The following is a 56,211-nucleotide window of genomic DNA, read 5'->3' as shown; positions in this document are numbered from 1 at the left end:
ACGTGGGGGGAGCGTTGATGGAGCGGGCTCGATGGCGTCGCCAGCTCTCGACGAGGTGGGACGAGCGGCGCCTGGACGCCTACCTCCGATACGCCGACGCCATCAAGAAGTTCACGTCGGTGGCCGGCCGCCTGGCAGCGGGCAAAGGGCTCTTCGATCTGCCTCAGCCGCTCGCTCAGGACGTCGGTCTGGAGCGCCTGGCCGACGCCGAGTTGGAGCGGGGGTATGCCTTCGAGGCTGTTCTCCTGATGGGGGACGCCGAGACCATCTCGGCAGCGAGGACGCTGCAACGCCATGCGTGGGTCCTGGAGCAGTTCGTACGTGACATGCGTTCCGGTACGGCGGAGGACTGGACGCGGGCGTTCAGAGAATTCCAGGAGAAGCGCGACGAGTACTACGTCGCCGCGCGCAAGAGCCTGGGCGTGTACGCGGCGTTTCGGCTGCGGACCGAAGACCCGGTCATCCTTGGGCAGGACCCCCGGCAGTTGTAGCGCAAGCGGGGGGGCGGCGCCCGGACGTCCTCGGACGCCGCCGACCGAGGTTCCCCTACTTCCTTCCCGCGGCGCAGAGTTCGCTGTCGATCAGCGCGTTCTGCGCCATCTCCGTGGACAGGTCGGACGCGCCGTCGCCCGTCGCCTCCAGGACCACGGTGTGACGGCCGTCCGCGCTGACGCCGTCACGCGTGGTGTAGCCCATCAGGTCGCCGGCGTGGCTGTAGTAGACGCCGCCGCAGGTCAGGGGGATTTGCATGAGGCCCAGGCCGTAGCGGGCGCCGGGCCAGACGGAGTCCAGGGACGCCGCCCGTACCGTCGTCTTCATCTCCGCGAGTTGGGCCGGGTGCAGGAGCTTGCCGCCGAGGAGGGATGAGAAGAAGCGGGTCAGGTCGTTGGTCGTGCTGATCATCGCGCCGGCCGAACCGGCCACCGTCGGGTTGAGGTCGGTGACGTCGATGGTCGGGCCGGATCCGCCGAAGTCCGAGTAACCGTGCAGGTGTTGGCCGGGGATACGGGACGACGTGTCGGGGGCCGAGGTGTCGCGCAGGCCCAGCGGGCGGATGATGCGCCGGGTGACCTCCTGCTGCCAGGTGTGGCCGGTGGCCTTCTGGATGATCATCCCGGCGAGGATGTAGTTCGTGTTGGAGTACTCCCACTGGGTGCCCGGCGCGAAGTCCGGGGCGTGCCGCATCGCGATGCCGACCAGCTGCTGCGGGGTCCAGGTGGTGTAGCGGTCGGCCTCGAAACCCGCCACCGTGCTGATTGCCGGGAAGTCGGCGGTGTAGTTGAAGAGACCGCTGGTGTGGTTCAGCAACTGCCTTACGGTGATGGCGTTTCCGTCGTTCCTGTTCCCCGACACCGTGCCCGGCAGCCAGTGTTCGACCGTGTCGTCCAGCGACACCCGCCCCTCGCCGACCAGTTGGAGCATCACCGTCGACACGAACGCCTTGGTGCTGCTCGCGATCCGGAACTTGTCGGTCACGCGGGCCGCCCGGCCCGTGGCGGTGTCGGAGACTCCGGTCGTGGCGTAACGCCGTCCGTCCGGCCCCGTCGACTGGGCTACGACGGCGACCGTGCCCGTCCTCTCGATCGCGTCCACGCTCTGCTGGAGGGTCGGGGTGGTGCGCTGCCGGGACTCCGTGGCGTTCGCCATGGGCGTCGCGAGGCCGAGGCCGAGTGCGGCCAGTGCGGCTACGGCTGTGAGATGACGGGTCGTCAACATGGGCTGTCTCCCTGGGAGTTGGTGGTCGCTCGCACCGGCTTCCGGTGTGTTCACCAACCTAGGGAGACGGCCCGCGGTGATCGATCCAGTGCGCGGGCCGGTCCGGCGTACAGCCTGCTGTACCGAGGGACTGGGGAAAACCTCAGCCCAGCCGCCGTAGATCCTCCAGGTAGCGCAGGACGGCCGCGACCCGGCGGTCCACCTGGTCCGTCGGGGACAGGTCCAGCTTGGCGAAGATGCTGCGGATGTGTTTGTGGACGGCGCCGTCGGTGACGACGAGTTTTTCGGCGATGGCGGAGTTGCCCAACCCCTCGGCCATCAGGGCGAGTACGTCCCGTTCGCGGGGGCTGAGCCGGTCGAGGCGGGTGTCCTGGCGGGAGCGGGTGAAGAGCTGGGCGACGACCTCGGGGTCGATCGCGGTGCCGCCGGCCGCAACGCGGTTCAGGGCGTCGAGGAACTCCTCGACCCGGCCCACCCGTTCCTTGAGCAGATAGCCGAGCCCGCTCACCCCGCCGCCGAGCAGCTCGGTCGCGAAGCTCTGCTCCACGTACGCCGACAGCACGAGTACGGCCAGGTCGGGGCGTCGGCGCCGGGCCTCGACCGCGGCGACGATGCCCTCGTCGGTGTGGGTCGGCGGCATCCGTACGTCGAGGATGGCGACGTCGGGTTTGTGTACGTCGATGGCGTCGAGGGCCTCGTCCGGGGTGCCCGCGGTGGCCACCACGTCCAGGCCCTCGGCGCGCAGCAGCAGGGCGAGGCCCTCGCGCAGCAACGGGTCGTCCTCGGCGATCACGATCCGCATCTCAGTCACGCTCCACAGCTCAGGCAAGTCAAGTTCCGCATTGCAGGATCCCGTTGCGCTTCATGATCCCCAACTCACGTACCGCACGGGAGATCTACGGTGAGGACCGTCGGGCCGCCCGGTGGGCTGGTCAGGGTGAGGTCGCCGTCGTGCGCGGCGATACGGCGGCGGATGCCGGTCAGGCCCGAGCCGCCCTCTGCGTCCGCGCCCCCTCGCCCGTCGTCCTCGACCCGCAGGATGAGCCGCCCGCCGGTGCCGCGTGCCGTGATCGTGGCGTGGGCCGCGCCGCTGTGCTTGGCGATGTTGGTCAGGGCCTCGGCGACGACGAAGTAGGCGGTCGCCTCGACGGAGGCCGCGCAGCGAGCGGGTACGTCCACGTCGATCCGGCACGGCACCGCGCAGTCCGCGGCGAGACCGGAGAGCGCGCCCGCCAGCCCCCGGTCGGCCAGCACCGGCGGCAGGATGCCGCGCGCGACCGTGCGGAGTTCGGCCAGCGCCGTCTCGGCGGCGGACTGGGCGCGTTCGAGGAGTTCGTCGGCGCCCGCCGGGTCACGGGCCACCATGCGGCGGGCCGCCCCGAGCAACACGGCCACGGAGACGAGTCTGTTCTGCGCGCCGTCGTGCAACGAGCGCTCGATACGGCGGAGTTCGGTCGCGTGGGCGTCGAGGGCGGCGGCTCGGGTCGCGGTCAACTCGGCTACGCGCAGGGAGAGATCGACGTCGGGACCGGCCGCGAGGAGTCGTCGCCCCGGGCCCGACTGCAGCCGGGCCATGCCGGGTGTCAGCCCCAGGATGATCGCTATCCAGCCCACGCCCAGCAGCGCCACGGCGAGGGCGTCCGGCCAGGTGTGCGCGTTGCCGATGCCGAGCGACGTGGCCGTCGTGTTCTCCGGCATGAACGTCCAGTACAGCGGGAACGCGGTGTCCCGCACGGCCATGATCGGCAGCAGGATGCCGAGCAGCCCGAGCGGCAGGCCGAGGGTGGAGTGCCGTAGCAGCCACCGCAGTTCGCGGTGGGTGGTGGAGTCCACGAGGGCGGCCCGGAGCCGGGTGGGCGGGGGCTGCGGGGCTACGACCTCGGAGCCCCGGCGGGCGAGCCGGTCACGTTCGCGGCCGGCCAGGGCGTGCAGGGCGCGCAGCGACGCGGGGGCCAGCAGCAGCCCCACCCCGGCCACGCTCGTCACGGCGGTGAGGGTCAGCCAGAGCAGCAACAGGGCAGCCAGTACAGCTGTGTTGAGCCCGGAGACGAGCTCGGCGATGGCCCGGCCCGCGGCGCTCAGGGTCCGTAGCGCGATGTCCTTGAAGCTCTCGCGCTGGGCGGCCGGCGCACCGCCCGCCTCGCTCGTGCTCGCTGTCATGCGAACGACCTTATGCCGTACGTGAGTTCTCCGTGGGCGGAGGAAGCGGGGAGTACAGCCTGCTGTACCCCGAACCGGGCGGGCTGCGGGATCGGCCGCGAGGGGTGCTGATCCATAGCGTCGGTGACGACAGCCGGACCCCCGGAACGCACCGCTCAGCACCACGGGAGAAGCCCCCATGCCGAACACGACGACGACCACCGAACCCGACCGTCTCAGCCCCGGGGACATCGCCCGCACCCTCCTCTGGACCGTGGTCGTGGCCAGCGCGCTCACCAACATGGCGGTCTCCTTCGGCGGTGCCGACACTTGGGTGCACCTGGTGTGCGGCGCGGTCACCGTCCTGTGCGCGGGCACCCTCGTCGTCCGCAACCTGCGGGGCCGGCGATGAACACCACGGCCACCACCATGACCACCGCCGCCATCGCCCTGGAGGGCGTCAGCAAGGCCTACCCCGGAGGCGTACGCGCCCTGGACGACGTGTCGTTGACCGTGGAACGCGGCACCTTCCTCGCCGTGATGGGGCCTTCGGGCTCCGGCAAGAGCACGCTGATGCACTGCGCCGCCGGGCTCGACTCCCCGACGTCGGGCAGTGTCCGTATCGACGGCCACGAGATCGCCGGGCTGAACGAGACCAAGCGCACCCAACTCCGGCGTGAGCGGGTGGGGTTCGTGTTCCAGGCGTACAACCTGATCCCCTCCCTCTCCATCGAGGACAACATCACGCTGCCGCTGCGACTGGCGGGCCGCCGAGCCGATCGTGACTGGCTGCGCACGCTGGTGGAACGGGTCGGGCTGGCCGACCGGCTGTCCCATCGCCCGGGCGAGCTGTCCGGCGGGCAGCAGCAACGGGCCGCCGTCGTAAGGGCGTTGGTGGCCCGCCCGGCGGTCGTGTTCGCCGACGAACCGACCGGCGCGCTCGACCTGCGCAGTGCCCACGAGGTGCTGGACCTGCTCCGCGATCTCGTGAACGACCTGCACCAGACGGTCGTGATGGTCACCCACGACCCGGCCGCCGCCGCCCGCGCCCACCACGTCCTGGTGATGGCCGACGGTCGTGTGGTCGACGCCCTCAAGGCGCCGACCGCCGACGAACTGGCCGCCCGCCTCGTCGAGTTGGGGAGGGTCTGAGCCATGTTCCGTCTCGCGATACAGATGGTCGGGCACCGCGTCACCGCGCTGATCGCCGTGGCCTGCGCGGTACTCGGCGGTGCGGCGCTCGTCACCGCCACCGGGGTCCTGGCCGAGTCCGGCCTCCGTTCCCACCTGCCCGCCGGGCGCCTCGCCGGAGCGTCGGTCGTGGTCGCGGCCGACCAGGAGTTCCACCCTCCCGGCGACCTCCCGCTCGCCCTGCCGGAACGCCGTAGGATCCCGGCTCAACTGGTCGGCGAACTGGGCGGGTTGCCGGGCGTGACCGCGTCCGTCGGTGACATCGGCTTCCCGGCCGCTCTCGTCGACGCGCACGGTCGGGTCGTGGCCGTGGCGTCATCGTCGTCCGGAGATCCGCAGGTGGCGGGGCACGGCTGGTCCTCGACGAAACTGCTGGCGGGGGCGCGGGTCACCGGCAGCGCGCCGACCACTTCCGGCGAGGTCGCGGTGGACAGCGCCACCGCCGCCGCGGCCGGTGTCAAGCCGGGCGACCGCGTCCAGGTCGTCGTCAACTCCCGCCCCGCGAGTGGCTATCGCGTATCGGCGGTCGTCAACACCCCAGGCACCGGTGTCTACTTCGCCGACGAGACGGCCGTAGGACTGGCGGGTCACTCCGGCCGTGTCGACCTGATCGGCCTGCGCACCGCGCCCGGTGCCGAGGGGCGGGTCGCCGCCGAGGTCCGTACGAAGCTGAAGGGCACCGGACTCCTGACCGTCACCGGGGCCGAGCGGGGCGACACGGCCGCACCCGGCGCCGGAGCCTCGCGCTCGCTGCTGGTGCTGCTCGCCGGTTCGCTCTCCGGGATCGTTCTGCTGATCACGGGGTTCGTGATGGCGAGCGCGCTGGCCGTGGCGATCGGGGGGCAGCGGCGGGACCTGGCGTTGATGCGGGCCGTGGGCGCGACCCCGAAGCAGATCCGCAGGCTGGCCGCCGCGCAGTCCACGGTCGTCGCGGCGGTGGCCGTGGCGCCGGGGGTGGGGCTCGGGTATCTGCTGGCCGGACAGTTCCGGGGGCTGCTCGCGGACCGGGGCGTCATCCCGGCCCAACTCCCGCTCACCTTCAGCCCGTTGCCCGCGCTCGCGGCGATCGTGCTGATGCTTCTCGCCGTGCAGGTGTCGGCCCGTTGCTCGGCGTGGCGGACCTCGCGGATGCCGGCCACCGAGGCGGTCGCCGAGTCGCGGAGCGAGCCGCGGAATCCGTCGCGGGCCCGGACCCGTATCGGCGTGGCCGTCATTGTCGTAGCGACGGTCATGTCGGCCCTGCCGCTGTTCTCCCGCACGGTCATCGGCGCTACGGCCACCTCGCTCGCCGGGATCATCGGGGCGATCGGGCTGGCCCTGGCGGGACCGGCGCTGGTGCGGGGCGTCGGCGGTGCGGCGGCGCGGGTGACCAGGTCGGGGGCGTCCGCGCCGACCTGGCTGGCGATGGCCAACCTGCGCGCCTATGCCCTGCGCAACGCGGGGATCGTCTCCACGCTGGCCATGGCGGTCGTGTTCGTGCTGACGTACACCTTCACGCAGACGACCGTGCTGGCCGCGACCGCGCAGGACACCAGCACCGGGACTCTGGCCCAACTGCGCCTGAGTGCACCGGCGTTGGGTGGATTGCCCGCCGACACGCTCGCCGCCGTACGGAAGACGGCCGGAGTGAAGGCCGCCGCGTCCGTCGGGACGACCACCGTGGTGTGGGAGTACAAGGAGTTCGGTGACCCGGCGGTCGATTCGGGTCCGGCGACCATCCTCACGCCGGACGCGGCGGGTGTTCTCGACCTCGATGTCCGGGACGGCAGCCTGAGTCGGCTGTCCGGCGCGACGGTCGCCGTCAGCAGTGATGTGGCGCGGACCCGTTCCGCGGGGGTGGGGCACACGGTGGATCTGGTCCTCGGGGACGGAACTCCCGTCGCCGCCAAGGTGGTTGCCGTGTACGGGCGGGGGCTCGGGTTCGGCACGGTGGTGCTGTCGCACGACCTGGCCGCCGGGCACACGACCACGGCCCTCGACCAGTCCCTCCTGATCCGTACGGACGGCTCGGCGAAGGCACGGCAGAACCTCACGGCTCTCGCCGCCGGCCGCCCTGGGCTGACCCTCGGGCCTGCCAACTCCCCTTCCACCGGCGGCCTCAAGGACGCGCCGCCCGAGGTGTGGATCAACCTCGCCACCATCATCGTGCTGCTCGTCTATCTGCTGCTCAGCATCGCTAACAAGCTCGTCGCGGCCACCGCTCAGCGGAGGGTGGAGTTGGGTGCGCTCCGCCTCAACGGCACGACTCCCCGCCAGATCCGGGCGATGATGCGCCGCGAGGCCGCGATGACGGCGGCCACCGCGCTCACCACGGCACTCCTGCTCTCCGCGATCCCGCTGGCCTTGCTGGGCCAGGGGTTCCTCGGCCACCCCTGGCCGGCGGGGCCGGTGTGGCTGCTGCCCGGACTCGCGCTCCTGGTCACGGTCACCGCCTTCCTCACCATCGAACTGCCCACCCGGCAGGCGCTGCGGACTCCGCCCGCGGATGCGATTCGGGCGCAGTGAGCCGGGCGGCGGTGATGGTCCTCGCGAGCTGCTCATCACTCGTGTGCGCACCTCATCCTGTCCACGATCTCGCGCCAGACATCGAGCCTCTCCACCTCCCCCTTGTACTGCTTGTACTGCCCGTTCTCCTTCGGGCGCACGGACCGGTACGCGGCGACGAGCGCGTGCGCCGTGGCTTTGACATCGGCTCTGAAGGCCGAACTCCGGATCCGGGCATGCCAGTCGGGCGCGTCTCTGCCACCGTTGTGGAGCTCGTGCAGCGGTAGGCGGCGGGCGGCGGACCAGACGATCAGTGGACGGGCGTACCTGATCAGATGCCCGTGTCCGGTCGTCGCGGAGTTGGTGAGGCCGCGCAACACCTGCTGGACGACGTCGTGGGTTTCGACGGCTCGCTGGATGCTCCAGGCCTGTACGTCGGGATTCACGATCGCGCGATAGCGAGGCCCCTCCAGGTCGGACCACACCGAGTCGAGCCCTTCGTCGGTGCTCAGGACGTGTGCGAGATCCGGGTACGGGTCCAGCGACAGGCACGCGAGAGCACGGAACACGGTGGTGATGTCGTAGCCGTAGGAGTGAGGGCCGGCCACGATGCCGCGGCGGCAGTCGAAGGAGGTGCCCTCCACTTCGAACTGCTCACCGCAGCGCGCCAGATGGGGACAGCGGGACAGATTGTCCTGCGGGCGCGCGACGTTGGCGTAGAGCTGGGATTCGTAGTGAAGCCGGCGTGCTCGCTCGCGTGCCGTACCGGTCAGGAGGTCGACGCGCGCGAAGGCCCGCTCGAGGTGTCCGGATTCCGGCCCGCGTCGGCTGTGGCCGATGGTGACGAGCCGCTGAAAGCCGTCGATGCATTCCAGGCCGTGGACCTGCAGGGTGATGCGGTCACCGGCCGTGTGCCGGTGGGCGGCGATGTGATCCGCTCCGAGGACGATCGGGGTGCCTTCCGCTCCGAAGTCCTCGGGGCGGTCGTGCAGGAGCCGTTCGAGCAGGTGGTTCTCCGGGCTGTCCGACAGATAGCCGCGGCGACTGTTGAGAGTGATCGCCGCGTCCGGTCGCGCGGCGAGCGGAGCCAGCGTGGCGGCGGGGAACCAGCCGTGCCAGTTCTCCTGGCGCCGGGAGAGATCGTCCGCACGCGCCGTCAGGTGGACGGTTCCCGCCGGGGGCGCCCAGGTCAAGTGGGAGCGGGGGAGGACCGCCGACTGGAAAGGGATCGCGGAGGAGTCGTCGTTCATGATCGGCACAACGGATCACGGAGACACAGGTGTCGTCCCGGGGGAGGGGCATGGGGGCGTGGCGGTTGACACCCCGCGGCCGGACGGCGTCGAAGGCCGACGCCCGTGGCTCGGAACCCGACGACCTGCCGCTTCGAGGTGATCGCCCGATGCCCTGAGCCGGTCGAACCGGCGGGGCAAGGGTGTTGCAAGAGGTCTGCAAGGAAAGCGCTGTGCGCGCCGGGAAACCCCCTGTCGTCTGAACGAAACGACGAGCGACGGGGGATTCGCGTGTCTGTCAGAACGACGAAATCGGCGCTGATCGAGCAGGGACACTGGCTGACGGTCCGGGACTGCAAGAGGGTCCTGGTGGTCGTGCACACGGTGACCTTCGCCCAACGTCTGCGCGAGGTCTTCGAGTTGCTGGAGACCGACCTGCGCATTCAGCTGGTCTTCACGGTCGCACCCCATGCCTTCGGCAACGGAGTGACCGAGTACTTGCAGAGCCTGGGCATCACCGCGGTGCCCTGGGAGGAGGCGCTGCGGGCCGAGTTCGACCTGGCGCTCGCGGCGGGCTCGCGCGGAGTGCACGAACTGCGGGCTCCGGTCCTACGCATCTCGCACGGGGCGGGACACATCAAACTGCTCACCGACGTCAGCACGTTGGCGCCCGGAGAGCGGAGGTCCCCGGGGATGCTCAGTCGCCAACACCTGCTGCACGAGGGCCGGTTGGTACCGGCGGCGATCGTCTACGCCCATGACCGGGAGCTGGAGGAACTCGCCCGGTCCTGCCCGGAGGCGCTGCCGGTGGCTCACGTGGTCGGCGATCCGTGCGTCGACCGGATCATGGCAGGCAGGACCAGGCGTGCTTCCCACCGGCGGGCGCTGGGAATCGAGGACGGACAGCGGCTCGTGGTCGTCACGTCCACCTGGGGACCGGCTTCGACGTTCGGGCGGCTCGACGTCCTGCTGCCGCAGTTGCTGAGCCGGCTGCCGGACGACGGCTACCGTGTCGCGATGCTGGTCCACCCCAATGTGTTCGCGGGGCACGGCACCCGGCAGGTGCGCGGCTGGCTGTCCGGCTGCCAGAGCCGGGGGGTCGCGGTCGTCCCGCCGGAAGCCGACTGGCAGGCGGTGCTGGTCGCCGCCGACGTGATCGTCGGCGACCACGGATCGCTGAGTGCGTACGGAACGCTCACGGACGCGGCGATGCTGCTGACGGCCGAATCCCGGCGTGAGGTGTCGGCCAGTTCCCCGGCGGCTCTGCTGTCCGCCGTGGCGCCCGTGCTCTCTCCGGCGTACCCGCTGGCGGAGCAACTGGAGTACGCGATGCAGCTGCACCGTCCCGGACAGTACGACCATGTCGCCGCCTCGCTGTCGTCGGCGCCGGGCCAGTTCCACCGGCGGATGCGCTCGGTCGTCTACCGGATGCTCGGGCTGGGCGAGCCGGCCCGTGCGCCGTACGTCGCGCCGCTCCCGCTTCCGCCGTCCCTGACGCGGTGGCAGATCTCCGCCGGAAGCGGGGCGGCACTGTGAGCGGCCCGACCGCGACCCCCGAACCGGATGCCGCCTGGGCCACGGTGTGCTTCCGTGCGACGCCGTCCGGCGCGGTACCGCGCGGTGAGGGCCTGGATGACCGGGCGTCCTTCGTCGTCTGGCGTTCGGACACGGCACAGGGCTTGGCTCTCGTACGGTCCGACCCGCTTCCCCCGCCCGCGGATCGGCACGCGTATCCGTATCCGCCTTCCTGCCCGCACGCGGCCGGCCCGCTCCCCTGTGATGTGCACCTGTGGGTGGATGCGGACCGGCCGGGGCGGACCGGGCTCATGGAGCACGCCGACGTGCTGGTGAGCCGCGTACAACTGCCGCTCGCGTCGGCTCACCGGCGGGTGTGTGAGTTGCTGGCGGGCCATCCGGGATGCCTCGCGGCCGCCGTGCCCGACACGGCCGCGATGTGTGTCGTCGGGGTACGGGACCGGACCGGCGCCGTGTCCTTCGTACGACCGGAACGGGGTGGGTCCGCCGCCCCGCTCCCACCGCACGTGGTCGTCTCGGTCGTCCACGCCTGGGCGGTGTCCGGAAAATCGCCGCGCGCGCTGCGTTCCGTCGTGGCGATGCCGCGTCGTTGACCGGAGGGACGACCGGCCGCGGCGGTCATCACGGCTGCCGCAGCCTGTCGTCCACACGCTGTGCGTCCTCGGGGCTCAGACGACGGAAGAGATCCCGGGCGGCCTCGTAGTGACGTATCGATTCCGCATGATCACCACGTGAGGCGGCGGCCTGGCCGAGCCATTCCAGACAGCGTGCCTCCCAGTGCTCGGACCGGGCCTCACCCGCGCGGAAGCGCGTGAGGCACTCCCGCAACAGCTGTACGCCGTCGGCTCCGTCCCCGGCCCGGTCCAGGACATGGCCGAGAAGGGCCAGGACCCGGGTCGCCTCGTACGTCTCTCCCAGCGCGTCCAGTTCGGTGCCGGCCCGGCGCAACTGCTCGGCGGCCGTGGCCAGGTCGTCGCCGGCCAGAGCGGTCTCGCCGAGGCGTCGTCGGGAGAGGGCGGCCCCGCGCCGATAGCCGATGGACTCCCGCAGCCGCAGGGCGTGCTCGAAGTACTCGCGCGCTTCGTCGAGCCGGTGAGTCAGGAGACCGACGTGCCCCAATCCGCTCAGGGCTTGCGCCTGTTGACGTACGTCGTGGTCGGCCGTCGCCATCTCCAGCGCCTGCCGGTACCAGTCCGCCGCCTCCGGATACCGGCCGGCGTTGCGCAGACCGATCGCACCGGAGGTGAGCATGCGGCCCTCTCCCTCTCTGGATCCGCTCCGGCGCGCCGCGTCGAGACCCAGACGGTGCGCCTCGATCCACATCTCGGACGGACGTAATCGCAAGAAAAGTGGCCATATCAGGTCGGTCAGGCGCCAGCAGGAGGAGTACCAGCCGACCCGGGCCGAGTGCCGTACGGCGCCCATCAGGCCGTTGCGGTACGTGTCCAGCCAGGCGAGCGCCTCCTCGGAACCGTCCAAGGGGGCCGGGGGCACGCCAGTCGCCGGAAGGTCGTGCCCCGGCAGCCGGTGGCTGGGGGTGAGGATGCTCTCCGCCGAAGCCGCGGTGGCCAGGCACCACTCGACGAAACAGCGCAGCGTGCGCTCGTGCGGGACCAGTTCCTCCAGTTCCTCGCCGAGCCGTCGGGCGTGCGGCTGGACCAGGTCGTGGAATCGATAGGTGGCCGGTCCCGTCTCCTCCAGAAGATTCGCCTCCACGAGCGCGTGCACGGCGATGTCGGCGACGGGCCCGGTGTCACCAGCTTCCTCCCCGTCGCCCGCGAGTGCGGTCAGCAACGAGAGGTCGTGCCGATCCGTGGGCAGCAGTCCCATCCGCCGGTACAACGCACGGCTCCCGTCCGGCAGGATCTCGTACGACATGTCGAGCGCCGTACGCATCACGGCCTCTCCGTCGACGCGCAGCGTGTCGGCGGCACCCTGGCCGCGGGACAGGCTGTCGGCCAGGGCGGACACGGAGTGGTGGGGGCGCAGGGCGAGTTGGGCCGAGGCCAGTGCCACCGTCAGCGGGAGCCGTCCGCACAGTCGGACCACCTCTCGGGCGGCAGCCGGCTCCCGCGCCACGCGCGTCCCACCGCCGACGGCGAGAAGCTCGAGGGCCGACTCGGTGGGGAGTCCTTCCAGCCGGTGGACGGACGCGCCGTCGACGCGGAGCCCGGTCAGGTTGCTTCTGCTGGTCACCACGGTCAGACCGGTCGGCGTGCCGATCAGGAGCGGGCGGACCTGAGCGGCCGTGAACGCGCTGTCCAGGAGAACGGCCAGCCGCAGCCCCGAGGTCAACGAACGCCACAGCGCGCTGCGTTGGGCGATCCCGGCCGGTACCGAGGAGACGCCGAGCGCGACCAGGAACGCTTCCAGGACGACGGCCGGGGAGGCGGGCCCGTGTTCCCCGTCGGTGGTCTGTCCGCCCAGGTCGGCGTAGAACTGGCCGTCGGGGAAGCTGTCGGCGTGCTCGTACAGCCAGTGGGTGGCCAAGGTGGTCTTCCCGGCGCCCGCGAGCCCGCTGACCACCAGGATGTGCGCCGAGTGCGCGGGAGATCCGGCACGCAGCTCGTCCAGGGCCCGTCGGTCCGCCTCCCGGCCGACGAACCGCGCGGTCACCGGCGGCAGTTGACGGGGCACGGGCAGGCGGGGCGGGGGCGACGGCGCGGCCGGGTGGAAGTGGATGCCCCCGGAGATGTCCCGGGCCTGCACGCTGGGGCCGTGCACCACGGAATGGCCGCTGATGACGTTGGCGGTCCCCGCGGGTGAGGGGCCGGGCGGTGTGCCGGCCGGGCCGGGATGGTGGTGCAGCCATTCGGCCAGCGCGTCCCGTGTCGCCGTGTCGCGCGAGGCCAACGCATGTAATTCCAGGGCTAGTTGCCGCCGTACCGCCGCTTCGGGGGGCTGCTCGTCGGTCGTCTGTGAGGGCCAGAGCCGGTTCACCGCGGGGTCCGCGCGGGCCGCTGTGTCCACCACCCGGGCCAGATCACGCCATGCGGGGGATTCCGGGTCGGCGCCGCAGCCGGTGATGGCCGACAGCAACGCTTCCAGGCCGCCGGAGGAGAAAGCACGCACGTGGCAACTCCTTTCGGTCCTCCGGGAGTCACTCCCCACTCCGCGCAAGAAGTGAACTAATGCGGCTGTTTATCGGTCAATTTTGAGCTCACAGCTTCCTCTCGTGGTCGAGTGTGCGATGTCCATGACACTCTCGAATGCTCGGCAATCGCAGGCCCTACCGGCGGGGAGGACGCTGGTGGACTTCGAGATCAGGCTTTCGGGATCGGTGGAGATTCGGGCAGCGGGTCGCCGTAATGACCTCGGCTCGACAAAAACCAGGCTCGCACTCGCCTGCCTCGCCTGGGACGCGGGGCGTACGGTGAGCGTGGACGCCCTGATCCACCGTATCTGGGACGAACATCCGCCCGGCAAAGCGAGGGAAGCGCTCCACGTCCACATCTCACGGGTCCGGAGTTCGCTGCGGATCGCCGGGGGCGACGCGCCCGCGATCGTCAGCCGCACGAACTCGTACTCCCTGGAGATCGACCCGGATCGGGTGGACCTGCGCTGTTACACCAGCTGCGTCGAACGAGCCCGCTCCATGGGGGACGGCCGGGACGAGGAAGCCGCTCTGCGTCTGCTGGACCGGGCGGACGGTCTCTGGCACGGTGAGCCGCTGGCCGGGATCACGGGGTCCTGGGCCGAGCATCTGCGCGTCGCCGTCGAAGAGAGCAGTCTCGCGGCCGCGATGACCAGAGCCGAGATCCTGCTGCGCGCAGGCAGGTTCACCGACGCCGTGCCCGTGCTCCTGCCGTTGGCCGAGGCACACCCGGTGGACGAGGCTCTGGCCGAACGACTGGCCGTCGCCCTGTACGGCAGCAACCGGACGGCCGAGGCGACCCGGCTGCTCCAGCGGACACGGCAGCGGGTCGTCCGGGACATCGGTCTCGACGCGGGCCGGGGGCTGCACCGGGTCCATCAGGGAATCCTGGCGGGGACACCCGCGGAGGACTTGTTCCCCCGGACCGGTGCCGAGCAGAAGGCACCCCCCAGGCCGACGCGCCAAGTGCCGGACAATCTGCCCCGCGATGTTCCGTGGGCCGGACGGCGCGATGAGCTGCGCCGGCTCAGTTCGGCGCTGTGCGAGGGACAGGGGTCCTCGGACATCGTCACCGTCGAGGCGATTCACGGAATGGGCGGCATCGGCAAATCGAGTCTGGCGGTCCATCTGGCGCATCGATTACGGGAGCGGTTTCCGGATGGCAGGATTTTCCTCCATTTAGGAGGGTATTCAGCCGACCGGACACCGCCGACCGCTGCCCGCGCACTCACCGAGCTCCTGCGGCTCGTCGGCATGGACAGCAAGGAACTACCGCGCGAGCTCGACGAGTTGATCGCCCTGTGGCGATCGGTGGCGCATGACCGCCGGATGCTGGTGATCCTCGACGACGCGACCTCCTCGGCCCAGATCCGCCCCCTGCTCCCGGGCTCCTCCCCGACAGCGGTCGTTGTGACCAGCCGCCGTCGACTGCCCGGACTCCCCGGAGTACGACCGGTCTCCCTGGACGTGCTGTCGGCCGAGGACGCGGCGGCGCTCTTCTCCCAGCGGCTGGGGAGAGGGCGGGACACCGACCCGGCGGACGTGGCCGAGATCATCCGCATCTGTGGGCATCTTCCGCTGGCCATCGAGATCGCCGCGAGCCGATTGCTCGCCCGTCCCTCGTGGGCCACGTCCGACCTGCTGCGCCAATTGGGCGGCTCCGGCGGACACCTCGCCCAACTGCGCGACGCGGACCGGACGTTGACGCATGTCTTCGCAGTGTCCTACGCCGCGCTGAACGCCGAGCAGCAACTGGTTTTCCGCCGTATCGGACTCCATGTGGGGGTGGAGTTCAGGCCGCCGGCGATCGCCGCGCTCACAGGATTCTCCTTGGAGACAGTCGAACGCGTACTTGAGGAACTACATGCTCATTGCCTCGTGTTCGAGCCTGTTCCGCTCCGTTTCACCATGCACGACCTGCTGCGGGACTACGCGCGATCGCTGATCGAGGTCGGTGACGCCGATTCCGAGGACGATGTTCGACAGGCCGGACAAAGCTTGGTCGATCATTACATCCGCACGGCTGATCGAGCGGACCGGCTGGCCTATCCCTTCCGCTCGCGCACGGATCTCGACGTCGGTGAATCAGCCACTCCGACGTGTCCGGAAATCGTCGACTCGCAGTCGGCGGAGCAGTGGCTGATCGCCGAGTCGGCCAATCTTCTGGTCACTCTGGACTGGCTTGCAAAGCATGGCACGGAACGTCAACTCGCCATTTCCGTCCATGTGTTGGCGGGATTCCTGGACATGGAGGGGCACCTCGTCGAGGCCGAGCCGCTGCTGCGGCGCGCCGCCGCCCACTGGAACGCCGCAGGTGACAGCGTGGCCAGGGCGCGAGCGCTGCTCGACCTCTGCGCGGTGTACACCCACGGCTCGCGTTATGACGAGGCGATCGCGACCGGGAGTGAGGCGCGTGACATCGCGCGGTCTCTGCGGGACCGGGAACTGGAGGGCGAGTGCGTTCACCAAATTACTATTTCTCTGTGGCAGACAGGGCGGTACGCGCTGGCTCGATCACTCCAGAAAGAGTCTCTCAATTCTCTGCTGCAAACAGTAGATATCCTCCGGATCTCCCGCTGCCGCAACTTGCTCGGAATAAGTCACCTGCACCTCGCGGAGTATGAAGAGGCATTGGCATGCTTTACCTCTGCACTGGCTGATTTCACGGCCATAGGGTACGAGCGGGGAAGGTATAGCACGCTGAACAATCTGGCAGAATTACGGAAGAAAACAGGGCACCTGGAGGATGCCGAAACTGCTTATCGTCAGGCGATGGTCTTGGCGGAGCGAATGGGCAACCCGAGGGACAAAGCGACGATCCGAATGAATTTGGCTTCCGTCATGGATGAGCTCGGCAGGACCGATGAGGCTCTTGCCGTCTATGGCCTGGCGCTGCCGATACTGAAGCACGTCGGAGACCGGCGGGCGGAGGCCATCGCCCTCACGCGAATCGGCAGGGCGCACCGTGCGGCGGGGCGTACGGACGAGGCTCTGCGGCACCATGTCGCCGCACTTGAGGTGACACGTGCGATTCACGCGGTGGGCGACGAGGTGGACGTCCTCTTCGATCTCGCGGCAGCTGAGCGTGAAGCCGGGCACCTGGCCCGGGCCGCGGTCCACCTGGAGGAAAGTCTCGCCGCGAGCCGCTCTGTAGGGGCTCCTGCGGAAGAGGCCCGGGCTGCGGCGGCGCTGGCCGACCTGCGGGGCGACCTTACTCACGAGTCCAATTAGGGCGGCGCGGCGCGGTGATCACATCGTGCCGCCTCAAGGCTTCCGTTCAGCCACGGCATCTGCAATTGTTGCTCTCGCGCGGAGGCGCTGGGTCCGCAAACTCGGACCGGAGCCCCACCTCTCCCCACCTCGCCTGCGCATCAGACGTTGCCCGGATCTACCTGAAAGATGCGAATGCGCGAGAAGTTCGTAGGATACCTGGCGGCCATAGTTGTATTGACATGCATTGCATGTGTGACCGCCAGTCATCTGAGTGCAGTAACCTCGACAGCATAAAAGATCCGGTGTCTGGTGCCTACCGCCACCGCGCGCTCGGTACCAGACACCGGCCCCGTATATGGCCGACGGCGACCGCTCCGGTGAGCGGATGGTTCTGAGACGATGACGCTCCGATCCGTTCGGCTGGGGGTACAGGCGTGGATCCGATCTCGGCGAGTCTCCTCACGGCGGTGGCGACCGGGGCGGGCGGTGAGTTGGGGCAGCAACTCTGGGCGGCGCTGCGGGGGTTGGTACGGAGAAGCCCGACGGGGGAACCTGCAGGATCGCCGGATCCGGCAACCGGCGAAGCCGAGTTGGCCGCCTTGTCCGCGGCTCCCCATGATGTGGAGCGAGCCCGGGCGCTCAGCGAGGCTCTGCGTCGCCGTGCCGAGCAAGACCCCTTGTTCCGAACGCACTTGACGCAGTGGCAGCAGCAGGCGCAGGTGCTGCGTACCGGAGACGGTGACGCGCACAACACCGTGAGCGGCGGGAATCAGCAGGGCCCGATCGTCCAGGGGCGGGACTTCTCAGGGCTCAACTTCAATGTCCCGGGGCAGGGGTAGCTCTGTCAGCCGAGTCGGGAGGGGCGGTCGGGTGTCGTAGACGACCATCGGTCCGAACGAGTGGACTCGCGGGGATGCGTGCCGCAGGAGGAGCTCCCGTCCGGCTCCGGATGGTGCCGTGGCAGCCCCACCCCCGATCCGGAAGAAGCGCCCCCACATGCGACGTACCCCCTCCAGACGCCTCCTGGCAGCCGCGCTGCTGGCCGCGTCCGTCCTGGCCGCCCCGGTGCTGGCGACCTCCGCCAACGCCACCTCGGTGGTCCACCCCGCCCCGCACGCCCAGAACCAGAACCCGGACCAGAACCCGGACCAGAACCCGGACCAGAACCAGGACCAGAACCAGGACCACTGCTCCTCCGACGGCCTCGGCCGCGGCGTCGCCGCCCGCCTCGACAAGGCCATCGCGGACGTCCGTAAGCAGGCCGCCATCCCCGGTGTCGCCGTCGGACTGTGGATGCCGGGCAAGGGCTGCTACGTCCGCGCGACCGGCGTCGCCGACAAGGTCACCGGGCAGCCGATGAGCACCGACTTCTACTCCCGGATCGGCAGCGAGACCAAGACCTTCACCGTCACCGCGCTGCTCCAGCTCGTCGACGAGCACCGCATCGGGCTGGACGACCCGATCTCGCGCTACGTCCACGGCGTGCCGAACGGCCGCCACATCACCCTGCGCCACCTGGCCGAGATGCGCAGCGGGCTGTTCCCGTACAGCGCGGACGCGGACTTCGCGCACGATCTGCTGAGCGACCCGACCCGCACGTTCACCCCGCAGGAACTGCTGGCGTACGGCTACAAGCACCGCAACACCGGCGCGCCGGGCAAGGTGTTCGTCTACAACAACAGCAACCTCGTCCTGCTCGGCCTGGTGATCGAGAAGGTCACCGGTCATCACATCGCCGATGTCATCAACCGGCGGGTGCTGCGCCCGGCCCACCTCGACCAGACGCTGTTCCCCGACGGCCCGAACGTCCGTGAGTTCCCGGAGCCGCACGCGCACGGCTACACCAACCAGACACTGACCGGCGCGGTCGCCGACTCGACCGACTGGAACCCGAGTTGGGCCTGGTCGGCCGGCGCGATGATCTCGACCATGCACGATCTGCGCAGCTGGGCGAAGACCGTCGCCACCGGGGAGCTGCTCAGCCCCGAGACCCAGAAGCAGCGGCTGAAGGTGCTGCCGACCGGATTCCCCGGCCTCGACTACGGCCTCGGCATCTTCGAGACCGGCGGCTGGATCGGGCACAACGGCTCCATCCCGGGCTACGAGTCCGTGACCGTCTACCTCCCCGCCCTCAAGGCGACCCTGGTCGTCCTGATCAACACCGACATCACCACCGGGGGCCAGGAGCCGTCCACTCTCCTCGCCCGCGCGATCACCCAGATCGCGACCCCCGGTCATGTCTACGACGGCTCGACCCCCACGCGTTAGAAGCGTCCCGCCCGCCCGACACCACACCCCCAGGCCTTTGACCTGGGGGTGTGGTGTTGAGGTGGGTGGCCCACCACTCGTTTCGGCATACGGCCAATCCGCCGCCCGACCTGATCCGGATTACGCGTGAACCCCTGACCGGCGGGAGGACACGTGACGGAGATGGCGATGGAGCGGACAGCGCGGCACGGGCGCCGCACCGCCGTGATCGGTTCCGGGGTGGCGGGGCTGACCGCCGCGTACATCCTGGGCCGGGCCGGTCACGTCACCCTGTACGAGGCCGACGACCGGCTCGGCGGGCACGCGCACACCCACGAGCTGACGTCGGCGCACGACGGGCGGGTGCACCGCGTCGACTCCGGGTTCATCGTGCACAACAGGCGTACGTATCCACGCCTGTTGCGGCTCTTCGACGAACTCGGCGTCCCCACCCAGGAGTCGGAGATGAGCATGTCCGTGCGCTGCGAGGGGTGCGGGCTGGAGTACGCCGGTGCGCGCGGCCCGGCCGGGCTCTTCGCCCAGCCCCGCAACCTCCTGCGCCCCCGCTATCTGCGGCTGCTCGCCGAGGTGCCGCTCTTCCACCGCGCGGCCCGCCGCCTGCTGGCCCGGGGCGGTGAAGAGGCCCTGACCCTGGGGGAGTTCCTGGACCGGGAGGGCTACTCCGCCTATTTCCGCGCCCACTTCGTCACGCCGATGGTGTCGGCCGTGTGGTCCTGCGACGCCGAAACCGCCCAACGCTACCCGGCCGCCTATCTGTTCCGCTTCCTGGAACACCACGGCATGCTGTCGGTGAGCGGATCACCGGTGTGGCGCACGGTCACCGGCGGCTCTGGCACCTACGTCGACCGGATCGCCAAGCACATCGGCGAGATCCGCACGTCCACCCCTGTCCGTTCCGTACGACGTCACGCCGACCGCGCCGACATCACCACCGAGGACGGCACCACCGAGTCCTACGACGCCGTCGTGATCGCCGTCCACCCGGACCAGGCGCTCCGGCTGCTCGCCGAACCGACCTCGCTGGAACGGGAGTTGCTGGGCGCGTTCCCGTACTCCCGCAACACCACCCTCCTGCACACCGACACCCGGCTGCTGCCCCGCGCCCCGGGTGCCCGCGCCTCCTGGAACCACCTCATGCCCTCGTGCTCGGCCGACTCCGGCCGGGTGCGGGTCAGTTACGACATGAACCGGCTCCAACGCCTCGACGCCACCGAGACGTTCGTGGTCACCCTGGGCGGCGAGGACCGCGTCGACCCCGGCCGGGTGCTGGCCCGCATGGTCTACGAACACCCCGTCTACACCCCCGAGTCGGTGGCCGCGCAGCAGCGGCTGCCCGAACTCGCCGGTGACGTCTGTGTGTTCGCGGGCGCGTACCACGGCTGGGGTTTCCACGAGGACGGCTGCCGGTCGGGTGTCGAGGCCGCGGCGGCGCTGGGGGTGCGGTGGTGAACGCCGTATCCGCGCGGGTGAAAGCGGTACCGACGGAGGTCGGTACGGTACCGGCGCTGTACTCCTGCACGATCGCGCACGTGCGGACCGCGCCCCGGCGTTACAGGCTGCGGCACCGCACGTACATGTGGCTCATAGATCCTGACCATCCGCCGCAACTCCCGCGCCCGCTCCGCTCGTTGGCTCGCTTCGACCCGCGCGACCACTTCACCGGCGACGGCCTGCCCTCAATCCGGGCCGGGCTGGACGCCTTCCTCGCCGGGCACGGCGTGCGCCTGGATGGCGGCCGGGTGGTGATGCTGGCTCACGCCCGGGTGTTCGGGTACGTCTTCAACCCCCTGACCCTGTACTGGTGTTACGGCCCCGACGGCGAACCGCGGTGCGTGGTCGCGGAGGTGCACAACACCTACGGCGGGCGGCACTGCTACCTGCTGCACCCGGATGCCTCCGATACCGTGCGCGCCGAGAAGAAGCTGTACGTCTCCCCGTTCTTCCCGGTCGACGGCGGCTACCGCATGCGGCTGCCACCGCCCGGGCCCCAACTCGCCCTGACCGTCCACCTGGACCGCGAGGGCGCCCGTGCCTTCACCGCGACGGTACGCGGCACCCGGCGCGAGGCGAGTACCGCGCGGCTGCTGCGGCTGGCGCTGCGCCACCCCTGGTCCACCCTCGCCGTGTCGGCCGCGATCCGCGTCCACGGCATACGGCTCTACCTGCGGGGGCTGCCCGTTCAGCCCCGAACCGACGACAACCGTGCCCCGGAGAACGTGACATGACGACAGCAGAACCCCGCACCACCCACCGCGTGCGCACCGCCGCCGTCGACCCCTCCCGCTGGCCCGACGTCCGCCGCGTACCGGCCGCCTCCCGCGTCCGTACGGCATTCACCGCGGCCCTCGTCCGACGCGCCCTCGCCCAACTGCCCCTGCGGGCACGGTTCGCCGGTGCCCCGGACGTCGGCAAGGGCGGCCCGCTGATCGACGTCCGCGACCCGGCCGCCTTCCACGCCCGCATCGGCACGGAGGGCCTGATCGGCTTCGGCGAGTCGTACATGGCAGGCGAGTGGGACGCCCCCGACCTGGTCGCGGCGCTGACCGTGCTGGCCGGGCACGCGGCCGAGTTGATCCCGGCCCCGCTGCAACGCCTGCGCACCCTCTGGGCACCGCGCCACCCGCACACCGAGCGCAACACCCCCGACGGTTCCCGCGCCAACATCAGTCGCCACTACGACCTGTCCAACGACCTCTTCGCCCTCTTCCTCGACGACACCCTCAGCTACTCCTCCGCCGTCTTCCGGGGCTTCCCCGCGAGCCACGACCTCCTCGCGGCGGCCCAACACCGCAAGATCGACCGGCTGTTGGACCTCGCCGACGTGGGCGAGGGCACCCGGCTCCTGGAGATCGGCACCGGCTGGGGCGAACTCGCCCTGCGGGCCGCCGCCCGGGGCGCCCGCGTCACCTCGCTCACCCTCTCCCGCGAGCAACGGGACCTGGCCGTCGAGCGGGTGCGCGCGGCGGGTCTCGGCGACCGCGTCTCCATCGAACTCCGCGACTACCGCGAGGCGTCGGGGACCTACGACGCCGTCGTCAGCGTGGAGATGATCGAGGCGGTCGGCGCCGAGTTCTGGCCGGTGTACTTCCGCGCCCTGGACCAACGGCTCGCGCCCGGCGGCCGGTTGGCGCTCCAGGCCATCACCATGCCGCACGACCGGATGCTCGCCTCCCGGGACACCTTCACCTGGATCCACAAGTACGTCTTCCCCGGCGGCCTCATCCCCTCCACCGAGGCGATCGAGGAGACCGCCCGCGACCACACCGCCCTGCGCCTCGCCCGCCGCGACGCCTTCGGCGCGCACTACGCCGAGACCCTGCGGCTGTGGCGCGAACGGTTCACCGAGCGGGCGGGGGAGGCGGCGGCGCTCGGCTTCGACGAGGTCTTCCACAGGCTGTGGACCTTCTACCTCGCCTACTCCGAGGCGGGTTTCCGCTCCGGCTACCTCGACGTCCAGCAGTACCTGTTCACCAAGCCGCACCCCGAGACCCAGGATCAGCGATGAACGGCTTCTCCTCCGGCTTCCCTTGGAGCGCCTTCGCGCTCAACCTCGTCTGGGCGGCCGGGACTTCCCTCGCGGTGATGCTCGCGACCTTCGCCGTGGCGGTACGCATAGGCGTGCACCGGATCGTCGACGTGGCCTGGGGCGCCGCCTTCACGGCGGTGGCCGTCGTGACCTTCGTCGTGTCCGCCGGCGAGGGCGATGTCGTACGACGACTGCTGGTGACGGTGCTGACGGCGGTCTGGGGGCTGCGGCTGGCGGTCCACATCGGTCGCCGGGGCCGGGGCCACGGCGAAGACCCGCGCTACGAACGGATGTTGGCCAAGGCACCCGGCAACCGGAACGCGTACGCCCTGCGCATGGTGTACCTCCTGCAAGGCGCGCTGGTCTGGCTGGTATCGCTGCCGGTGCAGGCGGCGCAGTACGTGCCGGGTCGTCCCTCGGTGCTCAACTACGTTGCCGGTACGACGTTGTGGGCGGTGGGTGTCGGGTTCGAGGCGGTAGGGGACGCCCAACTCGCCCGCTTCCGCGCCGACTTGGCCAACAGGGGCCGGATCATGGACCGCGGCCTGTGGTCCTGGACCCGGCACCCGAACTACTTCGGCGACTTCTGTGTGTGGTGGGGCCTGTTCCTGCTCACCTGCGACTCCCCGGCGGCGGCCGCCGTGTCCGTCGTATCCCCGCTGGTGATGAGCCTGTTGCTGACCCGGGGCAGCGGACAACGGCTGCTGGAGCGGCACATGGCCGACCGGCCGGGGTATGCCGAGTACCGTGCCCGCACCAGCGGTTTCCTGCCGCGCCCGCCGGGGCGGCAGCGGAGGAGGAGCACCTCATAGAGCCACAGCACGACAGCACCCGACCTCTCGGTCAGCACGCTCCGTTGAAGGTGCGCCGGCATCCGCCGCACCCCCGGGCCGCCGTCCTCGTGCTGCACGGCGGCCAGGCGAAGAGCGAACGCCCCGCCCGCCCCTGGCAGTTGGCCGCGCTGCGTATGGCCCCGGTCGTCCGCGCGGTGACCGCCGGTCTGCCCCACCAGGACATCCTGGTCGCCCAGGTCCGCTACCGCGTCCGCGGCTGGAACGGCGACCGCGCCGACCCGGCCCACGACACCCTGCGCGCGCTGGACGCCCTGGCCGAACTCGCCGGTCCCGTACCGACGGTCCTGCTCGGCCACTCGATGGGCGGTCGCGCGGCCCTCCACGCCGCCGGTCACCCGCTGGTGACGGGCGTGGTCGCGCTCGCCCCGTGGTGGCCGCCGGGGGAACCCGTCGAGCAGGCGGCAGGGCGGCATGTCGTAGCCCTGCACGGCGAACGGGATCATGTCACCTCGCCCGCGGAGACGGCGGACTGCGTACGCCGGGCACGGGACGAGGCGGGGGCGCGGGCCGGTATGGCGATCATCGCCGGGGGCGACCACGGGATGCTGCGCCGTCACGGCCTGTGGCATCACACGGCGGCTGCCCTGGTCGCCCATCTCCTCGACGCGGGGTCCGCCCCCGATCCGTTGCCTGAAGGGTGTTACGGGGCGGCGGAGTTTCCGGTGCTCTGAGCGATGCGATGAGCCTCGCTCGTCCGGTCAGTTGCAGAAAGCCGACTGCACGGCGGTCACGATGTTCGCCGCCTGGCCGTCGGTGAGGCTCGGCACGGTGCCGCCCTCGAACCGTGCCTTGGCGTTGCTCCGGACGGTGGCCGTGTCCTTGCCGCCCTTGATGTCCGAGCAGACGTTCCGGGACCGGTCAACTGCCCTGTCTTCCTTGGCAGTCAGTCCCGGATCGACGGCGCTCAGTGCCCGGATGAGCGCCGCGGTCTGTGCCACGTCCGGCGACGGTACGACCGAACTCGGCTTGGATGCGGTGGCGGTGGCCGACGGCTTGGCTTCCGCTGTCGCCGATGCCGTGGCCGACGGCTTCGCCTTGTCGGCCGTCGCGGAGTCTCCGTCGTCCTCGAACAGCGCGACCACCCCGCCGAACGCGAGGACGGCAACCCCCGTGATGATCAATGTCTTCCGCTTCATGCGGCCCCTCCCAAGGCTTGTGATCACGTCTTGCCTATCACGCTGTCAGGCCCTCCTCCCACATAACCCACGGCCGTTCGATCACCTCGGCGTAGCTGGTGTGCCCGGGGTGCTCGCGCAGGTGGGCGAAGGCCCAAGTCTGTGGTTCCGTCGGGTCGTTGCTCGGGGAGGACGTGTCGGCGCACTCGGTGTCGTCGTCCTTGAGCGCGAGGCAGCGGAACGCGTATGTCAGCGGTGGGGCATCGGGGTCGTGGTCGGGCCGTAGCGTCCAGTCGACGAAGCGGAACGTGCGGCGGATCGGGACGGTCACAGCACGTCACCCCGGCTGCGGGCGTTGGCGCGGGCGGTCTCGGCGTGCAGTCGCTGTTGAGGGTTCGCCGGCTGTACGTCCTCGGGGTTCACGGTCCATTCAGTTCCGCCCGTGACGGGCCGCAGGGACCAGAGCCCGCACCACTCACCGCGGAACTCGCCGATCCGGTCGCGTGAATCCACCAAGAGTGTTCCGGGGGCGGGGAGTTGAGGGGGTTCCGTCTCACCGGACATGTGTCGCTCCTCTCCGTAGTGGTTCCACTACCAAGGGGATTCAGCGTGGCCTAGGCTGAAGCAGTCTTCAACTTGCGCACGTTGCACGGAGAGTTGGGCGGGACCTGTTGAATCGGAAAGAGTTAGAGCCCGAAAGTTCGCCGGTCGCAAAGTTTGGGGAGCGTCTCCGCAGGTTGCGGGACGAACGCGGCTGGACCCAGGACGAGCTAGGTGTACGCATGGGGTACTCAGGGACGCATATTTCCGCCGTCGAAACTGGTCGGCGGTCCCCAACTCCCCGCTTCGCTACAAGTGCTGACAAGGCGTTCGGGACTGGTGATCTACTCGAACGCGAAGAGCGGGCCCTGCGGGAGACCGCGCTTCTAGAGGGGTTCCCGGAGTACGTCGCACAGGAGGTGCACGCGGCAGAGATCAGGCTCTTTGAACTCGGCATCGTGCCGGGACTACTCCAGACCGCGGAGTACGCGGCAGCGATCACGACGGGCGCTGTTCGACGGGGGGCAATCACACAGCAGCAGGCAGCGGAACGACTGACACTCCTTGCCCATCGACAGGCGTCACTAGAGCGGACCCCTCCGCCGCTCATCTACGCAGTGCTGGATGAGAGTTGCATACGGCGACCGGTCGGTGGCCCAGAGGTCATGGCAAGCCAACTGGACAAGCTTGCCGCGTTCGCCGAGCTGCCCTCTACGGTCCTCCAAATTGCTCCCTACGATCTCGGGGAGCGGCGAGCGTTCGACCTGCCGGTGACGCTCTTGACCCTTGCGGATAGAGGCCACATTGCGTACGCCGAGTCCGCGCAACAAGGGCGGCTAGAGCGCGATATGAAGTTCGTACAGCCCATGTTGACGGCCTACCATCAGCTACAGGCCGAAGCGCTGTCTCAAGCGGCGTCCGTGGCCATGATCGAACAGGTACGAAAGGGCACACCGTGACGACCGAAAACCCGCGTTGGTTTACGTCCTCCTACAGCAGCAACGGCGGCCAGTGCGTCCAGGTCGCCGCCAACCTCGTCGCCCCGCAGGGCATCGTCCCCGTCCGTGACTCCAAGAACCCGACCGGTCCCGTTCTCGGGTTCCCGGCCGACGCCTTCACCACCTTCGTCGCGGGCGTCAAGGCGGGCACGTTCGGCACCGTCTGAGTCAGCCACACCAGAAAGACGGCACTGTACGAAAGGGCATCTCGTGACGACCGAATCCCCGCGCTGGTTCAAGTCCTCGTACAGCAACAACGGCGGTAACTGCATCGAGGTCGCCGCCAACCTCGTCGCCTCGCGCGGCATCGTCCCCGTCCGCGACTCCAAGACCCCCACCGGCCCCGTACTCGAGTTCCCCGCCGACGCCTTCACCACCTTCGTCGCCGGCGTCAAGGCAGGCACGCTCGGCACCGTCTGAGTCGCGGGACGCCCCGCGCGGAACCGGCGTATCGGTCAGGTCCGGGGAGCGTCCTGGGAGCGGGCGTACTGCGCGGGTGTCTGGCCGTACTGCTTCTTGAAGGCGCGGACGAAGTGGCTGGTGTCGGCGAACTGCCAGAACCGGGCGAGTTCCGAGACGCCGGGGCGGGCGAGCGGGCCGGTGAGGGCGAGGCGGGTCTGTTCCAGGCGCTGGTGGCGGATGTGGGCGGTGACGGACTCGTCGGTCGCGGCGAACGCGCGGTGCAGGGTGCGTACCGAGATGTTGAGCTCGCGGGCCAGCATCCGGGGTGACAGTTCCGGGTCGGACAGGTGGCCGCGGACGAGATCCTTGGCCGCCTGGACCAGGGCGGGGGCGAGCTGCGGTTCGGTTCCGTCGACCTGCTGGGTGAGGACGCCCAGGGCCAGTTCGAGGAGGGCGTTGCGGGCGGCCCTGGCGCCGGCCGGGGAGAGGTCGTCGAGGCGGTCGTCGATCATGCGCGCGTGCGCCAGGAGCAGCCGCATCTCGGCGGAGTCCGCGGAGCCGAGAACCGGCCGCCGGTGGATGAGCGGCCCCAGATGGGCGACGGGGAGGACCAGTTTCGTCGTGGTGTTCGTGTGTGCTTCTACCGCGAACCGCCAGGACGGACCGGTGTGCCGGACGATGAACTGCCCGGCCGGCACCACCAGTTGGTCGCGATCGCGCGCGCGGTCGAAACTCCAGGAACCCTTCTCCACGACATCCACGACCAGCATGTCGGAGAAATAGCGGGAATCGATCCAGGTTTTGTCGGCCGCCGTGGACGCATAACACAGCTTCGTTATCAGAACGTCATGAATTCTGAGGCCGCGGATGCTCGCCCGGGAATCCTCGGAACTCGTCAGCCCGGCCGCCGGCAGCGGAACGGACCGGCCCGCCTGGATGTCCCACTGGTGCCGGAGAACGGCCCGCCGCTCTCCCGTGCACGGGCCGATCAGACGGGCGGAGAACCTCCCGCGCGGGGCGCGCGCGATGCCGTGTGCGGGCTCGGTGTCAGTCCTGTCGTTCATGCCCTTCGAACCTGCTCTCCGGTCGCTCGTCAGCCAGTCTCCGTGCCCGCGCGCCGTGCGGTGTGGAACTTCGGCGCCTACTTGATGGAATGCCCGCGCCAAGAGGGAACGCGCCCGGCCCGGGTGCGTGGACGCGGTCTACGGTTCCGGTCCCGGCCGAGTTCCTTTCGACGGTGATATCGGCGCGCCGCACCGGCAGGCCATACCGGTAGGCCATACCGGCAAGCCGCATCGGCACGTCATATCCGCATATCCGCATATCCCACGTTATCGGCGATGAGGTGAGGAGCACCATGTCCGAAGCCGTGCCCGAAGCGCCCGAATCGACGGCGAGAGGCGGCGAGACCTGGATCGCCCGGCTGGCGCTGCGTTTCACCGACTTCACCGAGAAATGGCTGCCCGACGCGCTGGGTTTCGTCCTGGTCGGCACCTTCCTGATTCTCGCGCTGGGACTGGCCTCCGGCGAGAAACTCCTCGGCGCGCCGGCCGACCCGACGGCCACGAGCGGCTTCGGTCTGGTCGACGCGTGGGGTCAGGGATTCTGGTCCCTGATCACCTTCACCCTCCAGATGGCGATGATCATCATCGGTGGGTACGCGGTCGCGGTCTCCCCGCCCGTGGGACGCCTCATCGCCCGCCTCGCCGCCCGGCCCGCGACCCCGCGCGGGGCCATCACGTTCACCGCCGCCGTCGCCATGCTCACCGCCTACGCGAACTGGGCCTTCAGCCTCGTCTTCACCGCCATCCTCGCCAAGGAGATCGCCCGCCGCGTCCCGGGCGTCGACTACCGCGCCCTCGGTGCGATGGCCTTCCTGGGACTCGGCACGGTCTGGGCCCAGGGCCTGTCCGGTTCGGCCGCGCTGCAGGTGGCGAGCGCGGGGTCGAGCCCCGAGTCCGTGCAGAAGGTCATCGCGGAGGGGCGCGGCAGCGGACTGATCCCGCTCACCGACACCATCTTCCTGTGGCAGGGCGTGGTGGCCACCGCCATCATCTTCGTGATCGCCGTCGGTATGGCCTGGCTCCTGTCACCCGCGCCGGAGAACGCCAGAACCGCCGAACGGCTCGGGATCGACCTCGGCCCCGCCCTCGTCCTGGAGCGGTCCGAGAGCCGGCGCGGCAGACCCGGCGAATGGATCGAGCACAGCCCGGTCTTCACGATCCTGCTGTTCCTCCTCGGCGCCTGGTACCTCGCCCGGCACTTCGCGAACACCGCGGGCAACCCGCTCAACGCCCTCGACCTGAACACCATCAACCTGATCCTGATCCTGCTGGCGCTCATCCTGCACTGGCGGCCGGTCAACCTCGCCCGCGCGGTCCGTGACGGCGTCCCCGCGACCTCGGGCGTACTGCTCCAATTCCCTTTGTACGGCGGCATCTTCGGGATGATCGCGTACACCGGCCTGCACCGGACGATCGCCGACTGGCTGGTCTCGGTGTCGAACGAGTTCCTCTACCCGGCCTTCATCGCGATCTACAGCTGCGTCCTCGGCGTCTTCGTCCCCAGCGGCGGCAGCAAGTGGGTCATCGAGGCGCCCTACGTCCTCGACGCGGCGAACCAACTCCACGTCAACCAGGGCTGGATGGTCGTCGTCTACGACCTCGGCGAGGCCGGCGCCAACCTGCTGCAACCGTTCTGGATGCTCCCCACCCTGGCGATCCTCGGGCTCAAGGCACGCGACATCATGGGCTACACCTTCGCGATGTTCCTCGCCCTCTTCCCCGCCACCCTGGTCCTCGTCACCCTCTTCGCCCGCACCCTGCCGTTCCCCTGACGCCGACCGACACCGCCCGAGTCACGCTGCCTCGCGCGTCTTCGCCAACTCCGCCGCGAACTGCGCCCCGCTGAGCAGCGCCAGGTTCGACAGCCACAGCCACACCAGAAACACGACACTGCCCGACAGCGACCCGTACAACCTGCTGTAGGCACCCAGCGTCGTCGCGTACGTCGAGAAGCCCGCGGAGACGATCAGCCACAGGGCGGCGGCCAGCACGCCCCCGGGCAGGCTGTGTCCGCGGCGCCGCGCGCCCGCCGGGCCGGTGTGGAAGACGACCACGACGAGCAGCGCCACCAGGCACAGCAGTACCGGCCAGCGCAGCAGGTCCCATGCCCAGGCGGCGGTCTCGTCCACCCCGGCCATCCGGCCGACCGCCTCCGCGAGCGGGCCCGTCAGCAGGAGCGTGAGGGAGCCGACGAGGAGCAGGCCGAGCAGCACCAGCGCCGTCAGCACGATGCGCGGTGCCTTGCGCCAGGGTGAGCGCCGGTCCTGGGTGCCGTGCATGCGGTGCAGGGCGCGGCGGAACACGGCGAGATAGCTCGTCGACGACCACAGCGCGCTGACGCTGCCCGCCACCAGCAAGGGCCACGCCGTACGGTCCGTGCGGAGTACGTGAGTCAGCGCCGCGTGCAGTTCCGTGCCGGAATCCGCCGGGGCGTACGCCGTCACGTGGGTGACGAACTCCTCCGCCGTGTCCGGGCTGATCATCCCGAACGCGATGACCGTCGCCAGCATCGCCGGCAGCACCGCGAGGATCGCGTAGTACGTCAGCGCCGCCGCGTAGTCCGAGATGTCGTCGTTCCACAACGACACGGGTGTGCGGCGCAGCGCGGGCCACCAGGCCGCCGGTGGCCGGAACCCGGCGATCCGGCGGACCCGGCCGACGTACGGCTCAGCGGACATGGGGCGCCCGGTGCGAGGAGGCGCTCAGCCGGAGCCGGGTGCGGGTGGTGTACGGGGCCGCCGCGCCCTCGGCTTCCGCCGTCACCGTGCGGAGGGTGGGGAGTACGGCGTCGGGGGAGGTGTCCGGGTCCAGCCAGACCCGCAGCTCCACCTCCAGCCGCCGCCCGCGCCGGGGCGACACCCGCGCGTGCCCACGTGCCACCCCGGGTACGGCCGACGCCCGCGCCGCCAACGCCTCGGCCAGCGCCTGCGGACGTACCGTGCAGCCGGGGGAGGGGAGCGCCAGCCGCCGCCCCGACCCCGAACTCCCTTGCCTGAGCGCCCAGTACGCGAACACCAGGGTCAGCCCGATCGCCCCGGCCAGCACGCTCGGCGTCCACCAGCCCTCGCCCCGCATCTGCGCCAGCCATCCCGGCCCCAGCAGCACGGCACCCGTGTCGGGCGCGGGCCACCAGGACGGGAGCCGGCGCGCCACGGTCCGGTCCGTGGCCGCGAGCCAGGAACCGGCGAGGAGGAGTCCAAGTCCGGTGACACCGAGGGCGGTTCGGTTGAAGGCCGTGTGGGTGGCGCGCATCACTGGTCAACTTCCTTGATGGGGACGGCGGTTCAGGGGGGATCGGGTGATGTGGGTGGGGGCGCCGAGCAGTTGGAGTGCGTCAACCGTCAAGACCGTTCGTGGCTACGACAGTTTCCGGCACCGGGGCCGGCTTGGGCGGCTGCCACACCGGGTCCGGGGTGACGGTGACCCGTATCCGGGGTTCGCGGCGCAGCCGGCAGGAGGTGACGGCGGCGTGCGCGGCCGCCGTCACCGCGGCCGACGCCTCCGCCCGGTCACCGAAGGCCAGCCCCGCCCGCACCGCGATCCTCCGGCGTCGTACCCGGACCCGTACCGCCCCGACACCGGCCACGTCGGCCACCGCGTCGCGGACCAGGGACTCGACCGCCGAGCGGTCCACGGCGGCGTCGACGCGCTCGGCCTCCGTACGGACGGTGGACCGGTGCCGTAGACCCGGAGTGACCGCGAGCACGATCATCCAGACGCCGAGCAGGGCCGTCAGGCCGCCCGCGATCACGACGGCCGGGTCCCCGGGGCCGTGCCCGGAGAGCCAGTGCACCGCCGAGACGCGCCAGGCCGCCGCCGCACGGTGGGCCAGGTGCACCTCGATCAGGTCCACGGCGAGCGCGCCGCAGGCCACGGCCGCCACCGAGGTCAGCAGGGCCACCGGGACGCGGCGGCCGGACCACCAATGCCTGGGTGTTCCAAGGGAGTTGGTCTCCTCGACCGGGGGCACTGGAGCGCGGGAGTATCTCGGCGCCGCGAGCGCGGTGACGTTGACGCGTGCGGTCGGTACGTCCAGGCCCGTCAACTCCCGCGTACGTTCCACCACATGGCGCTGGACGTCCCGTGCGCCGTCGGCCAGCGGGGCCGGATAGGGCAGCGTCACGCCGAGGGACACCTCCGCCTTCCGGCCCCGTACCGTCGCCGTCGCCCGGGCCGCGCGGCCGGGCAGCGCCTCGGTGGTCGCCCGCTCGGCGATCCGGCGGACCGCGCGCTCCGAGACGGTGGTGGTGCCCCGCTGCGCGGCGGGCGCGGGTACGGGTGGGGATGCGGCGGAGGTCGCGGTCGCGGGCGCCGTTGCGGCGGTGGTCATCGACGGCTCCGTTCGAACGCGTCCCGTACGTCCTGGACCGTGCCGCCGCGCTCGTACCAGCGGCCCACGGCCCAGCCGAGGCCGCCGAGCGCGGCCACCAGCAGGAAGGCGCCGAAGCCGCCGAACCAGCCGGCGAACGCCAGGGCCATGCCCGCGATCATGCCGACGAACGGTGTGTTCATGCCCGTCCACCTCCACCTCTCCACCGGATCCACCACTCCTGCCCGTGCCCCTGACCGGGCGCCCTACTCCACCCGGGCCTCGCCGGTGTGCCCGGTCTCGTCCTCGTCGGGCAGGTGGACGTCGTTGACGGTGACGTTCACCTCGACAACCTCGAGGCCGGTGATGCGTTCGACCGCGGAGATGACGTTCTCCCGCACGTCCTGGGCGACGTCCATCACGGACACCCCGTACTCGACGACCAGGTCCAGGTCGATCGCCGTCTGCCGCTCGCCCACCTCGACCTTCACGCCGCGCCCCACGTTCGGGCGGCCACCGGGCACGCGGTCGCGCACGGCGCCGATGCTGCGCGAGAGGCCGCCGCCCATGTCGTGGACGCCGGGGATCTCGCGGGCGGCGATCCCGGCCACCTTCACGACGACGACATCGGCGATCGATGTACGGCCGCGGTCGGCGGCGGGCTGGTCGGCGCCGGTGGCTCCGCCGGAGACGTCGGTGGTGGCCGGGTCCTTGGTGGGGCGGACCTGGGTGGCGACCGGTGCGGTCTGCGTGGTCATGGCATACCTCTTTCTGTCTCGTGGCCGATGTGCTCTCACTTCTTCAGACCCGTGCCCGCCGGGTCTGTGACGCGGCGGGCACGGAAATCCTTCAAGGCGTCAGCCGACCGTCAGCTGGTCGGCATCAGCACCGTGTCGACGATGTAGACGGTGGCGTTGGCGGTCTTGACGTTGCCGCAGACCACCTTCGCGGAGTCGTTGACGGTGTACGACTCACCGGAGCCGGCGGTGGTCAGCTTCGACTTCTCCAGGGTGTCGAAGGAGCCCTTCTCCAGGTCCTTGGGCGTGAGCTGCTGTCCCACGACGTGGTACGTGAGGATCTTGGTCAGCTGGGCCTTGTCGTTCAGGACCTTGTCCAGGGTGGCCTTCGGGATCTTCGCGAAGGCGTCGTTGGTCGGCGCGAACACGGTGATGTTCTGGGCGTTGTTGAGGGTGTCGACGAGCCCGGCCTTCTTCACCGCGGCCACGAGCGTGGACAGCGCCGGGTTGTTGGAGGCGGCGGTGGCCACCGGGTCCTGCGCCATGCCGTCGAAGGAACCGGAACCGCTCTTCGGGACGGCCGCGCAGCCGGTGCCGAAGGGCTGGTCGGCAGAGGCGGCGGCGGTGGACCCGGTCATGCCGTCCTGGGAGGCGGACGTGGCGGATGCCGACGACTTCGCGGAATCACCGCTGCCGTCCGAACAGGCGCTCAGGGCCAGTGGCAGTACGGCGGTCGCGGCGAGGACGACGGCGGTACGGCGGATGCGGATACGGGTGCTCATGAGGGTTCTCCTGTAGATCGGTTAGATCGGTTAGATCGGTACGGCGACGGACGCCGCCGGTACACGGGGGTGGGAAAGGCGGTCTGTGGGGTCGGTCAGTCGACAGTCACGACCACGGAGTGGCGGCCGCTGGCGCCGTCGGGGATGGTCTGTGCGCGTTTCGCGGTCTGGAGCGCGCCGGTGCGGTCGGTGGCGCGGACGGTGAGGGTGTGGCCGCCCTTGGTCGCCTGCCAGGGGAAGGACCACTGGCGCCAGGTGTCCCGGGTGTCCTCGGCGGCCAGCCGGGCCTCCTGCCAGGGGCCGTCGTCGACGCGGACCTCGACCCGGTCGATGCCGCGGTGCTGGGCCCACGCGACCCCGGCGACCATGACCGTCCCGGCCCTGGGCCGGGCGAACGGCTTCGGGGTGTCGATCCGCGACTCGGTCTTGATCGGCGCCCTGCGGGCCCAGCCGCGCTTGACCCAGTAGGGGTCGTAGGCGTCGAAGGTGGTGAGTTCGATGTCCTTGATCCATTTGCAGGCCGAGACGAAGCCGTACAGGCCGGGCACGACCATGCGGACCGGGAAGCCGTGCGCGAAGGGCAGCGGTTCGCCGTTCATGCCCACGGCGAGGAGGGCGTCGCGGCCGTCCATCAGGTCCTCGACCGGGCTGCCGATCGTCATGCCGTCCACGGAACGCGCCACCAACTGGTCGGCCGGGCCGCCCTCGGAGGGCGGCTTGACCCCCAACTCGGCGAGCAGATCAGCCAGTTGTACGCCGATCCAGCGCGCGTTCCCGACGTACGGGCCGCCGACCTCGTTCGACACACAGGTGAGCGTGATGTCGCGCTCGACCAGGTCGCGCCGCAGCAGGTCGTCGAAGGTGAGGGTGAGCGGGCGCCGTACGCCCTGTCCGTGGACGCGCAGCCGCCAGGTCGTGGCGTCGATCTTCGGCACGACCAGGGCGGTGTCGACGCGGTAGAAGTCGCCGTTGGGGGTGATGAAGGGGCTGACGCCGGGGACGCGCAGTTGGGCGCCCTTCGGTACGGGCCTCGCACGGGAGCCCGGCGTCGGCAGCACCAGGTTCCGGCGGGAGGCGACCGCGTCCCGGCCGCCGGCACCGCTCAGCGAACGGCCGAGCAGCCCGGCACCGGCGGACCCGACGGCGGCCGCGCCCGCCGCGATCACGAAACCGCGCCGGTCCCATCCCGCACCGGGTGGCGCCACGGTGTCCGCGGCCGGTACCTGCGGCCGGAGGCGGCCGGCCAGGACGTACAGCACCCCGGCCCCGACGACGGCGCCGGCCACGGAGGGCAGCGCGTCCGTGATCCCCGTGGAGTCCGGCCGGCCCGTCGCCGCGACCGCGCCGACGACCCCGAACAGCAGCACACCGGCCGCGCCCGTGCGCCGGAATCGCAGCGCGACCATTCCCAGGGCCAGCGCGAAAAGCGCCAGTACCGCGAGAATTCCCAGCTGGAGAAAGAGTTTGTCGTCCGTGCCGAAATGGCGGATCGCCCAGTCCTTCACGGCGGCGGGCGTACGGTCGATCGCCGCGCCCCCGACCGCGACGACCGGACCGGCCTGCGGACGCACCCCGCCCGCCACGGCCTCGGCGACCGCGAGCGCCGCGAGACCCGCCAGCGCGCCGCTGAGCGCGGCCAACGGCAGCAGTGCTTTGGTGGGTTTCCGCTCGTTCTCGGTCACGGGGGGAATCCGGTTCCGAAAGCCGCGCGGATTGGTCGCCCCACGATCGGATGAATTCTTTTTCCGGGCCAATCCGCGGCCGCCTCGGCTCCGGAAAAAAAGAGGGAGGGTGTACGCGCGTCACAGGGACGGCGCGGCCGTGTCCAACCCTCGTACAGACCGGACGAGAGGAGCCGCCCAGTGGCGGGGCCCCGCACACAGAACGCACCACCGGACACCCGGACCCCGGCGGACGGCACGGACGACGCCCTGCTGGCGGTCCGGGCCGCGGAGGGGGACGAGGACGCCTTCGCCGTGCTCGTGCACCGGCACGCACCGGCGCTGATCCGGCTCGCCACGAGTCTGCTCGGTACCGGCGCGGAGGCGGAGGACGCCGTACAGGACGCCTTTCTCAGTGCCTGGCGACGGCTGCCGGAGTTCCAGGGGCGCAGCGCCTTCGGCACCTGGATGTACCGGATCGTCACCAACCGCTGCCTGAACGTGCTGCGTTCGCGCAGACCCGTGGCCTCGCTGGAGGCGGCCGGTGACGTGCCCGCCGCCGAACACACCACCTCCCCGGCCCGGATCGCCGAGGGCCGCGGCGCGGTCCGTGAACTGCGCGAGGCCCTCGACCTGCTCTCGGCCGAACAGCGCGCGTGCTGGGTGCTGCGCGAACTGGACGGCCGTTCCTACGAGTTCATCGCGGACGCGGTCGGCATCAGCCAGGAGGCCGTCCGCGCCCGGGTGTTCCGCGCCCGCCGATCTCTGACCCAAGCAATGGGGGCCCGGCGATGACCGACCGCACCGACCAGCCGAACACCACGGCCGCCGCCCCGGCCGACGACGAACTCCTGCCCTGCGGACGGCTGTTGTCGCGGACCTGGGACGACTGGGAGCGGGGCGCGGACGACCCGCACCTGCGCACCTGCCCGCACTGCCGCCAGGCGGTGCGCGGACTCGACGATCTGGAGTCCGTGGTGCGCGGCCTCCAGGCGGAGACGGACACCACCGCCTCCGCCTACGACACCGAACCGCTGACCCGCCGGATCATGGACGTCGTACGCCTCGAACTGCGCCCGGGGCGCCCGTTGCCCCTGGGTGAACCCGCCGAGGACCTCTGGATCATGGAGGCGGTCGTGGCCCGCGCCCTGCGTGCGGCGGCCGAGTCGGTCCCGGGGGTCCGGGCCGGTTCCTGCCGGCTCCGCGACGGCGACGGCGGCGACGGTGTGGAGGTCCGCCTGGAGATCCACGCCCCGGCCGACGCCCCGCTGCCCGAGCTCGCGGCCCGGGTGCGCGAGCGGGTGTGGGAGGCGGCGGACCGTGAACTGGGCATGGGGGTCACGGCAGTTGACATCCGTGTCACGGACCTGGTGCCCAGCTCGATGCCCGACGATCAGGAAGGCGGTGCCGCATGACCGCGCAGCACGCCGAGGAATCCGCGCCGTACGGGAACCCGGCGCTCGCGACGCTCGCCGCGGAAGTCGCCACGGCCGTCGAGGGGGTCTCCGGGGTCGCCTTTCTCCGGCCGGGGCTGACGGACCGGCTGCGGTCGGCGGTGTCGCGGCCCGGGGCGGCGCCCGCCGGGGTGCGGATGAGCCGTCCGGACGGTGACGGTCCCTGGCAGGTCGAGATCCAGGTGGTCGCGCTGCGCCGGGCCAGGACCGTGGACGTGGCACGCGGGGTCCGGGACACCGTCGCGCGGCACCTGGACGCCCTGGCGCCGACGCGGTCCGCGCCGCGGGTCACCGTGACGGTCACCGGGCTCGTCTGACCGGGCCGCCCGCGTGCCCCCCCGCCTCAGCTCGGGAAGGTCATCAGCGCGAGCGGGGCGGAGGTGGGGTGGGGCGAGCCGCCGTCCGGTTCGACGGTGATGCCCATGCCCGACGAGCCGTCGACGGTGCCTTGCAGCAGGACGGCCTGGTCGGTGCGGGCGGGGTTCATCAGACCGGCCGACCGCATCGTTCCGCCGTCGTCGAACCACAGCTGGTAGACCTTGCCGCCCGGCGGCCGGGCCATCCCGGAGACCACGAACACGGCCCGGTCCCGGTCGCGCGAGACGACGACGGTACCCGTGGCACCACCGGCCAGTCCGGCGGCCCGGGTCCGGGCGTCCGGGGCGGCCAGCACGGCGGCGATCTCGTCCGACGCCTGCGTGGCGTGCCGTGCCTGGTCGCGGGCGTCCTCAGCCCGCTGGTACTGCCACACCGCCGTACCGCCGAGCGCCGTGGCCGCCGCGAGACAGGCGGCGAGCGCCCAGCGGGAGAGCGTACGGCTCCGCAGGCGGGCCAGCGCGGTGCGGTTCTGGGGGCGCCTGCCGGGGGTCTCCTGGCGGACGCCGGTGATCCGGCGCAGCACCTGTGCGCGCAGTGCGGCCGGGGGCGTCGAGGCGACGGCGAGGCCCAGGCGGGCGGCGGTCGCGCTCAGCTCGGCGGTCTCCTCCGCACAGGGTTCACAGCCCGTGAGGTGCCGTTCGAACGCGGTGCTCTCGTCGTCGGGCAGCGCGTGCAGGGCGTAGGCACCGGTCAGCCGGTGCAGGTCGGTGGTCGTCACGCGGTCACCCCCAGGCAGTCGCGCAGCCGGATGAGTCCGTCGCGCAGGCGGGTCTTCACGGTGCCCAGCGGCAGGGCCAGCGCCTCCGCCACCTCGCGGTAGGTCAGGCCCCGGTAGTACGCCAGGGTGACGGACTGGCGCTGGAGTTCGGTCAGGGTGCGCAGACAGCGCCGTACCTGTTCGCGCTCCAGCCGGGCCTCGACGCGCTCGGCCACCTCGTCGTACTCGGGGAGCTGTGCCAGCAGCGCGGCCTTGTGGTCCCGGGCCGCCGCGGCGTCCACCGAGCGCACCCGGTCCACCGCGCGGCGGTGCGCGAGGGTGAGGATCCAGTTGACGGCGGTGCCGCGGTCGCGCCGGTAGCGGGGAGCGGTCCGCCAGACCTCCACCAGCACCTCCTGCGTCACCTCCTCCGACTGCGCCTGGTCGCGCAGTACCGCCCGCACGACACCCAGCACCGGCCCCGCCACGGCGTCGTAGACCCCCGCGAAGGCGTCCTCGTCCCCGAGGGCCACCCGGCCGACCAGTTCCTCCAGGTCGGGCCCCGCTGCCGGGTTCCTGCCGATATGCACTGCTTCTTTCACCGAGGGCCTCCGCGGTCGGGACATGTCCGGGCGTAATCCGTTCCTGCCGGGACCTTGGATTGGATGCGGTGCCAACGAAAACGAGCCGAGAGGGGTACGGGTCCGGGGCCCACCGGTCCCGGTCAGCCGGCGACGATCCCCTCGCCGCCGACCGCCCCCGGCACCACGACCGAGCCGATCGCGGTGAGTGACCCGTTCGCCCCGACCCGGAACCCGTCCACGACCCCCTTCACGCCGGTCTGGACGTACAGGTACCGGCCGTCCGACGAGGCGGCCGCGTCGACCGTGCCGGCGTCGGTGGCCGTGTTGCCCAGGGCGGTCAACTGGCCCTGGGTGCCGACCCGGTAGCCCGAGAGGGTGCCGCTGCCGGCGTTGGAGACATAGAGGTGATCACCTGCCGTCACAGCCCAGCAGGTGGCGGTCTGCCCCGTCGGGACGGTCCCCTTCGCGGTCAGCCCGCCGTCACGCCCGACCGTGAAGGTGCCGACCGAGTTGGTCCCGGCCTCCGTCACCCGGATCCGCCCGGCGGAGTCGAAGGCGAACCCGAACGGCACGGCGCTGGGGGTGGAGGTCACCACGGGCCGCGCGGACGGTCCGCCGTGGGCGCCGTCGACCGGGAAGACGTCGATGCTCTGCCCCGAGGCCTTGGTGGTGACGACGAGCTTCGAACCGTCCGGGGTGAAGGAGATCTGCCCCACGGCCGAAGTCGCCTTGTCCAGACCGAGGTCGCGATGCCAGGAGGGGACCTTCACCAGCCGTTCGCCGGTCCGTACGAAGCCCTGGACGGAACCGCCGCCGAGCGTGTTGGCGACGTAGACCCGGTCGCCGTGGAAGGTCACGCCGACCGGGAAACTCCCGCCGCTGGAGATCTCCTGGACCCGCCGCAGCTGCGTGCCGTGCACGGCGAAGACGGTCACGGTGTCGCTGCCCGCGTTCACGGCGTAGAGGAGCTGGTGGTGCCGGTCGTAGGCGAGCGACCCCTGCGAGGCGAGGTGGTCGGCGACGGTACCGGCCAGCATGCCGCCCTTGCCGCCGGTGGCGTAGACCCCCTTCTGGGCGAGGGTGCCGTCGGCGGCGCGGGCGTAGGCCACGACGGTGTTCGCGGCGGTGTTGTCGCTCTGCGCGAACACGCTTGAGCTGCCGCGCAGTTGAGCACGGGCGCCGGGGGCGTGGTGCGCGTCGGCGGCGACGGCCGCGGGCGCGGCGAAGAGGGCGGCCGCGGCGAGGGCGGCGCCGGTGCCGATGACGCGGGCCTTGGTGATGGTCATGCGTGCGTACTCCTCTTGCAGGAAAGGGGAATGGGGGCCGGCGGGGTTCTCACGCTCGTCGCCGGACGATTCGCAACGCTAGACCGAGGTCGACGGGATGAAACGCCCATAGTGGGCACTTCTGACCGACGTCCCAGGTTCGTAAGAAGGTCATGCGGGTCATGAAGGTCAGCGGACGCCGAACTGCCGCGCCTGCCGGTCGGCGCTCCCGGCGCCCGCGCGGCTGTCCTTGCCGAAGAGGAAGCTCAGCACGACCGTGACGGTGAAGGTGACGGTCAGCCGCAGCGCCCACGCGGCGGCCGAACCGTCCTCGATCGCGGAGGTGAAGTCGGGCCCGTGCAACAGCACACTGCCCAACGGGAACGACCCCGCGCAGCTCAACACGTAGACCCACAACGGCGGTTCGTTGAAGGCGATGAGGACCGAGGCCGAGACGACGACGATCACGCTGAGTACGACGGTGAGCGAAGTGATGTCCATGGCCGCAAGCATTCCGTCGCCCGGCCGTCGATTCGTCGACGCGACGGAGGAGCGGAGCCTCTACCCAGAGATAGAGAAGCCCCGCCTACCCCGCCCCCGCCGTGGCCAGCCCCCAGATCTGGGCCGCTGTCTCCTCCGCCGACTCGGCCGGAGGCGGATCGTTCGGTAGCTGGGCCGGTGCCGTCGTGTTCTTCTTCTCGCCGGGGCGGTCGGCGAAGAGGGCGACGGTCAGGGTGAGTCGGGGGTCGAGGGTGGTGGACCAGAGGGTTCGGCGGGTGGTGCCGCCGCCTGCTCCGGCCGTGAAGGAGGTCTGGAGGGTCTTCTGGGCGGCGAGGGGTGATGGGATCGCCTCGGATGTCTTGGACATCTGCGCGCTCACCATGAACACGTCCCGTTCGTCCAGCAGGCGCCGTGTGTCGGGGTGTGCGGTGTACACCTGCCGGCCGTCGCGGGTGATCTTCGTGATCGTGTACGGGGTCGCGTACACGCCGTTCGCCGCCACCGTCGCGTAGGCCGAGGCCAGTTTCAGCGGGGTGGGGGCGGGGGTCTTCTGGAGGTCGGTCAGGGGGGCGGTGAGGCGGACCTTGTTGAACGGGTCCAGGGCCGTTCCCGCTTCTACGGCGCCGCGCACCGCGTCGTTGAACGGTTGGCGGGCGTAGTCCGAGCCGCCGTAGAGGAGCCGGACCGCTCCGTCGCCGGGTTTGATCGCCACGACCGCCGTGTGCAGCGTGGTGGCCTTGGCGTCCTTGCTTTCCTTGCCCTCCTTGTCACCCTTGCCGGCCTTGAGGTTCTTCACCGCCTCCGTCGTGGCGTCCTGGAGGGCCAGGTCGAACGTGGTGTGGACCGTGTAGCCGCCGCGGGCCAACTGGTCCTCGGTGATGCCCAGTCGGTCCGCCGCCTCCTGCGCCGCCACGTCGATCATGTACTGCCGTTGCCCCTCGGTCGTGCCCGGCGGGTAGAAGCGGAAGGCCGGGAAGGTGGCGTCGGCGCGTTGTTTCGCCGTGATGGTGCCGCTTGCCGCCATCGCGTCCAGGACCCAGGTCCAGCGTGCCCTGAGGGTCGCGGTGACCGTCGGGTCGGAGCCTGCCTTCTCGTAGTACGACGGGATGTTGACGATCGACGCGAGCGCGGCGCCCTGGGAGACGGTCAGGTTCCGGGTGTCCACGCCGAAGTAGTTGCGGGAGGCGGCCTGGATTCCGGCCGAACCCCGGCCGAAGTAGACCGTGTTGAGGTAGCCCGCCAGGATGTCGTCCTTGGACCGGGTGCGGTCGAGTTTGATCGCGATCAGGGCCTCGCGGGCCTTGCGGGACAGGGACTGTTCGGGGCTCAGCAGGGCGTTCTTCACGTACTGCTGGGTGATCGTGGAACCGCCCTGCCGTTCGCCGCCGGTGAGGGAGGCCACTACCGCTCGGGCGATGGCTCGCGGCGAGACGCCGTCGTCCGTGCGGAAGGAGCGGTTCTCGGCCGCGATCACCGCGTCCTGGACGTATCGCGGGACCTGCGAGAGGGGTATCTCCTGGCGGTCGACCGGGCCGCGTCGGCCCAGGTAGGAGCCCTTGTCGTCCACGAAGACCGTGCTCTGCGTGACCGTCTCCGGGTGTGGCTCGGGGATGTCCGTCAGACGGTACGCGACGACCGCCGCCGTGCAGAGGGACGCGATCAGGAGGACGAAGGCGATGAGGAGTCGGCGCAGCAGGCGGCCCCGGGTGCGGCGGAGGCGCAGGCGGAGCGGGATGCGCCGCAGGTGGGCGCGCGCCCGGGTGCGGATACGGCGCTTCACTCGGCCGCCCCGCCCCGTGCGACGGCGTTGCCGGCCGCGTCGTACACCGTGACGGTCGGGCCGCCGTCGACGGAGCTCGCCTTCAGCTCCTCCGGCGACAGCGGTGTGCGCGCGTACCAGACGCCCCAGCCGGGGCTGCCCGCGAGCGTGAGGACCGTACCGGTGATTCGGCGGTCCTCGACGGTGACCTCGACGCGCGCCGGGTCGGCGGACAGGCCGCGGTAGAGGCCCGACAGGAAGTACGACGTGTCGTTCAGCGGGTCGGGTTGTACGGAGACGGTCGGTTTCCCGCTCTCGGCGCCGACTTGGGAGTCGTTCCCGTAGGTGCCTTTCGGGTAGCTGTGTCGGTATTTGTAACCGCTCTCGGATCCGTCACCGGTTAGGCTGAGGAACAGGTTCTGCGCCTCGGGTGTCGACCAGTGCTTGCCGTCGGTGGTCAGCCAGACCTGCACCCCCGGTACGGCGTCCACCCGTTCGCCGGGTGCGACGATCCGGACCGGGCTCTGCGCCACGTCGGAAACCGCGCCGCCCGAACCGGCCGTAGAACCGCCGCTCATGAACCGGTCCGCGCCGAACACGACCCCCGGCACGAGCAGCAGCGCGCAGGCTGCCGCGACTGCTGCTCCACGGCGCCGTCGTAGCGCCCGGCCGCGTTGTTCCACGGCGTCGAGCGGAACGTCGTCGGACGGGACCAGGCCGGCAGCGGCCTCGGCGAAGAGCTCCCGCAGGTGCTCGGCGTCACCCCCGTGAACCGCCAGCCCCCGCCGGGCCCGGCTCCTCACCGCACCGGAAGACCAGCCGAGCAGCTGGGCGATCTCCGCCTCGCGCAGGCCCTCCCAGTGCAGCAGCACGAGTACGGCCCGCTGGGCCTTCGCGCGGCGGGTCCGGCCCCGCGCTCCGCGCAGATACTCCTCGACCAGGGACCGCCGTACGTAGAAGTCCACGTCGGCCCGGGGTATTCGGCGCCACCGCGCGCACACCCGCACCAGGGTTCTCCGCGTCAGCTCGGTCGCCTCTCCGGGGGCGCCCGGGGTGCCGGAGAGCAGGTGGGCGGTGGTGCGCAGCCTGGGCAGGCTCGTGTGTGCGTAGGGGGCGAAGTCGTCGGGGGAGTGCGGCACTTCGGGGGTCCTCCGGTACGGCTGTGGGGGAAGTGGATCCAGGGGCGCGTGTTTGTCGTCTCTCCTGTGGGGCGTGTGGTGAGGACGCGGCCATCGGGACCTGTACGCACGGCGAGGGCGGTCAGGTTGCACGGGAATTCCAAGACTCCGGTGAGGTCATGACCGAGGACGAGTTCGACGCTTTCTACGCGGCCGCGTTTCCCCGTCTCACCGGTCAGCTCTCGGCGTTCACCGGGGACAGGGAGGAGGCGCAGGACGTGGTCCAGGAGGCGTTCGTACGGGCCTGGGACCGGCGCGGGGACTTCCTCGCGGACGAGGCGCCCGAGGCGTGGATCCGTACGGTCGCCATGCGGCTGGCGGTGAGCCGCTGGCGCCGGGCCAGGCGCTGGCTGGAGTTGGTGCGCCGCACTCCGCCGCCCGGGGCGGTGCCGGGACCCGACCCCGATCACACGGCACTTGTCGCCGCGCTGCGCCAACTGCCCAAGGCGCAGCGGATGGTGATCGTCCTGCACCATCTGTGTGACGTGAGCGTCGAGCAGATAGCCTCCGACACGGGCGCGCCGGTGGGGACGGTCAAGGCCAGGCTGTACCGGGGGCGGGCGGCGCTGGCGAAGCATCTGGCGGTCGACGAGGCCGACGGGGCTGCCGATACAGGCGAGTTGGGCAAGGCGGGCGTGCCGGTCCGGAAGGAGAGCGGGCGTGTCTGACGAACTCTCCGAAGACGAACTCTCCACCGCTCTGCGTGAGTTGGCGGCGCGCCAAGAGACCTTCCCGGCCCTCACCGGCGCCGAGGTCCGCGGCCGTGCCGTGCGCCGGGGGCGCCGTCGGACGGCGGGCACGCTGGGCGCGGGCGCGGTGGCCTTCGCCGTGGTCGCCTTCGCGCTGACCGTTGGTTTCACGCACTCCGCGGAGGACGACAACGGGCGTCAACTCCCGGCCGCCACACACGCAGACCCCGCCCCCTCCCCCCGGGTCACCTCCGGCGGGGCGTCAACTCCCGTACCGCGCGCGTCCGTCACCGGCACGGTCGTCCTCGGCAAGCGTGTCCTGATCGTCGGGGGCCGGGTCATGCCGATGACCTCCGGCCTCCCCGACAGCCCCGAGCCGACAGGGCCGTTGACCGTCTACAGGAAGCACGAGACCAAGGTGGTCACCGTCACCGATCTGACCGGCGGAATCGCCTACACCACGGCGATCTCGCTCGCGGTCGAACTCCGCGATGTCAACAACGAACCGGTCTACGTCGGCATCGCCTTCTCCTCCAAGGAGAAGAGCACCGGCGAGCAGGACACCGGCGCCGGCTGGATCGGTCTCGACTCGGCCGACGCCAAATGGTTCTACGAGGACGCGAAGATCGGAAGCGTCCTCGCGGTCACCGGCGCCACGTCCTGAGACCTCCTACCTCCTACCGCCGACCGCCTACCGCCTCGGCCCCGCGAGCGCGTATGCCGCGGTGCCAACTCCCAGGAGAACCAGGGCAGTCCAGGTACCCGCCGCCGTACCGGCCGGCAACAGCATCCAGTTCGCCACCCGCATCGCCGTACTCGTACCGGCCGGCGCGAAGAACGAGAACGACAGCCAGCCGAACGGCAGCGTCCACGCGTACCGCCCGCCCGAGAGCGCCGCACCCAGCGCGGCAAGCCCCGTCAGCCCCGCACTGTCCCGCACGACGAACCCGGCGTCGGCCACGGACGTCCCCCTACCCGAACCCACCCCCTGCACGGCCAGCAGCACCGCCGCGACCACCGCCCCGGCGAGCAGCACATGCGCCGCCCTGCGCGGCACCCAGCGGATCGCGGCCGTCCGGTCCAGCGCGAGATCCTGCCCGCCGAGCCCGATCGACGCGGCCATCACCCCGGTGGCGAGGACGAGCACGGGCACCCGTGGATCACCGGCCCCTTGGCCGCCGTCCCCGCCAAGCACCCGCATCGCCGCCGCGCCGATCGCCAACGCGGCGAAGGAAGCGGGCACTTGACGCGAACGGGCGTACAGCGTCAGCCACCTCGCCGGCAGCCGTGTCACCGGGACGCCCCGCCCGACAGCACGTCGAACGGGTCCCCCTTACAGGCCAGCGCAGCGCTCCGCATGGCGTTGATCCGCGCGACCTGCTCAGCCCGCGGAAGCGCCATGAGCTTCTTCCACACCGGGCGGGTCTTGGCGTCGACCTCGTGCTGTCCCGCCGCCGGTGTGCCGGGCAGCGGCTTCAGCTCCCCCAGGACCCAGCCCACCGCCACGGCCTGCGCGTACTGGTCGCCCCCGAAGCCGCTCCAGCCGACCGGAGTGCATCCCGGCACCAGGCCCTTGGCGAGGAGGGACCAGGTCAGTTGCTCCTTGCCGGTGGCCGCGGCGAGGAGGTCGTCGTCGAAGTCGAGGAGCACGGCCGTACGGGACCACTTCGGCGTGGAGCCGTACGCCTGCACGACGTTGTTCTCCCGCACCGAGACCGGCGCCCGTCCGCCCAGCGCGCCGCGCAGCAGCCGTAGCGCCTCCTTGCCGGGACCGGCCAGTGCGGCGAGGTGGTCCTGGTGCGTCCTCGTCACGCACACCGGGCCGTCGCACACCAGCTCCGCGGCGGCCTTGTCGACGACGTACATCCGGCTCGGGTCGGAGGGGAGGACGAGCAGGGCGAGGAGCGCGCCCGCGAGGACGGGGGCGAGGGCGATCAGCCGGGCGCGGCGGGTGGCGGCGGCCAGGAGCGCGAAGCCGGTCGCGGCCATGCCGAGCACCCAGATCGTCTGCCCGACGTGGACGGAGGCCGAGAGCGTGACGAGGGCGCTGTGGACCTCGTCGACCTCCGGTGACAGGAGGGAGAGGCGGTTCGGTTCCGTGGTCGTGAGACCCGTCGCCGGTTCGGTCGTCGCCGTACGGCCGAGCGACATGTGCATGAGTGCGGTGAACGCGAAGGCACTCATGGCCAGCAGGGGCGGGGTGAGCGCGGACGGCAGGGCCCGCCCGACGCCCATGCCCAGCACGGCCCCCGCGACGAGGAACAGCGCCCCCACGAGGGAGATCGGCAGCCAACCGGCGTGCGTGTACGCGGTGTTGGCCAGTACCTGGACTCCGCCCACGAGGACGAGGAGCGCGTAGGCCGAGGCCAGCGTGATCGCCGCCGCGCCCGCCGGTACGGCCACGCGGTGCCGGGCCGGACGCGGTGTGCTCGTCAGCAGCTCGACCATCCTCGAACGGTGGTCGCGCAGCCCCTGCAACGCCCCGAACCCCACGGCGAGCGGCCACAGATAGAACAGCAGGCTCCGGGTCCACAGGGCCAGGGACGTCCACTGGGCCGTCCACGCCGTGGTGCCGTTCCACCAGCTGCCGTCCACCAGATACAGGAACGCCAGCGCGCTCGTCAGGATCACACCGCCGGCCCAGGGGGCGACGGACCGTCTCAACTCGGTACGCAGGACACGGAGGTTGACGTCGATGCGCGGGACGCGGACGTTCAAGTCGGCATGCGGGACACGGCCGTTCACCAGGAGCCCCTCTCCTGCTCGGGGTCCGACAGCAGTGCCGAGTAGCCGCGCTCCAACGGGCTGTCGCCCACCTGCTCCGGACCACCCGCCGCGGCCAGCTCGTCCGGGGTGCCCTGGAAGACCAGCCGCCCTTCGGCGAAGAGCACCACATCACCGCAGGCGGCGGCGACATCCTCGACCAGATGGGTCGACACGACCGCACACGTGTCCGCGCCCAGCTCCTGCAACAGCCCCCGGAACCGCAGCCGTTGGGCCGGATCCAGCCCGGCCGTGGGCTCGTCGAGCAGCAGGATCGCCGGATCGTTGACGATGGCCTGCGCGATCCCGACGCGGCGCACCATCCCACCGGACAGCGCCTTCATCCGCTCCTCGGCCCGGTCGGCCAACCCCACGCGTTCCACGGCGCGTTGCACGGCACCGGGGATGTCCGCCTTCGGCACTTCCTTCAACCAGGCCATGTACTCGACGAATTCGCGCACGGTGAACCGCTTGTAGTACCCGAACTCCTGCGGCAGATACCCGATCCGCCGCCGCAGCGCCCGGTGCTCACCCACCCCGCCCGCGGACTCCCCGAGCAGCTCCAGCGTCCCCTCGGCGGGCCGCAGCACGGTGGCCAACGCCCTTATGAGAGTGGTCTTTCCGGCCCCGTTGGGCCCGAGCAGCCCGTGCACCCCGGTGCCCAGCGACAGGTCGAGCCCGTCGACGGCCATCCGCTTCCGGCCGGCCCTGACCTTCAGTCCGGCGGCCCGGATCTCCCAGGCGTAGGGCGTCGGCGCGAGGTCGGCCGCGCTCACTGCGGGCATCATGTGACGGTCCTTTCCAACTGGTGTCCCCACGGCTCTTGTTGTCGATCTCCCACCGGTCACCGATGGGCTCCCAGCACGGCGTACGCGCCCCGGCGGACGACCACGACCCCCACGCCGAGCGCGAGGACCAGCCCCCACACGGGCAGCCCGCCCGCCTGCAGCGCGAAGGTCGCCCGGTCGGCGACCACGCTCGGCGTCAGAACCACGGCGGCCCACACGGCCACGACCGCGACGGCGGCACGGGTCACCCCGACGACACCGCCGAGCGCCAGGGTCGTGGACGTGAAGGCCAGACAGGGCAGCAGCCACTGCACGGCCGTCACCCCCGGCACCCCGGTGGCCCAACCCCCCACCAGCAGCGCCGGAACGACGACCGCGAGCACGGAAGCCGTACGCCGCAACACCAGGTGGAGCCCGGCCCTGGGCACCGAGGCCGTCAACTCGTAGGCGGGATCGAGCCCTTGGGACCACGACGCCGCGACACCGAGCACCGGCAGCACCGGCGCGAGCAGCAACACCACCGACACCCGGCCGGACCCGAACCCGTAACCGCCCCCGACCAGATCGAGCAGCAGCGCGAGCAGGGTGACACTCACGACCATCCCCACCCACGGCACCATCGCCGGCGTCAGCCAACCCGACACCCGCACCGGCCGATACCGCCGCCGCGCCACCGGCACACCCAGCCGAGGCTCCAGCCCGTCCCGCACACTCCCGACGAGCGCCGCGACCTCCGGCACATCCGCGGCGACGACCGCCGCGAGTCGGTCCCGGCACACCCGGCACGTCTCCAAATGGGCTTCTACGGCCCACAGTTCATCGGCGGTGAGGTCGTCGCCGCCGCCGAGTCCGCGCGCGTACCTGTCGATGATCCGCGGGGAAGCGTGCTCCACGCCCATGCCGGCCCTCATGTCAGCGCCCTCCGCATCGCGATCCGGGCCCGGCGCGCACGGGTCTTGACCGTGCCCTCGGGCAGTCCGAGCAGGACGGAGGTCTCCCGGACGGACAGCCCGTCGAGCACCAACGCCTGCAGTACTTGCCGGAGTTCCGGCGCGAGGGTCCGCAGCGCGTCCCCGACGTCCCCGCCGACGGTCGCCGCGAGCACCTCCTCCTCGGCGCCGGGCGCGGCGCCGACGGACGAGGCGGCCGGCGGCGGCTCGGCGTGATGGGCCCGCCGCCGGAAGGCGTCGACGAGCCGCCGCGCCGCGATCGTCCACAGCCACCCGACGGCCGTACCGCCCACCGAGGCCCCCGCGAACGCCCCCGCCGCCTGCCACACCGCCAGATACGTCTCCTGCATCACCTCGGCGACGATCTGCTCGTCGGCACAGCGCCGGCGCAGCCGCACCGCCATCCACGGCGCGGTACGCCGGTACAGCTCGTCGAACGCCGCACGGTCGCCCCGCGCCACCAGCCGCACGAGCCGCTCCTCGTCCAGCTCGCCGGGTGCCTTCCTGAGTGATCTCACACCGGCTAGACGCGGGGCGGGGGCCGCCGGTTTTCGCTTCGGCGTGAGCCGCGTCACACAATCAGGGGCGCCGCTCGGTGTGCCGTCGGCTTCGCCCAGGTGCTGCGACCGTCGGTAGATTGACGTCCGATGCCGGAAACCCGTCAACCGCCACCGCCGAGCTCCGAGCCGATCCTCCAGGGCGGCGCGTGGCTGCCGCACGGCTACCGGCTCGACCCCCACTCGCACGTCCAGGGCCAGCTCGTGTACGCCGCCGCCGGCGCGCTGGCCACCGTGACGCACCGAGGGACCTGGGTCGCCCCGGCCAACCGCGTCACCTGGACACCACCGCGCTTCGCCCACTCCCACCGCTTCTACGGCGAGACCGACGTGCGGCTCGTCGTCGTCCCGCTCGATCTCTGCGCGAAACTGGTGGACCACCCCAGCGTCTTCGCGGTGAGCCCCCTGCTGCGCGAGGCGCTCCTCGCGCTCACCGACAGGCCGGAGCGGCGGCCCGGCGCGCACCGGAGACTGCTCACGGTGATCGTCGACGAACTCACCGATTCCGCCGAGCAGTTCCTGCACCTGCCCGAGCCCGCTGACGACCGGCTGCGCGCCGCCACCGCCCTCCTGTACGAGGACCCCGCCCGGCCGATCACCCTGGCCGGGCTGGGCCGCACGGTCGGGGCGAGCGAGCGCACCCTGAGCCGGCTGTTCCACACGGAACTGGGCATGAGTTTCCACCGCTGGCGCACCACCCTGCGGATCCATCACGCCCTGGTCCACCTCGCCGACGGCAGGTCCGTCACGGACACGGCGATGACCTGCGGCTGGTCCAACCCCTCCAGCTTCATCGACGCCTTCACCGAGGTCATCGGCCAGACGCCGGGCCGCTATCAGGCGGAGCTGCGCAAGCGGCGGTAACGCCTCGGCCGCGGCCGCCCGTCCCGCGAGGTTGGCGGCTTTCCGGTATCCGCTGTCCAGGTACCGGTGGCTCCCAGGTCACCGTCGATCCCAGAGTGGGAGCCGCACGCCGAACCACCCAGGCGCCACCGCCCCGACGTGATCGGCAACCGCTCTGAGCACGGAGGCTCGCACACACATGACGGAGACCCGCGAACACACGACCGTCGTCATCGTCGGGGCAGGCGTCGCCGGCCTGACGCTCGGCAACTTCCTGCTGCGCAACGGCGTCGACTGCGTCGTCCTGGAGAAGCACACCCGCGCCCACGTCGAACAACGGCAGCGGGCCGGGACCATCGACACCTTCGGGGTACGCATGTTCCGCGCCTGGGGCCTTGAGGAAGTGCTGGCCGGTGACCCCGTCCCGCACAGCGGGGGCGTCTTCTACATCGACGGGGTGGCGATGCCGATCGACGTGGACGACGACGATGACGGCGACGACAGTCTCTTCTGCCCTCAGCAGGTCCTGGTCCGCAACCTCACGGACGTGTTCCTGCGCGACGGCGGAGACCTGCGCCACGAAGCCGCCGACGTGACCCTGGAGAACATCACCGGCGAGCGTCCCCTCGTCCACTACCGCAACCCTGACGGCACGTCCGAGGCCGTCGAGTGCGACTTCATCGCCGGCTGCGACGGTTTCCGGGGCGTGAGCCGGAGCACCGTCCCCGCCTCCGCGCTGACCGAGTACTCCCACACGTACGGCTACTCCTGGCTCAGCGTCCTGGCCGCGGTGCCGGCCGATCCCTCCGGCATGGCGATCCACTCGCTCGGCCTCGCCGGCATCCTGCCCCGCGGCCCGCACGCGAGCCGCCTCTACCTGCAGTGCGCCGTGGACGACACCCCCGAGCAGTGGCCGGACGCCCGCGTCTGGCACGAACTGGCGGCCCGCTTCGGCGTCCCCGTGCCCACCGGCGAGATCGTCGACAAGCGGATCGTGCCGCTGCGCGGTGTCGTGTACGAACCGATGAGCCACGGCAGGCTCTACCTCCTCGGCGACGCCGCCCACCTCGTCCCGCCGATGAGCGCCAAGGGCATCCACCTGGCGCTCCACGACACGGAGATCTTCGCCCGCGCCGTCATCCGCCAGGTGGAGAAGGGCGACCGAAGCCTCCTCGACAGCTACTCCGAGACCTGCCTGCCCCACATCTGGAACTACCAGGCGTTCGCGGTCTGGATCACCGACACCATGCACAACGCCGGCTTCACCGGCCACGAGGGGGAGTTCCGCAAGCGGATCGCCCGCGCCGAACTCCAGCGCCAGTTCACCTCGGACGCGGCGAACAGGCTCTTCGGCGAACTCACCGCCGGAACCAACTAGCCCGGCGGGAGCCGTCGCTCAACTGCCGTTCCGGCACCGGGTGATCGAGCTGCACCCGCGCGAGTAGCCGTTCGCGGTGGGGGAGTTGAGGGCCGTGTCGTAGGTCCAGTCGGCGCCTCGGTCGGTGGCCGGGTCGTAGGTGATGCGGGTCTGGGCGTGGTGCGGGTTGGCCACGAACTGGTCGTACTGGAACGTGATCGTGGACGGCACGAGGAAGCCGCGGTTGTAGCGGGCGGTCATCGTGTAGATGCGGGCGCCGGTGATCGCCCAGTTCGGGATGTGGCGGACGTAGGCCCACTCGTTCTGGCTGCGGTAGTGGTTGTAGAGGTCGGTGTTGCTGCGGATCTGGTCGGGGACGTAGAGCGCGTTCCGTGCGTACGCCGGGTCGATCGTGTAGACGAACGTGCGGGCGGTGATCGTGCCGCGCAGGCAGCGTTCCATGAGGTAGGGGCCGATGCCCGGGAGGATCGCGTAGGCGACGAGGCGGCCCGTGGAGCACTGGTTGTTCAGGGCGATGCTCGCCAGGTTGTTCACGCCCTGGCTGCGCGCGAAGTCGTCGGCGACGCCCTGGGTGCCGGTGGTCGAGATGTACTCGCTGTTCAGGGAGCGGTCGCCCTGGACGTGGGACACGATGTCGGAGTTGGTGCCCCGGGACCAGAAACCGGTGTTGAAGATGCCCTGGTCGTTGTCGGCGATCGGGGGCCGGGAGTCGCCGCGGTACAGGGTGACGGGCATGGCCGCCTCCGCCACGATGTCCCGGTTGTGCAGGGTGGGACAGCTCGACCCGGACGAGGAGGCGCCCGAGGACGGGCCGCCCGGGCAGGGGTAGGTCTGCGCCTGGGCGGTGGCCAGCGGGCCGAAGAGGGTGGCGATCAACGCCAGCACGGCGGCGGCCACGGTGGACGCGAGCGTGCGTTTCGCACGACTGGTTCCGTTGGGCATGACTCTGACTCCAGCTTCCGGGCGCTCACTCGGCACCCGCACGACCCAGACTGGGCAGCCGGGGGTTGATCGACACCTCCCTTCCACGGGGGCAATCAACTCGCGACGGGTTCGCCGCCGAACCGGCAGAGCCACCTGTACGTGACCCGACCCCGCCGTGCCCGACGGGAATCCGTGCGCGGAGATTGCCGCCCCGGCCGGTCAGGCGGGCCGGTCAGTCGGGCCCGGCCGCGCTCCGGGAGAAGGCCGTGTCGCCGGCCGTCGCCACGATCGCGTCCTTGACGAGCAGCACGCGCGGCGGATAGCTCTGCACCTTGTCCCCGGGGTCGGCCAGCGCCGAGGTGCGCCAGACCTCCGCTCCGGTGCGGCTGTCCAGCGCCAGCAGACGGCCGAAGCGGTTGGCGAAATAGACCCGCTTGTACGTCGCCGACACCGCGGGCGCGGACAGGCTCTCCACGTCCGTCACCTTCTGCCAGAGCTGCTTGCCGCTGTCCGCCGACACCGCGGTGACCGTCCCGTCGGACCGCACGAAGTAGACGACGCCGTCCACGAGGGTGGCCGCGCCGGTCAGCGGACGCGCCAGCGGTATCCGCCGGACCTGCCCGGTTCCCGGGGCCACCGACAGCAGTGCGTTGTACGGCCGTTCGTACCCGGCCTCGTACACATCCTTCGCGGTCTGGGGGGCGAGGAACAGGGGCTGCCCGCCGACGGCGCCGAGCGCTTCCGCCTTCCGGGGCAGGGTGGCCGTTTCGGTGAGGCTGCCGGGCCCGAGCCTCATCAGCTCGATCGGGGCCTGGCCCGGCTCGTTGCCCTGCGAGCACAGGGCGTAGGGGGCGCCTCCCAGTGCCGACGGAGTGCAGTACTCGTCCAGCGAGGGCGCCCGCCACAGCTCCTTGCCGGAAGGACCGTAGGCCACGAACGACGAGTAGTCCGGAGACATGGTCAGCAGTCCGCCGTCGTACAGGACCGCGTCCTCGGACTTGTTGATGTCGCGCTGCCACCGCCGCTGCCCGGTCGTGGCGTCGACGGCCACCACACGCCTGGTGCTGTCGTCCGGATCCTCGTACACATAGACCAGCCCGTCGCGGACGCCGATCGGCTGCGCCCCCTGGGGGCGGGTGCCGGTCCGCCACTGGATACGGCCGGAGGCCGCGTCGACCCTGGCGGCCGTGAAACCCGTACCGCCGCAGAACAGGGCGCTTCCCTCGGCCACGCATCCGGGGCCGTTGTACTCGAGGGGGATGCCTTTCACGGCGTACCGCAACGGCGTCTGCCACGGCCGCCAGCCGGCGGGCAGGGACGCGGCCCGGGTGGTGGCCGTGGAGGTGTCGGCGGTGGCGTTGGCGGGGCTGTCCGAACCGGACACGAAGACACCCACGCCGACACACAGCCCCGTGACGGCCAGCACCGCGCCGAGGCCGGTGAGCAGCGCCCGGGTCCGGCGTCGCTTGCCGGTACCGGTACCGGTACCGGTCGTGTCGCCCGCGTTCGGAGAAGCGGGGCCGCGCGGGGGTTTCGCGGAGGGCCCGGTCCTCGGGGACCCGATGGTGTCGGATTCCGGCAGGGCCTGGAGCATGCGGTGGATGTCCGTCAGTTCCGGCCGCGCGGCCGGGTCCTTGTCCAGGCAGCGCTCGACGATGCCGAGGAGCGCTTCGGGCACGCCGCCGAGGTCCGGGGTCCCGAACACCACCTGATAGCTCGTTATGTACGGGCTGTCGGCGTCGAACGGTCCCGTGCCGACGGCCGCGAACACCAGCAGCGACCCCAGCGAGAACACGTCCGAGGCCGGGGTGACGTCCCGGGGAGAGGACACCTGCTCCGGCGACATGAAGGGCGGGGTGCCGATCATCCGTCCGGTCGTGGTGAGGCTCTGGTGGCCGGAGGCCCGCGATATGCCGAAGTCGATGACGCGCGGCCCGTCCTCGGTCATCAGGACGTTGCCCGGTTTGAGGTCCCGGTGCACCAGGCCCGCCCGCCGGATGTCGCGCAGCGCCTCGGTGAGCCCCAGCCCCAGCGCGCGCAGTTCCCGCAGGCTCAACGGGCCGTCCTTCTGCACGACTTCGGCGAGGTTGGGCGCCGGCACGTAGAGCGTCGCCATCCACGGCTGGTCGGCGTCCGGGTCGGCGTCCACGACCGGCGCGGTGAAGGCGCCGCTCACTCTGCGCGCGGCCTCGATCTCCTGCCGGAAGCGCGTCCGGAACTCCTCCTCCTGGGCATACGGCCCGCGCACGAGCTTGACCGCGACCTGCCGTCCCGAGGGGGAGACTCCCAGATAGACGACCCCCATGCCGCCCGCCCCGAGCCGACCGAGAAGGGTGTAGCCGCCTATGGACTCCGGATCCCCGGTGTTCAGGGGCGTCATCACCGATCAACCCTTCCCAGCGCCTGCCTGCCTACCGGGGATCAGAGTAGGGCCTGAGCCGCACACCGGTTCCTCCGCCCGGACGAGCACCGGCCCCGAATCGGCCTGGACGACGAACAACCCCCAGGCCGTGGACCTGGGGGCGGATTCTGGAGCGGGTGACGAGAATCGAACTCGCACTCTCAGCTTGGGAAGCTTGGGTCTCTTGGCGACGGTTGCTGTGCTGACCTGCGGCGGAATGGCGTTGGAGTCCTGGTCGCCCCCCAGGGCAAGTTCCCGCTGTTTCCCGTGGTTCCCCGCAGGATCTGGCACGCGAATGGCACGGCCCTTCTACGTCAATGCACCGCGGCCGAGCTGGGCACCCGGGTGTCTGAGCCCCAGCCGCCGACAGTTAGCCACGAGGGCGGGTCAGTCGACCGTGCAGGCGCGCGTGTGCCTCGCTGTACCCCTGCCAGCCTGAGCCACGCTGTTGGCTGTCGACCAGAGCAAGTCCCGATTTCGGAAGCGCGTGGGCGGCTAGCTTGCGCGATGACCTCTTCGTCCCGAATTAGGCTCTGGAAGATCGCCGACCAGGGGTCCATGCCAAAAGAGCAGGTCAGAAGGTTGGGGTGCGTCGGTTTCTGTTGGTGCTCCGGGGTCTCAATTTCAAGATCATCTCCAGGGTTTCTCCATGGACCCCGTAGACGCCCTGGCCAGTCCTTTCAGCCGCCATGCCGCCTAATACACGTTCCGGAGTGATGTCCATCGACATCCCCGATCCATCGTCAACGGTGACATTGAGGGAGTCACCGTACGGGCCGCACCCGGTCTCCCTGATCGGGGGCGTCGAGAGCTCACCGGAAGGCACATTTCCTGAAGCCCACAGGTGCGCGCCCGGTCAGCTGGGCCAGCTTCTCGACGTCATGGGATCACTGACATCGGGTGTGTGGACGGCGAGTTGGCCTCTCGGTGTGATGCTGGTGGGGCTGTCAGTGCCGTCGCCTAGGGTCAACTCATGACCGCTAGCGTTGAAGTGATCAACCCCGGTGATGTCCGTACGCGGGCTCAGATTCGTGCAGTGTTCGGAGGGAGCCCGCAAGGCGGCATCTGCCCCTCGACGTCCAAACACAGTGTCAACGTCTACTCAGACCCGGACGTGGGCGAGCGAGTCGGCTACTACGACGGCTGGTTGGCCGAGGAGGACGAGCTGGGAGCCGTCTTCGAGTACACCGGCGCGGGCAAGTCCGGTGACCAGACCTTCGAAGGCACTGCTGGCACTGGGAACCGGGCGATCCTTCAGCACGCGGAGGAGGGCCGGGTGCTGCGAGTCTTCACGCGAGTGGGCAAGGTGCCTGGGAGCGATACGAAGACACACCGGTACCTAGGGTCGTTCACGCTGGACAGCATGGAGCCCTACGTGTGGCGAAGGGTTCATGGAGAGAACGGCCAGGAACGCAACGTCATTGTCTTCCGACTGCGCGCTGACGGTGACGTGCAGCATGCCGAGGAGGATGTGATCCCTCCCGCTGAGAAGACCGTGGGCGAGTTCGTGCCGTTCCGGGCGGTCACTGCTGCAATGTTCCAGTCCGACCCGGCGACCAGTGGCTCCTTGCCGCTTCCGAAGCAGCGCGTACGCAAGGGGCGCACCCCGCGAAAGCCTGCTCCCAACGCTGAGACCAGCGGTACGTTCGTTGTCCCTGAGGCCTTTGGCACTCATTTGAGTATCCGGGCTGCGACCGCCGCCACGGTGGCCATCCGTCATGAGGCCGAATTGACGCAGGCGTACAAGGCTCACCTGGATGCTGCCGGGCACCAGACCGGTGCCTACCAGATCAAGGTGAAGGGCCTCACTTCAACGCTTCGTGCGGACTTGTACGACGCTACGGCTCATGTGCTGTACGAGGCGAAGGGATCCAGCTCCCGGGAAGATTTGCGGATGGCACTCGGCCAGATCCTGGACTACAGCCGCTACGTTGACATGCCTGAGCACGACGGTGAGCCCAAGCGGGTCGTCTTGTTGCCGGCCGCCCCTGCTCCTGACATGTACGCCCTTCTTGACCGCTACGACGTTGGGGTCGTCTATCGATCGGACGACGGTCGGTTCGTGGGAGATGCGGTTCCCACCCTCGGCCATTAGGCCAAGTTTCCCTGTGCCGCTCGGTCGTGAAGGATTGAACAGCACAGGGACTCACTGAGCCGTTTCAGTGTGGCCACTGATCAGGTGACGACGTCGGCGTCCGCAACGGACAAGGCCCCTACGCCGTTGAGGGAGGTGTTCGACGTCTC

General features: G+C 70.8%; 54 protein-coding genes (1 of these 54 only partly in view). 25 read left to right on the top strand and 29 right to left on the bottom strand.

The window, feature by feature from the left end:
* Window positions 1–491 carry the 3' portion of a hypothetical protein gene (locus OO69_RS30485; RefSeq protein WP_051801281.1) on the top strand. Its footprint begins 55 nt before the window's first position, so only the last 491 of its 546 coding nucleotides appear in the window; its start codon lies beyond the left edge, outside the window; it ends in the stop codon at window positions 489–491.
* Window positions 492–546: 55 nt separating this feature from the next.
* Here the strand turns inward: OO69_RS30485 and OO69_RS30480 are convergent, their stop codons facing one another.
* From OO69_RS30480 to OO69_RS30470, 3 genes are all read right to left on the bottom strand, one after another.
* A complete protein-coding gene (locus OO69_RS30480; RefSeq protein WP_078652628.1) occupies window positions 547–1,716 on the bottom strand; it encodes a serine hydrolase domain-containing protein in 1,170 nt (389 codons plus the stop codon).
* A 142-nt stretch (window positions 1,717–1,858) separates the two neighbouring features.
* Window positions 1,859–2,518, bottom strand: coding sequence for a response regulator transcription factor (locus OO69_RS30475; protein WP_033284046.1), 660 nt, complete (start codon window positions 2,516–2,518; stop codon window positions 1,859–1,861).
* A gap of 74 nt (window positions 2,519–2,592) precedes the next feature.
* Complete coding sequence (locus tag OO69_RS30470; RefSeq protein WP_051801280.1) at window positions 2,593–3,876, bottom strand: sensor histidine kinase; 1,284 nt, start codon at window positions 3,874–3,876, stop codon at window positions 2,593–2,595.
* A gap of 178 nt (window positions 3,877–4,054) precedes the next feature.
* On the opposite strand from OO69_RS30470, the gene OO69_RS30465 reads away from it, so the two are divergent.
* Genes OO69_RS30465 through OO69_RS30455 form a run of 3 tightly spaced genes read left to right on the top strand, consistent with a single transcriptional unit; the run spans window position 4,055 to window position 7,551 of the window.
* Window positions 4,055–4,267 (top strand): hypothetical protein, encoded by a 213-nt coding sequence (locus OO69_RS30465; RefSeq protein WP_033284045.1) that lies wholly within the window; start codon window positions 4,055–4,057, stop codon window positions 4,265–4,267.
* Complete coding sequence (locus OO69_RS30460) at window positions 4,264–5,007, top strand: ABC transporter ATP-binding protein (protein WP_033284044.1); 744 nt, start codon at window positions 4,264–4,266, stop codon at window positions 5,005–5,007. Before OO69_RS30465 ends, OO69_RS30460 begins: the two co-directional genes overlap by 4 nt.
* Before the next feature lie 3 nt (window positions 5,008–5,010).
* Window positions 5,011–7,551, top strand: a complete 2,541-nt coding sequence (locus tag OO69_RS30455; RefSeq protein ID WP_033284043.1) for an ABC transporter permease — start codon at window positions 5,011–5,013, stop codon at window positions 7,549–7,551.
* 35 nt (window positions 7,552–7,586) lie between these two features.
* Here OO69_RS30455 and OO69_RS30450 read toward each other — a convergent pair whose 3' ends face one another.
* Window positions 7,587–8,780: a hypothetical protein gene (locus tag OO69_RS30450; RefSeq protein WP_158713440.1), complete on the bottom strand. Its 1,194-nt coding sequence runs from the start codon at window positions 8,778–8,780 to the stop codon at window positions 7,587–7,589.
* Window positions 8,781–9,050: 270 nt separating this feature from the next.
* On the opposite strand from OO69_RS30450, the gene OO69_RS30445 reads away from it, so the two are divergent.
* Both OO69_RS30445 and OO69_RS30440 read left to right on the top strand, forming a co-directional pair.
* Complete coding sequence (locus OO69_RS30445) at window positions 9,051–10,295, top strand: hypothetical protein (protein WP_234444570.1); 1,245 nt, start codon at window positions 9,051–9,053, stop codon at window positions 10,293–10,295.
* The gene (locus OO69_RS30440; RefSeq protein ID WP_033284041.1) at window positions 10,292–10,888 is read left to right on the top strand and encodes a hypothetical protein; all 597 of its coding nucleotides are present in this window, start codon (window positions 10,292–10,294) and stop codon (window positions 10,886–10,888) included. Before OO69_RS30445 ends, OO69_RS30440 begins: the two co-directional genes overlap by 4 nt.
* Window positions 10,889–10,916: 28 nt before the next feature.
* Here the strand turns inward: OO69_RS30440 and OO69_RS30435 are convergent, their stop codons facing one another.
* Window positions 10,917–13,367 carry a tetratricopeptide repeat protein gene (locus tag OO69_RS30435; RefSeq protein ID WP_051801279.1) on the bottom strand — a complete coding sequence of 817 codons (2,451 nt, stop codon included), beginning with the start codon at window positions 13,365–13,367 and terminating at the stop codon, window positions 10,917–10,919.
* A gap of 178 nt (window positions 13,368–13,545) precedes the next feature.
* Here OO69_RS30435 and OO69_RS30430 point away from each other — a divergent pair, with 178 nt between their 5' ends.
* From OO69_RS30430 to OO69_RS30395, 7 genes are all read left to right on the top strand, one after another.
* Window positions 13,546–16,620 carry an AfsR/SARP family transcriptional regulator gene (locus OO69_RS30430; protein WP_033284040.1) on the top strand — a complete coding sequence of 1,025 codons (3,075 nt, stop codon included), beginning with the start codon at window positions 13,546–13,548 and terminating at the stop codon, window positions 16,618–16,620.
* A gap of 978 nt (window positions 16,621–17,598) precedes the next feature.
* Window positions 17,599–18,870: a serine hydrolase domain-containing protein gene (locus tag OO69_RS30420; RefSeq protein ID WP_033284038.1), complete on the top strand. Its 1,272-nt coding sequence runs from the start codon at window positions 17,599–17,601 to the stop codon at window positions 18,868–18,870.
* Window positions 18,871–19,032: 162 nt separating this feature from the next.
* A complete protein-coding gene (locus OO69_RS30415; RefSeq protein ID WP_033284126.1) occupies window positions 19,033–20,319 on the top strand; it encodes an NAD(P)/FAD-dependent oxidoreductase in 1,287 nt (428 codons plus the stop codon).
* Window positions 20,316–21,095, top strand: a complete 780-nt coding sequence (locus OO69_RS50520; RefSeq protein WP_234444569.1) for a DUF1365 domain-containing protein — start codon at window positions 20,316–20,318, stop codon at window positions 21,093–21,095. The genes OO69_RS30415 and OO69_RS50520 overlap by 4 nt, the downstream gene beginning before the upstream one ends.
* The gene (locus OO69_RS30405; protein ID WP_033284037.1) at window positions 21,092–22,375 is read left to right on the top strand and encodes a class I SAM-dependent methyltransferase; all 1,284 of its coding nucleotides are present in this window, start codon (window positions 21,092–21,094) and stop codon (window positions 22,373–22,375) included. The genes OO69_RS50520 and OO69_RS30405 overlap by 4 nt, the downstream gene beginning before the upstream one ends.
* Window positions 22,372–23,208, top strand: a complete 837-nt coding sequence (locus OO69_RS30400; RefSeq protein ID WP_033284036.1) for a DUF1295 domain-containing protein — start codon at window positions 22,372–22,374, stop codon at window positions 23,206–23,208. Before OO69_RS30405 ends, OO69_RS30400 begins: the two co-directional genes overlap by 4 nt.
* Before the next feature lie 44 nt (window positions 23,209–23,252).
* Window positions 23,253–23,921 carry an alpha/beta family hydrolase gene (locus OO69_RS30395; protein ID WP_033284035.1) on the top strand — a complete coding sequence of 223 codons (669 nt, stop codon included), beginning with the start codon at window positions 23,253–23,255 and terminating at the stop codon, window positions 23,919–23,921.
* A gap of 27 nt (window positions 23,922–23,948) precedes the next feature.
* Here the strand turns inward: OO69_RS30395 and OO69_RS30390 are convergent, their stop codons facing one another.
* Genes OO69_RS30390 through OO69_RS30380 form a run of 3 tightly spaced genes read right to left on the bottom strand, consistent with a single transcriptional unit; the run spans window position 23,949 to window position 24,929 of the window.
* Window positions 23,949–24,386: a DUF732 domain-containing protein gene (locus tag OO69_RS30390; RefSeq protein WP_033284034.1), complete on the bottom strand. Its 438-nt coding sequence runs from the start codon at window positions 24,384–24,386 to the stop codon at window positions 23,949–23,951.
* 37 nt (window positions 24,387–24,423) lie between these two features.
* Complete coding sequence (locus OO69_RS30385; protein WP_033284033.1) at window positions 24,424–24,696, bottom strand: hypothetical protein; 273 nt, start codon at window positions 24,694–24,696, stop codon at window positions 24,424–24,426.
* On the bottom strand, window positions 24,693–24,929 hold the full coding sequence (locus OO69_RS30380; RefSeq protein ID WP_033284032.1) for a hypothetical protein: 237 nt from the start codon (window positions 24,927–24,929) through the stop codon (window positions 24,693–24,695). The genes OO69_RS30385 and OO69_RS30380 overlap by 4 nt, the downstream gene beginning before the upstream one ends.
* 104 nt (window positions 24,930–25,033) lie before the next feature.
* Here OO69_RS30380 and OO69_RS30375 point away from each other — a divergent pair, with 104 nt between their 5' ends.
* Genes OO69_RS30375 through OO69_RS30365 form a run of 3 tightly spaced genes read left to right on the top strand, consistent with a single transcriptional unit; the run spans window position 25,034 to window position 26,323 of the window.
* Window positions 25,034–25,864: a helix-turn-helix domain-containing protein gene (locus OO69_RS30375; protein ID WP_033284031.1), complete on the top strand. Its 831-nt coding sequence runs from the start codon at window positions 25,034–25,036 to the stop codon at window positions 25,862–25,864.
* Window positions 25,861–26,070 (top strand): DUF397 domain-containing protein, encoded by a 210-nt coding sequence (locus tag OO69_RS30370; RefSeq protein WP_033284030.1) that lies wholly within the window; start codon window positions 25,861–25,863, stop codon window positions 26,068–26,070. The genes OO69_RS30375 and OO69_RS30370 overlap by 4 nt, the downstream gene beginning before the upstream one ends.
* 43 nt (window positions 26,071–26,113) lie before the next feature.
* Window positions 26,114–26,323 (top strand): DUF397 domain-containing protein, encoded by a 210-nt coding sequence (locus OO69_RS30365; protein ID WP_033284029.1) that lies wholly within the window; start codon window positions 26,114–26,116, stop codon window positions 26,321–26,323.
* A 35-nt stretch (window positions 26,324–26,358) separates the two neighbouring features.
* Here the strand turns inward: OO69_RS30365 and OO69_RS53600 are convergent, their stop codons facing one another.
* On the bottom strand, window positions 26,359–27,369 hold the full coding sequence (locus tag OO69_RS53600) for a helix-turn-helix domain-containing protein (protein ID WP_267885218.1): 1,011 nt from the start codon (window positions 27,367–27,369) through the stop codon (window positions 26,359–26,361).
* Window positions 27,370–27,662: 293 nt separating this feature from the next.
* Here OO69_RS53600 and OO69_RS30355 point away from each other — a divergent pair, with 293 nt between their 5' ends.
* A complete protein-coding gene (locus OO69_RS30355; RefSeq protein ID WP_051801278.1) occupies window positions 27,663–29,141 on the top strand; it encodes a short-chain fatty acid transporter in 1,479 nt (492 codons plus the stop codon).
* A 21-nt stretch (window positions 29,142–29,162) separates the two neighbouring features.
* Here the strand turns inward: OO69_RS30355 and OO69_RS30350 are convergent, their stop codons facing one another.
* From OO69_RS30350 to OO69_RS30320, 7 genes are all read right to left on the bottom strand, one after another.
* Window positions 29,163–30,047: a YihY/virulence factor BrkB family protein gene (locus tag OO69_RS30350; RefSeq protein ID WP_033284027.1), complete on the bottom strand. Its 885-nt coding sequence runs from the start codon at window positions 30,045–30,047 to the stop codon at window positions 29,163–29,165.
* Window positions 30,037–30,621, bottom strand: a complete 585-nt coding sequence (locus OO69_RS30345; protein WP_033284026.1) for a hypothetical protein — start codon at window positions 30,619–30,621, stop codon at window positions 30,037–30,039. The genes OO69_RS30350 and OO69_RS30345 overlap by 11 nt, the downstream gene beginning before the upstream one ends.
* A gap of 82 nt (window positions 30,622–30,703) precedes the next feature.
* The gene (locus OO69_RS30340) at window positions 30,704–31,699 is read right to left on the bottom strand and encodes a DUF6286 domain-containing Asp23/Gls24 family envelope stress response protein (RefSeq protein ID WP_234444568.1); all 996 of its coding nucleotides are present in this window, start codon (window positions 31,697–31,699) and stop codon (window positions 30,704–30,706) included.
* Window positions 31,696–31,881: a hypothetical protein gene (locus OO69_RS30335; protein ID WP_033284025.1), complete on the bottom strand. Its 186-nt coding sequence runs from the start codon at window positions 31,879–31,881 to the stop codon at window positions 31,696–31,698. Before OO69_RS30335 ends, OO69_RS30340 begins: the two co-directional genes overlap by 4 nt.
* 63 nt (window positions 31,882–31,944) lie before the next feature.
* A complete protein-coding gene (locus OO69_RS30330) occupies window positions 31,945–32,436 on the bottom strand; it encodes an Asp23/Gls24 family envelope stress response protein (RefSeq protein WP_033284024.1) in 492 nt (163 codons plus the stop codon).
* A 110-nt stretch (window positions 32,437–32,546) separates the two neighbouring features.
* Window positions 32,547–33,197, bottom strand: a complete 651-nt coding sequence (locus OO69_RS30325) for a fasciclin domain-containing protein (protein WP_033284023.1) — start codon at window positions 33,195–33,197, stop codon at window positions 32,547–32,549.
* 95 nt (window positions 33,198–33,292) lie between these two features.
* Window positions 33,293–34,879 carry a sulfite oxidase gene (locus OO69_RS30320; RefSeq protein WP_033284022.1) on the bottom strand — a complete coding sequence of 529 codons (1,587 nt, stop codon included), beginning with the start codon at window positions 34,877–34,879 and terminating at the stop codon, window positions 33,293–33,295.
* Window positions 34,880–35,059: 180 nt separating this feature from the next.
* Here OO69_RS30320 and OO69_RS30315 point away from each other — a divergent pair, with 180 nt between their 5' ends.
* Genes OO69_RS30315 through OO69_RS30305 form a run of 3 tightly spaced genes read left to right on the top strand, consistent with a single transcriptional unit; the run spans window position 35,060 to window position 36,629 of the window.
* Complete coding sequence (locus OO69_RS30315; RefSeq protein WP_033284021.1) at window positions 35,060–35,653, top strand: RNA polymerase sigma factor; 594 nt, start codon at window positions 35,060–35,062, stop codon at window positions 35,651–35,653.
* Window positions 35,650–36,273 carry a hypothetical protein gene (locus OO69_RS30310; protein ID WP_033284020.1) on the top strand — a complete coding sequence of 208 codons (624 nt, stop codon included), beginning with the start codon at window positions 35,650–35,652 and terminating at the stop codon, window positions 36,271–36,273. The genes OO69_RS30315 and OO69_RS30310 overlap by 4 nt, the downstream gene beginning before the upstream one ends.
* Window positions 36,270–36,629 carry a hypothetical protein gene (locus OO69_RS30305; protein WP_033284019.1) on the top strand — a complete coding sequence of 120 codons (360 nt, stop codon included), beginning with the start codon at window positions 36,270–36,272 and terminating at the stop codon, window positions 36,627–36,629. Before OO69_RS30310 ends, OO69_RS30305 begins: the two co-directional genes overlap by 4 nt.
* Before the next feature lie 26 nt (window positions 36,630–36,655).
* On the opposite strand, the gene OO69_RS30300 is transcribed toward OO69_RS30305, so the two are convergent.
* The 6 genes from OO69_RS30300 to OO69_RS30275 form a co-directional block, all read right to left on the bottom strand.
* Window positions 36,656–37,408: an anti-sigma factor gene (locus OO69_RS30300; protein ID WP_033284018.1), complete on the bottom strand. Its 753-nt coding sequence runs from the start codon at window positions 37,406–37,408 to the stop codon at window positions 36,656–36,658.
* Window positions 37,405–37,989: a sigma-70 family RNA polymerase sigma factor gene (locus tag OO69_RS30295; protein WP_033284017.1), complete on the bottom strand. Its 585-nt coding sequence runs from the start codon at window positions 37,987–37,989 to the stop codon at window positions 37,405–37,407. Before OO69_RS30295 ends, OO69_RS30300 begins: the two co-directional genes overlap by 4 nt.
* Before the next feature lie 122 nt (window positions 37,990–38,111).
* Window positions 38,112–39,257, bottom strand: a complete 1,146-nt coding sequence (locus OO69_RS30290; RefSeq protein ID WP_051801277.1) for a lactonase family protein — start codon at window positions 39,255–39,257, stop codon at window positions 38,112–38,114.
* A 168-nt stretch (window positions 39,258–39,425) separates the two neighbouring features.
* Window positions 39,426–39,737 (bottom strand): hypothetical protein, encoded by a 312-nt coding sequence (locus OO69_RS30285; RefSeq protein ID WP_051801276.1) that lies wholly within the window; start codon window positions 39,735–39,737, stop codon window positions 39,426–39,428.
* An 85-nt stretch (window positions 39,738–39,822) separates the two neighbouring features.
* Entirely contained in the window at window positions 39,823–41,517 is a 1,695-nt protein-coding gene (locus tag OO69_RS30280) for a transglycosylase domain-containing protein (protein ID WP_234444567.1), read from the bottom strand.
* Window positions 41,514–42,635: a sigma factor-like helix-turn-helix DNA-binding protein gene (locus OO69_RS30275; RefSeq protein WP_033284016.1), complete on the bottom strand. Its 1,122-nt coding sequence runs from the start codon at window positions 42,633–42,635 to the stop codon at window positions 41,514–41,516. Before OO69_RS30275 ends, OO69_RS30280 begins: the two co-directional genes overlap by 4 nt.
* Window positions 42,636–42,793: 158 nt before the next feature.
* Here OO69_RS30275 and OO69_RS30270 point away from each other — a divergent pair, with 158 nt between their 5' ends.
* Entirely contained in the window at window positions 42,794–43,342 is a 549-nt protein-coding gene (locus OO69_RS30270) for a SigE family RNA polymerase sigma factor (protein ID WP_033284015.1), read from the top strand.
* Entirely contained in the window at window positions 43,335–44,027 is a 693-nt protein-coding gene (locus OO69_RS30265; protein WP_033284014.1) for a hypothetical protein, read from the top strand. Before OO69_RS30270 ends, OO69_RS30265 begins: the two co-directional genes overlap by 8 nt.
* Window positions 44,028–44,054: 27 nt before the next feature.
* On the opposite strand, the gene OO69_RS30260 is transcribed toward OO69_RS30265, so the two are convergent.
* Genes OO69_RS30260 through OO69_RS30240 form a run of 5 tightly spaced genes read right to left on the bottom strand, consistent with a single transcriptional unit; the run spans window position 44,055 to window position 48,382 of the window.
* Window positions 44,055–44,657 carry a hypothetical protein gene (locus tag OO69_RS30260; protein ID WP_234444566.1) on the bottom strand — a complete coding sequence of 201 codons (603 nt, stop codon included), beginning with the start codon at window positions 44,655–44,657 and terminating at the stop codon, window positions 44,055–44,057.
* Window positions 44,654–46,108, bottom strand: coding sequence for a hypothetical protein (locus OO69_RS30255; protein WP_234444565.1), 1,455 nt, complete (start codon window positions 46,106–46,108; stop codon window positions 44,654–44,656). Before OO69_RS30255 ends, OO69_RS30260 begins: the two co-directional genes overlap by 4 nt.
* Window positions 46,105–46,914 (bottom strand): ABC transporter ATP-binding protein, encoded by an 810-nt coding sequence (locus OO69_RS30250; RefSeq protein WP_199811061.1) that lies wholly within the window; start codon window positions 46,912–46,914, stop codon window positions 46,105–46,107. Before OO69_RS30250 ends, OO69_RS30255 begins: the two co-directional genes overlap by 4 nt.
* A 56-nt stretch (window positions 46,915–46,970) precedes the next feature.
* Window positions 46,971–47,813 carry a zf-HC2 domain-containing protein gene (locus OO69_RS30245; RefSeq protein WP_033284013.1) on the bottom strand — a complete coding sequence of 281 codons (843 nt, stop codon included), beginning with the start codon at window positions 47,811–47,813 and terminating at the stop codon, window positions 46,971–46,973.
* Window positions 47,814–47,821: 8 nt separating this feature from the next.
* A complete protein-coding gene (locus OO69_RS30240) occupies window positions 47,822–48,382 on the bottom strand; it encodes an RNA polymerase sigma factor (RefSeq protein WP_033284012.1) in 561 nt (186 codons plus the stop codon).
* Window positions 48,383–48,511: 129 nt separating this feature from the next.
* On the opposite strand from OO69_RS30240, the gene OO69_RS30235 reads away from it, so the two are divergent.
* On the top strand, window positions 48,512–49,285 hold the full coding sequence (locus OO69_RS30235) for a helix-turn-helix transcriptional regulator (protein ID WP_033284011.1): 774 nt from the start codon (window positions 48,512–48,514) through the stop codon (window positions 49,283–49,285).
* Window positions 49,286–49,463: 178 nt separating this feature from the next.
* Entirely contained in the window at window positions 49,464–50,642 is a 1,179-nt protein-coding gene (locus OO69_RS30230) for a 4-hydroxybenzoate 3-monooxygenase (RefSeq protein ID WP_033284010.1), read from the top strand.
* Between the two features lie 18 nt (window positions 50,643–50,660).
* Here the strand turns inward: OO69_RS30230 and OO69_RS30225 are convergent, their stop codons facing one another.
* Window positions 50,661–51,584, bottom strand: coding sequence for a hypothetical protein (locus OO69_RS30225; RefSeq protein ID WP_033284009.1), 924 nt, complete (start codon window positions 51,582–51,584; stop codon window positions 50,661–50,663).
* A gap of 214 nt (window positions 51,585–51,798) precedes the next feature.
* Window positions 51,799–53,946, bottom strand: coding sequence for a protein kinase domain-containing protein (locus OO69_RS30220; protein WP_033284008.1), 2,148 nt, complete (start codon window positions 53,944–53,946; stop codon window positions 51,799–51,801).
* A 994-nt stretch (window positions 53,947–54,940) separates the two neighbouring features.
* On the opposite strand from OO69_RS30220, the gene OO69_RS30215 reads away from it, so the two are divergent.
* Window positions 54,941–56,062: a hypothetical protein gene (locus OO69_RS30215; RefSeq protein ID WP_158713439.1), complete on the top strand. Its 1,122-nt coding sequence runs from the start codon at window positions 54,941–54,943 to the stop codon at window positions 56,060–56,062.
* Window positions 56,063–56,211 lie beyond the last annotated feature (149 nt).

The organism is Streptomyces sp. NRRL F-525 (assembly GCF_000716605.1).
In the GTDB taxonomy this organism is placed as follows: domain Bacteria; phylum Actinomycetota; class Actinomycetes; order Streptomycetales; family Streptomycetaceae; genus Streptomyces.
Note: the sequence above shows the minus strand (reverse complement) of the source record. Positions and strands in the feature narration are given on the sequence as shown.

Bases quoted from the DNA above. Each gene is read 5' to 3' on its own strand.
- OO69_RS30460 (WP_033284044.1), top strand. From the start codon at position 4,264: ATGAACACCACGGCCACCACCATGACCACCGCCGCCATCGCCCTGGAG.
- OO69_RS30225 (WP_033284009.1), bottom strand. From the start codon at position 51,584: ATGCCCAACGGAACCAGTCGTGCGAAACGCACGCTCGCGTCCACCGTG.
- OO69_RS30355 (WP_051801278.1), top strand. From the start codon at position 27,663: ATGTCCGAAGCCGTGCCCGAAGCGCCCGAATCGACGGCGAGAGGCGGC.
- OO69_RS30450 (WP_158713440.1), bottom strand. From the start codon at position 8,780: ATGAACGACGACTCCTCCGCGATCCCTTTCCAGTCGGCGGTCCTCCCC.
- OO69_RS30390 (WP_033284034.1), bottom strand. From the start codon at position 24,386: ATGAAGCGGAAGACATTGATCATCACGGGGGTTGCCGTCCTCGCGTTC.
- OO69_RS30310 (WP_033284020.1), top strand. From the start codon at position 35,650: ATGACCGACCGCACCGACCAGCCGAACACCACGGCCGCCGCCCCGGCC.
- OO69_RS30285 (WP_051801276.1), bottom strand. From the start codon at position 39,737: ATGGACATCACTTCGCTCACCGTCGTACTCAGCGTGATCGTCGTCGTC.
- OO69_RS30420 (WP_033284038.1), top strand. From the start codon at position 17,599: ATGCGACGTACCCCCTCCAGACGCCTCCTGGCAGCCGCGCTGCTGGCC.
- OO69_RS30250 (WP_199811061.1), bottom strand. From the start codon at position 46,914: ATGATGCCCGCAGTGAGCGCGGCCGACCTCGCGCCGACGCCCTACGCC.
- OO69_RS30455 (WP_033284043.1), top strand. From the start codon at position 5,011: ATGTTCCGTCTCGCGATACAGATGGTCGGGCACCGCGTCACCGCGCTG.
- OO69_RS30245 (WP_033284013.1), bottom strand. From the start codon at position 47,813: ATGGGCGTGGAGCACGCTTCCCCGCGGATCATCGACAGGTACGCGCGC.
- OO69_RS53600 (WP_267885218.1), bottom strand. From the start codon at position 27,369: ATGAACGACAGGACTGACACCGAGCCCGCACACGGCATCGCGCGCGCC.
- OO69_RS30230 (WP_033284010.1), top strand. From the start codon at position 49,464: ATGACGGAGACCCGCGAACACACGACCGTCGTCATCGTCGGGGCAGGC.
- OO69_RS30270 (WP_033284015.1), top strand. From the start codon at position 42,794: ATGACCGAGGACGAGTTCGACGCTTTCTACGCGGCCGCGTTTCCCCGT.
- OO69_RS30235 (WP_033284011.1), top strand. From the start codon at position 48,512: ATGCCGGAAACCCGTCAACCGCCACCGCCGAGCTCCGAGCCGATCCTC.
- OO69_RS30380 (WP_033284032.1), bottom strand. From the start codon at position 24,929: ATGTCCGGTGAGACGGAACCCCCTCAACTCCCCGCCCCCGGAACACTC.
- OO69_RS30345 (WP_033284026.1), bottom strand. From the start codon at position 30,621: ATGCGCGCCACCCACACGGCCTTCAACCGAACCGCCCTCGGTGTCACC.
- OO69_RS30480 (WP_078652628.1), bottom strand. From the start codon at position 1,716: ATGTTGACGACCCGTCATCTCACAGCCGTAGCCGCACTGGCCGCACTC.
- OO69_RS30215 (WP_158713439.1), top strand. From the start codon at position 54,941: ATGACCGCTAGCGTTGAAGTGATCAACCCCGGTGATGTCCGTACGCGG.
- OO69_RS30330 (WP_033284024.1), bottom strand. From the start codon at position 32,436: ATGACCACGCAGACCGCACCGGTCGCCACCCAGGTCCGCCCCACCAAG.
- OO69_RS30465 (WP_033284045.1), top strand. From the start codon at position 4,055: ATGCCGAACACGACGACGACCACCGAACCCGACCGTCTCAGCCCCGGG.
- OO69_RS30220 (WP_033284008.1), bottom strand. From the start codon at position 53,946: ATGACGCCCCTGAACACCGGGGATCCGGAGTCCATAGGCGGCTACACC.
- OO69_RS30350 (WP_033284027.1), bottom strand. From the start codon at position 30,047: ATGTCCGCTGAGCCGTACGTCGGCCGGGTCCGCCGGATCGCCGGGTTC.
- OO69_RS30325 (WP_033284023.1), bottom strand. From the start codon at position 33,197: ATGAGCACCCGTATCCGCATCCGCCGTACCGCCGTCGTCCTCGCCGCG.
- OO69_RS30400 (WP_033284036.1), top strand. From the start codon at position 22,372: ATGAACGGCTTCTCCTCCGGCTTCCCTTGGAGCGCCTTCGCGCTCAAC.
- OO69_RS30415 (WP_033284126.1), top strand. From the start codon at position 19,033: ATGGCGATGGAGCGGACAGCGCGGCACGGGCGCCGCACCGCCGTGATC.
- OO69_RS30340 (WP_234444568.1), bottom strand. From the start codon at position 31,699: ATGACCACCGCCGCAACGGCGCCCGCGACCGCGACCTCCGCCGCATCC.
- OO69_RS30335 (WP_033284025.1), bottom strand. From the start codon at position 31,881: ATGAACACACCGTTCGTCGGCATGATCGCGGGCATGGCCCTGGCGTTC.
- OO69_RS30305 (WP_033284019.1), top strand. From the start codon at position 36,270: ATGACCGCGCAGCACGCCGAGGAATCCGCGCCGTACGGGAACCCGGCG.
- OO69_RS30405 (WP_033284037.1), top strand. From the start codon at position 21,092: ATGACGACAGCAGAACCCCGCACCACCCACCGCGTGCGCACCGCCGCC.
- OO69_RS30470 (WP_051801280.1), bottom strand. From the start codon at position 3,876: ATGACAGCGAGCACGAGCGAGGCGGGCGGTGCGCCGGCCGCCCAGCGC.
- OO69_RS30475 (WP_033284046.1), bottom strand. From the start codon at position 2,518: ATGCGGATCGTGATCGCCGAGGACGACCCGTTGCTGCGCGAGGGCCTC.
- OO69_RS30290 (WP_051801277.1), bottom strand. From the start codon at position 39,257: ATGACCATCACCAAGGCCCGCGTCATCGGCACCGGCGCCGCCCTCGCC.